This window comes from Pelomonas sp. Root1237 (assembly GCF_001425055.1).
GTDB lineage: Bacteria > Pseudomonadota > Gammaproteobacteria > Burkholderiales > Burkholderiaceae_C > Pelomonas.
In genome coordinates this window covers 114,198-171,323 of sequence record NZ_LMDK01000019.1, presented here as the reverse complement: position 1 = coordinate 171,323, position 57,126 = coordinate 114,198, and the positions used below count along the sequence as shown (strand labels likewise).

The window sequence follows — 57,126 nt, the reverse complement described above, 5'->3', positions numbered from 1 at the left end:
GCCGCTCAAGGCCTGGGCCCGGCGGATGCGGCCGCATTTGCGGGCTGGGTGGAACGCTTCATCGGCACGCGCATCACCTATGTGGACCTGGAGCGGCTGCAGCATGGCCTGCGCCATCCCGGGCTGATCGTCCACGACCCGGAGGATCGCACCGTGCCTTTCGCTGCATCCGAGGCGCTGCATGCGGCTTGGGCTGGCTCGCATCTGCAGCGCGTGAGCGGGCTTGGCCATCGCCGTCTGCTGGCGGATGCCGACGTCATCGCGCGCAGCATTGCCTTCATTGCCGAAGGAGCCAGTCAATGAGCGCCGTGCCCCGCCCCTGGCTGCTGACGCTGGCCGCGCTGTCAGCGCTGGCGACGCTGTCCACCAACATCTTGCTGCCGTCTCTGCCCGTGATGGCGCAGGCCCTGGGGTCGAGTGAGGCGGCCATGACGGCGGTGCTCAGCCTCTTCCTCGCCGTGTTCGCGCTGGCCCAACTCATCGTCGGCCCGTTGTCGGACCGCATCGGCCGCCGGCCCGTGGTGCTGGGCGGCTTGGCCGTCTTCATCGTGGGCAGCGTGGTTTGTGCTTTGGCGAGCGATCTGCCGTTGCTGCTGTTCGGCCGCGCGCTTCAGGCCGTCGGCGTCGCCGCCGCGTCGGTGCTGGCACGCGCCGCCGCGCGCGACCGTTTCGAAGGCCCGCAACTCGCTGCGCTGCTCGGCCGCATCATGGTTGTCATGGCCGCGGCGCCGGGCTTTTCGCCTCTGCTCGGTGGCCTCGTGCAGGCCGCCTGGGGCTGGCGCGCGCTGTTCGTTGTGCTGGTGCTGGCGGGCCTGGCGCTGGCGGCGGCCTATGTTGGCATCGTCGGCGAGACGCTGCCGGCCGAGAGACGGCGACACCAGCCGGCCAGCGCGCTGGCACGCGGCTACGTCGTGCTGCTGGGTGATGCGCGCTTCATGCGCCCGGCACTCGCCACGGCCGCCATCCTCGGCGCGCTATTTGCCTTCTTTGGCACGGCGCCGCTGGTGCTGGCACGCGATTTCGGCTTCAGCGCGCTGCAGGTCGGGCTGTTCTTTGCCACGTCCGTGTTCGTCGTCTTCGCAGCAGGGCAGACCGCGCCGCGCTGGGCCTCGCGCTGGGGTGGCCCCACCGTGCTGCGCATTGGCGCAGCGCTGGCAACACTCGGCGGCCTGACGATGCTTGTCGCGAGTGGAGCCGGTCTCGCGGGCTTTGCCGTCGCGGTGGGCATCTTCCTGTTCGGCATGGGGCTGGTCTCACCCACTGGCACCGCACTGGCGTTGACGCCATTTGCATCGCAGGCCGGCCAGGCCTCCGCGCTGCTGGGCTTCCTGCAGATGGCGGCAGCCGCTCTGCTGACAACGGCTGCCGCGACGTTGCCCGGTGCGCGCATGGATGCCTTGGCCCTGGTGCTGGCGGGAGGCGGTTTGCTGGCCCTGCTTTCTGGCGCCGCAAAGCTGGCCGCGGCGGTAGTACGCGCGTCCTGACAAAGCAAAAGGGCGAGCCTCACGGCTCGCCCTTCTTAGGATCAGCGACTGATCAGTCTGCCTGCTTGCGCAGGAAGGCCGGGATCTCGATCTCGTCCATGCCGTTGGACGACAGGGCCTCGACCTTGGCCGCAGCACTGCCCGAGCGACCATGGCGCCAGACGCTGGGCACATTGGCGTTCGCAAAGTCACCCAGGCCCAGGCCGACATTGGCCTGCTGGCCCGTGGCCGGCGTGGCCATGGCCACGGCCTGCGTCAGCACAGGCATGCCGTCGGTACCGTTGCGCACCACCTGCTGGGTCTGCACGACCTGCAGCGGCGCCTGCTGGCGGGCGCGGCCGGCCGTCAGGCCGGTGGCGATGACGGTCACGCGCAGCGCGTCGCCCAGGCTCTCGTCGTAGGCGGTGCCGAAGATGACGTGCGCTTCATCCGAGGCGTAGCGCTTGATCGCGTTCATCGCGTTGCGCGACTCGCTGAGCTTGAAGTTGCTGCGGCCCGCGGCGATCAGCACCAGCACGCCACGCGCACCGGAGAGGTCGATGCCTTCCAGCAGCGGGCAGGCCACGGCCGCTTCGGCGGCCTTGGCGGCGCGGTCCGGGCCGGTGGCTTGCGCCGTGCCCATCATGGCCTTGCCGGGCTCGCTCATCACCGTCTTGACGTCTTCGAAGTCGACGTTGACCAGGCCGGGGATGTGGATGATGTCGGAAATGCCGCCAACGGCGTTCTTCAGCACGTCATTGGCATGCGCGAAGGCTTGATCCTGCGTGACATCGTCGCCCAGCACATCGAGCAGCTTGTCATTCAGCACGACGATCAGCGAGTCGACATTGGCCTCGAGTTCAGCCAGGCCGGCATCGGCCGCCTTGGCGCGCCGGCCGCCTTCGAAATCGAAGGGTTTGGTGACGACACCGACCGTCAGGATGCCCATTTCCTTGGCAACCCGGGCAATCACCGGCGCAGCACCGGTGCCGGTACCACCGCCCATACCGGCGGTGATGAACAGCATATTGGCGCCGGCGATGGATTCGCGAATGCGGTTTTCGGCCTCTTCAGCCGCCGCCTTGCCCATTTCGGGTTTGGCTCCAGCGCCGAGGCCGGAGGTGCCGAGTTGCAGCAACTGGTCGGCCTTGGACCGATTCAGCGCCTGCGCGTCGGTATTCGCGCAGATGAATTCCACGCCTTGAACGCCCTGGGCGATCATGTGGTCCACGGCGTTGCCGCCGCCGCCACCGACCCCGATCACCTTGATTTGGGTGCCTTGGTCAAACTCTTCGATCATCTCGATGGGCATATCAAACCTCCTACTGCAATTGTGCCGTGGCACAGATAGATTGACTAGTTGCTGAAACAAATTTTTCGTAATTCGTGGGGGTCAAAAATTCCCCATGAACCAATCCTTGACCCGGCCGAGCAGGGTTTGCACCGAGCCAGCCTGCTGCGCTGCCTTGAAACCCCGGCTGCGTGACAGCCGGGCCTCCTCCAGCAGGCCCATGACGGTGGCCGATCGGGGGTTGGCAACCATGTCGTAAAGGGCCCCCGAATAGGTGGGCAGGCCGCGGCGCACGGGTTTCAGGAAAATATCCTCGGCGAGTTCCACCATGCCCGGCATGACGGCCGATCCACCGGTCAACACGATGCCGGAGGACAGCAATTCCTCATACCCGCTCTCACGAATGACCTGATGCACCAGGGAAAAGATTTCCTCGACGCGCGGCTCGATGACGCCGGCCAGCGCCTGCTTGGACAGCATCCTGGGGCTGCGGTCGCCCAGGCCGGGCACTTCCACCTGGTCGGAAGGGTCGGCCAGCAGTTGCTTGGCGACGCCATATTCGACCTTGATTTCCTCGGCGTCCTTGGTCGGCGTGCGCAGCGCCATCGCGATATCGCTGGTGATCAAGTCGCCCGCGATGGGGATGACGGCGGTATGGCGGATCGAGCCGCCGGTGAATATCGCCACATCGGTCGTGCCGGCGCCAATATCGACCAGCGCAACCCCCAGGTCGCGTTCGTCGGCGGTCAGGGCGGCATGGCTGGAGGCGCTCGGGTTCAAAACCAGCTGATCCACTTCCAAACCGCAGCGCCGCACACATTTGACGATGTTTTCGGCCGCACTCTGCGCGCCGGTCACGATATGGACCTTGACCTCCAGCCGGCCACCGCTCATGCCGACGGGCTCCTTCACCTCATGGCCGTCGATGACAAATTCCTGCGGCTCGACCAGCAGCAGGCGCTGGTCGTTGGGAATATTGATGGCCTTGGCGGTTTCGACGACGCGGGTCACATCAACCGGCGTGACCTCCTTGTCGCGCACGATGACCATGCCGGTGGAGTTCTGGCCGCGGATATGGCTGCCCGTAATCCCCGTGTAAACCCTAGATATTTTGCAGTCAGCCATCATTTCAGCCTCTTTCAAGGCCTGCTGGATGGACTGGACGGTGGCGTCGATATTGACGACGACGCCGCGCTTCAAGCCATGTGACGGCGCCACCCCGAGGCCGGCAATGCGCAAATCCCCCCCCGGCAAAACTTCGGCCACGACGGCCATGATCTTGGCGGTCCCAATATCCAGCCCGACGACCAAATCCTTGTATTCCTTGGCCATGTCCGTCCTCAACGTTTTCTATTTACGGGTTTACCCGGGGTGCTCGTCGTCACGCCGCGCAGCTTGACCGCGTAGCCGTCGGCGTGGCGCAGGTCGGCGGACAGCAGTGGGCTGCGGTAGGTCGCCGTGACCTGCGTGATGGATTGGGCGAAGCGGCCGAAGCGCTCGACCACGTCGGTCTCGCTGCCGCGGCCCAGTTCGACAACGGCACCGCTGCCGAGCGTCGCGCGCCAGGAGCCGCGGCCCGACAGGTCCAGGCGGTCGATGCCCTCGCCGAGTTTTTCAGCGGCCGGCGACAGGGCCCGCCACATCTGCAGCATCGCGCCGGCCGTCTGCGCCGGGCCGGCGAGCACAGGCAGGGTCTCGTCCTCGACGTCGCCGAGATTGGCCTGGAAGACTTCGCCGAAGCTGTTGACCAGGGCCCGTTCGGCCGCGGCCTCGGTCGCAGAGTCAGCACCATCGGTGCGCGCCTCCCAATAGGCGGCGGCCCGGTGTTCCTCGAGATTGACCCGCAGCCGCATCGGCCAGACGCGCGTCAGCTGCGCGCGCCGCACCCAGGGCACAGCCTCGAAAGCGGCGCGGCCGTCCTTCAGGCTCATGCTGAGAAAGGAGCCGTGCAGGCGCGGCAGGGCATTGGCGCGCAGCGAGGCCACGCTGTTGCGGCTGACATCGCCCTCCACCTGGATGGCACGCAGGTTGAACGCCGGCAGGCGCACGACCCAGCGCAGCACACCCCAAGCGGCGGTTGCCACCAGCGCAGCCACGAGCAGCGCCGACACCGCATTCATCAGGCGGATATCGGACGGCAGCGCGGCGGTGGCGGCGGCGGCGGAGTTCACGTGATCAGGCGATCCAGCCTGGCCTGGGCAAGCAGCCACAGGCACAGATGCGGGTAGTCGACGCCCACGGCCTGCGCGGCCTTGGGCACCAGGGAGTGCGACGTCATTCCGGGGCTGGTGTTCATCTCCAGCAGGAAGGGCTTCATGTCGGACTTGCGCAGCATCAGGTCGGCGCGACCCCAGCCGCGGCAGCCGAGCAGGCGATAGGCATGCAGCACGAGGCGACCGATCTCGGCCTCCAGCGCGGCGGGCAGCGAGCCGAACAGATACTGCGTCGTGTCGGTCTCGTACTTGTTCGCGAAGTCGTAATTGCCGGCCTCGGCGCGGATCTCGATGACGGGTAGCGCGACGGCGCCCTCGCCTTCACCCAGCACGGCGCAGGTCAGCTCGGGCCCTTCGATGCACTGCTCGAACAGCAGCTCATCGTCAAAGCCCAGGGCCAACTCGACAGCGCCCTGCATGTCGGAGTAGCCGGCGGCCTTGGTGATGCCGATGCTCGAACCCTCGTGCGGCGGCTTCACGACGACGGGCAGGCCGAGCGTGTCGGGAATCGTGCGGATGCGCTCGCGAGTCAGGTCGGCGCGGGACAGCGCCAGGTATTGCGGCGTCGGCAGGCCCTCATTGGCCCACAGCCGCTTGGTCATGGTTTTGTCCATCGCGACGCCGGAGGCCGTCACGCCGGAGCCGGTGTAGGGAACGCCCAGCCATTCGAGAGCGCCTTGGATGGTGCCGTCCTCGCCGCCGCGACCGTGCAACGCGATGAAGGCACGATCAAAGCCCTCGTCCTTCAGGGCTTGCAACGGACGTTTGGCGGGATCGAAGGCGTGCGCATCGACGCCGATGGATTGCAGCGCGGCCAGCACGCCGTTGCCGCTCATCAGCGACACCGGCCGCTCGGCGCTGTGGCCACCGAAGAGCACGGCAACCTTGCCAAGACCCTTGGCATCGATGTTCAGATCGACAGGCGACTTCATGCTGCGCCTCCTTGGAAATGCGCCGCGACGCGGCCCGGCAGGCTGCTCATCGAGCCTGCTCCCATGCCGATGACGACATCGCCATCGCGGGTCAACGTGGCCAGCGCCGCCGGCATGTCGGCCACGCCGGCCACGAAATTCGACGTGCCCACGGCCTGAGCGAGCGCCTTACCGGTCGCACCTTCGATGCGCGCCTCGCCGGCCGAATAGACCTCGGTCAGCAGTACGACGTCTGCGCCGCCCATCACTCGCACAAAGTCGGCAAAACAGTCCCGCGTGCGCGTGTAGCGGTGCGGCTGGAAGGCCAGCACCAGGCGGCGGCCCGGGTAGGCGCCGCGTGCGGCGGCCAGCACGGCGGCCATCTCGACCGGGTGGTGGCCGTAGTCGTCGACCAGTTCGAAGCGGCCGCCATCGCCCGCCGGCCATTCGCCATGCTTCTCGAAGCGGCGGCCGACGCCGGAGAAATTCTTCAGTGCCCGCTGGATGGCCTCGTCCGGGCAGTCCAGTTCCATCGCGATGGCGATGGCCGCGAGCGCATTGCGCACGTTGTGCTCGCCGGCCAGATTGAGCAGCACGTCCAGGTCGGCCGCGCCCTCGCGCTGGCAGCTGAAGCGCATCTGCGCGCCGGCCAGCGCCTGCACATCGACCGCGCGCACGCCGACACCCGCGGACAAGCCGTAGCTGACGACCGGCCGCTCGATGCGGCCGAGGATGGCCCGCACGCCCGGGTCGTCGGCGCACACCACCGCCGCGCCGTAGAAGGGCATGCGGTGCAGGAATTCGATGAAGGCATCGTGAAGCCGCTCGACCGAATGACCATAGGTGTCCATGTGGTCCTCGTCGATGTTGGTGACGACGGACAGCACCGGGCTGAGCTTCAGGAAGGAGGCATCGCTCTCGTCGGCCTCGACGACGATGAACTCGCCCTTGCCGAGGCGCGAGTTGGCGCCGGCGGCGTTGAGCTTGCCGCCGATGACAAAGGTCGGGTCCAGGCCCGCCTCGACGAGGATGGCGGTGACCAGGGAGGTCGTCGTCGTCTTGCCATGCGTGCCGGCGATGGCGATGCCGCGGCGCAGCCGCATCAGCTCGGCCAGCATGACAGCGCGCGGCACCACCGGCACCTGACGGCCGCGAGCGGCCTGCACTTCGGGGTTATCGGCGGCGACGGCGGTGCTGGTAACCAGGGCCTGCGCGTCGCCGATGTTGGGCGCCGCATGGCCAATCTCGACACGCAGGCCCAGGGTACGCAGGCGCTCGGTCGTCGCGCTCTCGACGGCATCCGAGCCGCTGACCGTGAAGCCGAGGTTGTGCAGGATCTCGGCGATGCCGCTCATGCCGGCGCCGCCAATGCCGACGAAATGCAGTCGTTGAACCGCGTGCTTCACTTCAGCATTCCTTCGATTTCATCGGCCACACGGGCCGCCGCACGCGGCCGGGCCAGCGAGCGAGCCTTCTCGCCCATGGCGAGCAGGGCACCTCGGTCCAGGCCGCTCAACAATTCATGCAGCTTGGCCGGCGTCAATTCGCCCTGCGGCAGGTGGATGGCCGCGCCGTGCTGGGCCATGAAAACGGCGTTGTCGCGCTGGTGCGATGTCGTGCTGACGACCAGCGGCACCAGCACCGCGGCACAGCCTGCCGCGCAGAGTTCGCTGACGGTGATGGCGCCGGCCCGGCAGACGACGACGTCGGCCCAGGCCAGGGCCGCGGCCATGTCGTCGATGAAGGGGCGCACTTCGGCCGACAAGCCTGCATCGGCATAGGCCTGCCAGACAGCGCCGAGATGGTCCTGGCCCGACTGGTGCAGCACGAGCGGCCGCTGCTCCTGCGGCCACAGCGCCAGCGCCTGCGGCACCGCCTGGTTCAGCGCGCGTGCGCCCAGCGAGCCGCCCAGCACCAGCATGTGCAAGGGGCCGGCGCGCTCGGCCATGCGCTCGGCCGGCAGTGGCAGTTCTTCGATCTCGGCACGCACGGGATTGCCGCTGACGACAGCGCCCGACGTCGAAGCCGCCGCCGCACCGTCGAAGCCGAATGCAATCCGGCGCGCAAAGGGTTTCAACGCGAGGTTGCTTTTCAGCATCGCCGCATCGGCATTGACCAGCATCAGCGGCCGGCCAGTGAAGGCGGCGGTGAGGCCGCCCGGCAGGCAGACATAGCCGCCCATGCCGAGCACGGCCGTCGCATGGCGCTGCGCATAGACGCGACGCGCCTGGCCCAGCGACTTGAAGAACCCGACGATGCCGCGCAGCGCATGCTTCAGCCCCTTGCCGCGCAGGCCGGCAAACGGCAGCGCATCCAGCTCGATGCCACGTGCCGGCACCAGGCGGTTCTCCATGCCGGTCGGCGTGCCGATCCACGACACGGTCCAGCCGCGGCGCTGCATTTCCTCGGCGACCGCCAGGCCGGGAATGATGTGGCCACCGGTGCCGGCGGCCATGACGACCAGGTGCCGCGTCATGACCTGCCTCCGCGCATCATCTGCCGGTTTTCCAAGTCGATCCGCAGAACAACGGCCAGCGCCACACAGTTCATCAAGATCGCCGACCCGCCAAAGCTCATCAGCGGCAGCGTCAGCCCCTTGGTCGGCAGTGCGCCCAGATTCACGCCCATGTTGATGAAAGCCTGGCCGCCCATCCAGATGCCAATGCCCTGGGCGTAGAGACCCGCGAACACGCGGTCCAGTGCGATGGCCTGGCGGCCGATGAGGAAGCAGCGGCGGGTCAGCCAGAAGAACGCAAGGATCACCACGGCCACTCCAGCAAAACCAAGTTCCTCGCCGATGACGGCGAGCAGGAAGTCGGTATGCGCCTCGGGCAGGTAGTGCAGCTTCTCGACGCTGCCGCCCAGGCCCTGGCCCAGCCACTCGCCGCGGCCGAAGGCGATCAGGCTGTGCGTCAGCTGGTAGGCCTTGCCTTGGGCGTACTTCTCGTCCCAGGGGTTCAGGTAGGCAAAGATGCGCTCGCGGCGGAACTCGCTGAAGCTGATCATCAACACGAACGCTCCCACCAGCACCAGCGTGATGAGCAGGAACATGCGGCCGTTGACGCCGCCCAGGAACAGGATGCCCATCGCGATGGCCGCGATGACCATGAAGGCACCCATGTCGGGTTCAGCCAGCAGCAGCAGGCCGATGAAGGCCAGCGAGATCGCGATCGGCGTGACGGCCTGGAAGAAGTTCTCCCGGGCGTCCATCTTGCGCATCATGTAATTGGCCGCGTACAGCGCGATGCCGAACTTGGCCAGCTCGCTGGGCTGGAAGTTCATGACGCCCAGCGGAATCCAGCGCCGCGCGCCGTAGACGACCTTGCCTATGCCAGGGATCAGCACCGCGACCAGCAGCACCAGGGCGGCGACGAAAACCCAGGGCGCCCAGCGCTCCCAGATCGCGACGGGGATCTGCACGGTGACGAGCCCTGCGACCAGCGCGAAGCCGATGGCGATCATGTGGCGCGTCAGGAAGTGCGTCGGCAGGTATTTGGCGAAGCGCGGGTTGTCGGGCAGCGCGATGGAGGCCGAATAGACCATCAAGAGGCCAAAGGCCATCAGCGCGAGCACCACCCACACCATGGTGATGTCGAAGCCCTGCAACTGCGTCGGTCGGCCAGCCGAGGTGGACACCCAGTCGCGCACCGGCACGCTGGCGTCCTCGGTGTCGCCCTTCTTCCAGAGCGACTGCAGCCTGGCGGTGAAGCCGTTCAAGACCGCAGTCATTGATGCACCCTTCGCGCTGCGCGCTGTCCCGCCGAGCGGGAGCGAGCTTGCTTGGGACGGCCCGGCGCGGCGCTCATAGCGCCACCCCGCGTTCGTCAGCGAGACCCTGCACCGTGGCGACGAAGACCTCGGCGCGGTGGGCGTAGTTGCGGAACATGTCCAGACTGGCGCAGGCGGGGGACAGCAGCACGCTGTCGCCGCTCTGGGCCTGCTGCAGGCACCAGGTCGTGGCGGCCTCCAGCGTCGCGTGGTGCTGCATGGCAATGCCGGTGTTGGCCAGCGCTGCTTCAATCTGCGGCGCATCGCGACCGATCAGCGCCACGGCGCGGGCATGGCGGGCAACACCATCGGCCAGTGGCGCGAAGTCCTGGCCCTTGCCATCGCCGCCGAGGATGAGGACCAGCTTGGCCGGCGCGCGGTCGGCACCCAGGCCGGAGATCGCGGCGACGGTAGCGCCGACATTCGTGCCCTTGCTGTCGTCAAAGAACTCGACGCCTTCGATGCTGCCCACGGGTTCGACGCGATGCGGCTCGCCGCGATATTCGCGCAGGCCATGCAGCATGGGCGCCAGCTCGCAGCCGGCGGCGCAAGCCAGCGCGAGTGCAGCCAGCGCGTTCGCGGCGTTGTGGCGGCCCCGCACGCGCAGCGCGTCGGCCGGCATCAGGCGCTGGATGATGAGGGGCTCTGCCTCATCGCTCTTCTTGCGCTTGATGGTCGGATCCAGCTCAAGGGCGCGTACCAGCCAGGTCAGGCCGCCTTCATCGATAAGGCCGAAGTCGCCTGCGACCTTGGGCGGGTTCAGACCGAAACGCACGACATGGCGCGACACGGTGCGGCCGGCCTTGCCACGGCTGCCCTTGACGAACACCGGCGCCGGCACCAGTCCTTCGACCTCAGCATCGTCACGGTTGGCGACGATGACGGACTCGCGACCGAAGATGCGCGCCTTGGCACGACCATAGGCAGCCATGTCGCCATGCCAGTCGAGGTGGTCCTGGGTCAGGTTCAGCACCGCACCGGCCGTGGGTTCGAAGCCGTTGACGCCGTCAAGCTGGAAGCTGGACAGCTCCAGCACCCAGACCTCGGGCAGGGTCTCGAAGACCGGGCCACGCGGTGGCGGTGGGTCAATGGGCAGGGGCGTTTCCTCGTCGGGCAGCACCGCCGCTTCTTCCTCAGCAGCCTCCTCAACGGGAGCGTCTTCGATCTCCTCGGCCACGACTTCGGCCGGCGTTTCGACCGGTGCCGGATCGGGCTCCTTGGCCAGCGCCTCGGTCAGCGTGTCCAGCAAGGTCGGGCCGATATTGCCGGCGACGGCCACGCGCTTGCCGGCACGCTCGACGAGCAGGCCGGTCATGCAGGTCGTGGTCGTCTTGCCATTGGTCCCGGTGATGGCGAGCACGGCGGGTGCGTAGCCGTGCTGGGCCTTCAGCGCGGCCAGTGAATCAGCGAACAGATCCAGCTCGCCCCGCACTGCGGGGCCGTGGGCGTAAACAGCCGCCAGGCGCGCATCCAGCGGCGACAGGCCTGGGCTCTTCAACACCGAGTTGAAGCCCGCCACCATCTCCGCCGTCAGCTCGCCGGTGATGAACTGCGCCGACTCGCCCAGTGCTGCGCGCTGCGGCGGCTGCTCTCGAGAGTCCCACACGGTCACCTTCGCGCCGAAGCCCGCGCACCAGCGCGCCATCGCCAGGCCGGAGTCACCCAGGCCCAGCACGAGCACGCGCTGATCGAGTAGTTGCGGCAGGTCCAGCTTCATGCGGTCACCGCAGCTTGAGGCTGGCCAGGCCGACGAGGCACAGCAGCATCGTGATGATCCAGAAGCGGATGACGACTTGCGTCTCGTTCCAGCCGCTCTTCTCGAAGTGGTGGTGCAGCGGCGCCATCTTGAAGATGCGCCGGCCCTCGCCGAACTTCTTTTTCGTGAACTTGAACCAGCTGACCTGCAGCATCACGCTCAACACTTCGGCCACGAAAATGCCACCCATGATGCCGAGCAGGATTTCCTGGCGCGTGATGACAGCCAGCGTCCCGAGACCGCCGCCCAGCGCCAGCGCGCCGACGTCACCCATGAACACCTGCGCGGGATGGGCGTTGAACCACAGGAAGGCCAGGCCTGCGCCAGCCATCGCGGCGCAGAAGATCAGCAGCTCGCCGGCGCCCGGGATGTAGGGCAGCAGCAGGTATTTGGAGAACACCGACGAGCCGGTCAGGTAGGCGAACAGGCCCAGGGCGGAGCCGACCATGACGACCGGCATGATGGCCAGGCCGTCCAGGCCGTCGGTGAAGTTGACCGCGTTGCTGGTGCCAACGATGACGAAATAGGCCAGCGCGACGAAGCCCCACACGCCCAGCGGCATGCTGATGGTCTTGAAGAAGGGGATCAGCAGGTCGGCCTTGGGCGGCAGCTCGGTCGAGAAGCCGCTGGACACCCAGCGAAAGAACAGCTGCACGACGCCGAGGAATGACGTCTCCGACACGCTGAACGCGAGATAGAGGGCGGCGAACAAGCCGATCAGCGACTGCCAGAAGAACTTCTCGCGGCTACGCATCCCTTCCGGATTCTTGTCAACGACCTTGCGCCAGTCGTCCACCCAGCCCACGGCGCCGAAACCCATGGTGACCAGCATGACGACCCAGACGAAACGATTGCTCCAGTCGAACCACAGCAGCGTCGACACGCCAATGCCGATGAGGACCAGCACGCCGCCCATGGTCGGCGTGCCGGTCTTGGCCAGGTGGGTCTGCACGCCATAGGCACGCACGGGCTGGCCGATCTTCATTTCGGTCAGGCGGCGGATGACCCAGGGCCCGAAGGCCAGGCCGATCAGCAGTGCGGTCATCGCGGCCATCACGGCGCGGAAGGTGATGTACTGGAAAAGGCGCAGAAAGCCCAGGTCGGGGTAGAGGCCCTGCAGCCACTGGGCGAGGCTAAGCAGCATGGGAGCCTCCGGATGAAGTCGCCGACGGGCCGCCCCTAGGCGACTTGCCCCCCTCGGGGGGCGGTCCGGGCTCTGCCCGGACCTGGGGGCTCACTTGAAGTGCAGCGACCACTTGTTCCATCTTCATGAAGCGCGAGCCCTTGACCAGGGTCTGGGCCACGCTGGGTTGTTCTGTGAGGGCTGCAACGAGCGCGGCCGTGTTGTCGAAGGCACGGGCGCCCGGGCCATAAGCCGCTGCGGCGTCACGGGCAGCGCCGCCGGCCGTCCAGAAATGGGCGATTCCGCGCTCGGCCGCATAGGCGCCCACCTCGCGGTGGAAGGCCGGGCCGTCGTTGCCCACCTCGCCCATGTCGCCGAGGATCAGCCAGCCCTCGCCCGGCATGCCAGCCAGCACGTCGATGGCAGCGCGCACGCTGTCGGGGTTGGCGTTGTAGCTGTCGTCGATCAGCGTGCGACCGCGTGCGTCGAGCTTGAGCTCCGAGCGGCCCTTGACGGCACGGAAGGCTTCCAGGCCTTGAGCAATGGCGGCCAGCGATGCACCGGCGGCCAGCGCACAGGCCGCGGCGGCCAGTGCATTGCGCACGTTGTGCTCGCCGGCCATGTGCAGCGCGACCGGCGCTGTGCCCGCGGGCGTGTGCAGCTCCAGCGCCCAGTGCGTGCCGATCCAGACTGCGTCGCCCGTCACGTCGGCCTCGCCGCGCAGCGCAAAACTCAGGTGCGGGCGCTGGGCCGCAAGCTCCAGCCAGATCGGCGCGCAGGCGTCTTCGGCCGGGAAGACGGCGCAACCGCTGGCGCTGAGCGCCTCGATGACGGCGCCGTTCTCGCGCGCCACGGCCTCGACGGTCGCCATGAACTCCTGGTGCTCGCGCTGGGCGTTGTTGACCAGGGCCACGGTGGGCTGCGTCATTGCCGCCAGCGGCGCGATCTCGCCGGGGTGGTTCATGCCCAGCTCGATGACGGCGGCGCGGTGGCTGGCTTCGTCGTCGTGGCGCAGACGCAAGAGCGTCAGCGGCACGCCGATGTCGTTGTTGTAGTTGCCTTCGGTAGCCAGGGCTGCATCGCCGACCCAGGCGCGCAGGATGCTGGCGATCATCTGCGTCGTCGTCGTCTTGCCGTTGCTGCCCGTGACGGCAATGACGGGCAGTTGCTGCTGGCGGCGCCAGGCGGCGGCGAGTTGGCCGAGGGCCGCTTTCGCATCGGCGACAAGCAGGCCCGGCAGGCCCGCTTCGGCCAGACCGCGTTCAGCCAGCGCGGCGACGGCGCCCGAGGCCTTGGCTTCGCTGAGGAAGTCGTTGGCATCGAAGCGTTCGCCGCGCAACGCGACGAAGAGGTCGCCCGCCCGCAGCGTGCGCGTGTCGCTGTGCACGCGGGCGAGGCCCGTCGCGCCGTCGCCGACCAGCGTCGATCCCGGCAGCAGCGCCTGCGCTTCAGCCAGCGTCAAAAACAGGTTCACAGACCTGCCCTTTCCAGCAACGCCGCGCGCGCTTCGCCAACATCCGAGAAGGGCCGGCGCACGCCATTCACTTCCTGATAGTCCTCATGACCCTTGCCTGCAATGAGCACGATGTCGCGCGAGCTGGCGTTCATCACCGCGGCCCGGATCGCTTCCTCACGGGCCTCGACGACGATGGCTTCGGGCGCAGCGACGGCGATGTCGGCCATGATCTGTGCCGGCGCTTCGGTGCGTGGGTTGTCGGTGGTGATGACGACGCGACCCGACAACCGGGCGGCGATGGCACCCATCTGCGGCCGCTTGCCGCGGTCGCGGTCACCACCACAGCCAAACACGCAGACCAGCTCGCCGCCACGCGCCTGGGCCAGGCCCTGCAGGGCGGACAGCGCCTTGTCCAGAGCATCCGGTGTGTGCGCGTAGTCGACAACCACCTGGGGCAGCTCCCGGCCATTGCCGACACGTTGCATGCGGCCCGGCACCGGCGTCACGCGGCCCAGCACGCGCGCCACGTCGGCCAGGGCAGCACCTTGGGCGCGCAGAGCGCCTGCCACGCCGAGCAGGTTGGCCGCGTTGTAGTCGCCGATCAGGCTGGTCTGCACCGGCAGGGCTTCCTCGCCCTCATGCAGCGTGAAGGCCAGGCCCTCGCCGGTGTAGTGCAGGCCACGGGCCGACAGGCGCGCGTCGCTGCGTGCGACGCCGGTGGTCCAGACATCGAGGGCGACCAACTCGGCGGCGAGGGCCTCGCCTTGCGGATCGTCAAGATTGATGACCGCGGCGCGCAGGCCGGGGAAGGCGAACAACGCACGCTTGGCCGCCCAGTAGGCATCCATCGTGCGGTGGTAATCGAGGTGGTCCTGTGTGAAGTTGGTGAACACCGCCACGCGCACGGCGCTGCCTGCCAGCCGCCCCTCCACGATGCCGATGCTGCTCGCCTCGATGGCGCAGGCCGAGAAGGCCTCGTCGCGCATACGAGCGAAGGCCGCCTGCAGCAGCACGGGGTCTGGCGTGGTCAGGCCGTTGTAGTCCAGCTTGGGCGGCTCGCCGATGCCCAGCGTGCCGACGACCCCGCAGCGCTTGCCCAACTGCGCCGAGGCCTGGGCGATCCACCAGGCCGACGAGGTCTTGCCATTGGTGCCGGTGACGGCGATGACGTCCAGCGTGTCGGTGGGCTTGCCGAAAAAGGTCGCGGCGATCTCGCCGGTGCGGGCCTTCAGTCCAGGCAGCGAGGCCACACGCGCATCGACAAAGCCGAAGCGCTCGACATCGGCCTCTTCAACCAGGCAGGTGGAGGCGCCGGCTTCCAGCGCCGCCGCGACAAACTCGCGCCCGTCGCGTGCATAGCCGGGCCAGGCGATGAAGGCATCGCCGGGGCGGACCTGGCGGCTGTCGGTGCGTAGTGTGCCGGTGCACCATTCGGACAGCCAGCGAGCGGCGGCATCGGGGGACTTGAGGCGTGTCAGCATCAAAAGCTCTCTTCGACCGCGACGGCCTTCTGGTTGGCCACGATCTGGCTCTTCACGTCCAGGTCGGGCGGTACGCCGAGCAAACGAAGCGTCTGGGCGGTGACTTGGCTGAACACCGGGCCGGCGACCTTGCCGCCGTAGTAAACGCCCGCGGTCGGCTCGTCGACCATGACGGCGACGACGATGCGCGGCTTGCTGATGGGGGCGATGCCAACGAACCAGGAGCGGTATTTGTGGCTGGCGTAGCCGCGGCCTTCCTGCTTGTGCGCCGTGCCGCTCTTGCCACCGATGCTGTAGCCCGGCACCTGCGCCTCGGGCGCCGTGCCGCCCGGGCCAGCGGCGGCCTGCAGCATCAGGCGCAGGTCCTGCGTGACCTTGGGTGAGAACACGCGGATGCCGGCGATCGGATGGTCGTGCGGCTGGCGCAGCATGCTGACCGGGACGATCTCGCCGTCGCGCGCGAAAACCGTGTAGGCCCGCGCCAGCTGGAACAGCGACGCCGACAGGCCGTAGCCATAGCTCATCGTCGCCTGCTCGATGGGCCGCCAGGTCTTGTAGGGACGCAGCTTGCCGGTCACCGCGCCGGGGAAGCTGATCTGCGGCCGCTGGCCCAGGCCGATGGCCGTGAACATCTCGTGCATCTCCCGCGGCTGCATCTGCATCGCGAGCTTGGTGGCGCCGATGTTGCTGGAGAACTTGATGACCTCGCGCACCGGGATCACGCCATGCGGCTTGGTGTCGCTGATGACGGCGCCCTGGAAGGCGTATTTGCCGTTGCCGGTGTCGACGAGACTGTCGGGCGTCGTGCGGCCGGTCTCCATCGACAGGCCGGCGATGAAAGGCTTCATCGTCGAGCCGGGCTCGAAGACGTCGGTCAGTGCGCGGTTGCGCAGCTGCTCGCCGGACAGGTTCTGGCGGTTGCCCGGGTCATAGCTCGGGAAGTTGGCCAGGGCCAGCACCTCGCCGGTCTGCGCATCCAGCACGACGACGGAGCCGGCCTTGGCCTTGTTCTCCGCCACCGCGTCGCGGATGCGCTGGTAGGCGAAGAACTGCACCTTGGAGTCGACAGACAGGTCGATGTCGTGGCCGTTGGCGGCGGGCACGACGTCGCCGATGTCCTCGACGACACGGCCCAGGCGGTCGCGCACCACCGAGCGCGAGCCGTCGCGACCCTGCAGCTCCTTCTGGAAGGCCAGCTCGATGCCTTCCTGGCCGCGGTCCTCGGCGCCGGTGAAGCCGACGACGTGCGCCGCGGCCTCGCCCTCGGGGTATTTGCGGCGGTATTCGCGGTCCTGGAACACACCCTTCAGACCGATGGCCTTCACGCGTGCGGCGGTCTCGTCGTCGGCCAGGCGCTTGAGCCAGACGAAGCGGGTCTCGGGGTTGAGCTTGGCCTCCAGCTCCTTGTTCGACAGGCCCAGGGCCTTGGCCAGCGCGCGGCGCTTGTCGGCGTCGGCATCGACCTCCTTGGGGATGGCCCAGATCGACGGCACGGCCACGCTCGCGGCCAGCACCTGGCCGGTGCGGTCGTTGATGCGGCCGCGGCTGGCCGGCAGCTCCAGCGTGTGGGCGTAACGGGCCTCGCCCTGCTTCTGGAAAAAGTCGGTGTTCAGCACCTGCACCCAGATGGCTCGCGTGAGCAGGCCCAGGAAGGCCAGGCCGACGAGAGCGACCAGGAAGCGCGAGCGCCAGGGCGGCGTCTTGGACGCCAGCAGCGGACTGGTGGAATAGCTGACGCCACGACCCGAGCCGAGGGCGCGTGCGCCGGACTTGTTGGCCTTGCTCACTGGGCGACTCCCGACGCCACCACGGCCGGGCTGATGACGCGCATGCCCAGGCGCTCCCGAGCCACCTGTTCGACGCGCAAGTTGGTCGCCTGCGCATGGCGCTCGGCGGCCAGGCGCTCGGCGTCGGCAGCCAGGCGCTGACCCTCGGCCTTGGCCTTGTCGCGCTCGGCGAACAGGCGGCGCGACTCGTAGGCGCTGTGCACGAGGACGACGCCACTGGCCAGCACGGCCAGGATGAGAATGAAATTGACTTTCGCCACGTCAGCGCCTGGAGGTGACGGGCGGCAGCGGCGCGTCGGTGCGCTCCGCCACACGCAACACGGCGGAGCGTGAGCGCGGATTGGCAGCCACCTCGGCATCACTGGGCTTGATGCGGCCCAGCGCATTCAGGATCAGCGGCGCGGCTTCGGCGAAAGGCGCGCGGCGGTCGAACACGGCCTTGCTGCGCTCGGCGATGAAGGTCTTGACGCGCCGGTCTTCCAGCGAATGGAAACTGATGACGGAGAGTCGGCCGCCGGCGCGAAGCAGGCGCAAAGCGGCGTTCAGGCCCTGCTCAAGCTCCTCAAGCTCGCCATTGACATGAATCCGAAGGGCTTGAAAGGTGCGGGTCGCCGGGTCTTGGCCGGGCTCGCGGGTCTTGACCGTGCGAGCCACGAGTTCGCGCAGCTCGTCGGTGCGCGTGAGCGGCGTGCCGGCTTCCCGGCAAGCAACAACCGCCTTTGCAATCTGTGAAGCAAACCGTTCTTCGCCATAGTCTCGAATCACTCGTGCAATGTCGCGCTCGTCGCCACGGGCCAGGAAGTCCGCCGCGCTCTGGCCGCGCGTCGTGTCCATGCGCATGTCCAGCGGGCCGTTGAAGCGAAAGCTGAAGCCGCGCTCCGGGTTGTCGATCTGAGGGCTGGACACACCCAGGTCCAGCAGCACACCATCCACCTGATGAACACCCAGAGCAGCCAGTTGTTCGGCCATGTCGGCAAAGGCGCTGTGGACGATGGAGAAGCGCGGGTCGGTGATGGCCGCCGCGGCGGCAATCGCCTCGGGGTCGCGGTCGATGGCGATGAGGCGGCCCTCGGGCGCCAGCTTGCTCAGCAGCAGGCGCGAATGGCCGCCGCGGCCAAAGGTGCCGTCCACGTAGACGCCGTCGGGCCGCGCGAGCACGCCGTCGACCGCCTCATTCAGCAGCACGGTGGTGTGGCTGAACTGGGCGCTCTCGTTCATTTCGGCGCCCATCAGAAGCTGAAGTCCTTGAGCGCGTCGGGCAGCGGACCGGCCATCACCTCGGCCTCGTGGGCGGCATGGGCTTCGGCATCCCAGAGCTCGAAGTGGCTGCCCATGCCCAGCAGCATCACGTCGTTCTTCAGCCCGGCGCTCTTGCGCAGCTCGGGCGAGACCAGCACGCGCGACGCCGAATCGATGTCGACGTCCATCGCGTTACCGAGGAAAACACGCTTCCAGCCCGAAGCCGACATCGGCAGGGCGGCGACCTTGTCGCGGAACAGCTCCCAGGTCGGGCGCGGAAACAGCATCAGGCAGCCATCGGGGTGCTTGGTGACGGTCAGGCGCCCCTGGCAGATCAGCTGCAGCACCTCCCGGTGTCGGCTGGGCACACTCAGGCGGCCCTTGGCATCTAAGGCCAAGTTGGAGGCACCCTGAAAGACGATTTCCGACACTTTTCACCACGAAACGACACTTCCTCCCACTTTAAGGGCCAGACCCCACCCGGTCAAGGTTCGGCACAAGTTTTTTCAATGAAATCAAGCACTTAGCAAGCGCTGTTAATTTATACAGCGCCAGTAAAAAATCTTGTTAATAAATAAGGACTTGCCTGGATATTGAGAAGTGCTGCTTGAAGTGATGGGCGTTTGCGATGTGGCGTTTGCCCCAAGGTTGAATCGCCCGCCCCAGGGCCACCGTCGCAAGCCATGTCTGACAGGGTTTTGCCGCACAAATCACGGCAAGCCTCGCCGGCTGGCCGCTCAGAATGCACTCGCCCCGGGTGATTTCTGCTGAAATTTCATGCTGTTTCAGCCCCTTCAGCCAAGAACTCAAACCGGGGGCTCCTACCAAATATCAAAACCGAGGCAGCCCCCAATGAATTTCTTGTCCCATATGCGCATCGGACAGCGCCTCGCGGCGGGCTTTGCCGTCGTGATCGCCTGCCTGATAACCATGGCCGGCCTGGGCTATTTCGGCATTCAGACCCTGAACGGCGAGATCAGCCAGTTACTGAGCACCGACTACAAGGCCGTGGCCCTGGCCAACAAGGCCAAGGGCGAATTGGGCGACGCCGTGCGCGGCATGATGACGACGCTCATCATGAGCGGCGAAGAACAGATCAAGAAGGAGCTGGACACGGTTGCCGCCCAGATGGCCGCGCATGAAAAGACCATGGCCGAGCTGGAGCCACTGCTGACCGACGAGGCCAGCCAGGAGCAGCTCAAGGCGGTCAAGGAAGCCCGCGCCAAGTTCCTGCCGGCCCAGGCGTCGTTCGTGAAGACAGTGGCGTCCGGCGATACCGAAGGGGCGCCGCTGAAGTTCCAGTTCTCGGTGCGCGCGGCCCAGATCAAGTACATGACCGCGCTGGAGAAGCTGGTCGAGGCTCGCAACGCCGGCATGGATGCGGCCGGCGAGAAGTCCAACCGCGTGGCCAACAAGACAGCCCTGCTGCTGCTCGGCCTGGCCGTGGCCGCCATCGCCGCCAGCGTGCTGACCGGTGTGTTGATCACGCGTGGCATCGTCAACCCGCTGCGCGGCGCGGTCGCTGTGGCACGCAAGGTGGCGTCGGGCAACCTGACCAGCGAGATCGAGGTGCGCAGCCGCGACGAGACCGGCGAGCTGCTGCAGGCCCTGCATGACATGAACGAGAGCCTCAAGGGCATCGTCGGCCGCGTGCGCGAGGGCACCGAGTCCATCGCCTCGGCGTCCAGCGAGATCGCCAGCGGCAATATGGACCTGTCGGTGCGCACCGAGGCCCAGGCCGCATCGCTGGAGCAGACACTGTCGGCCATGAAGACGCTGACCGACGCGGTGCAGCAGAACGCGCAGAACGCCCAACAGGCCAATCAGTTGGCCAAGGCCGCCTCGCAGGTCGCCGGCGAAGGCGGCGCCGTGGTGGCCAAGGTCGTGACGACCATGGGCAGCATCGACGCATCAAGCAAGAAGATCGTCGACATCATCAGCGTCATCGACGGCATCGCCTTTCAGACCAACATCCTGGCCCTGAACGCCGCCGTGGAGGCCGCGCGGGCCGGCGAGCAGGGCCGCGGTTTTGCCGTCGTGGCTGGCGAGGTGCGGTCTCTCGCTGGCCGCAGTGCCGACGCGGCCAAGGAGATCAAGCGCCTCATCAGCGATTCGGTCGAGAAGGTGGCCCAGGGCAGCCAGCTCGTCGCCCAGGCGGGCAACACCATGCAGGGCGTGGTGGCGAGCGTGCAACGCATGACCGACATCATGGGCGAGATCACCCATGCCAGCGCCGAGCAGAGTTCCGGCATCGAGCGCGTCACGCATACCATCCATGACATGGACAAGAGCACGCAGCAGAACGCCGCACTGGTGGAAGAAGCCGCCGCTGCTGCCGACTCGCTGCGCGATCAGGCCCATGGCCTCGAGGAGGTCGTCAGCCTCTTCAAGCTCGAGGCGGCACGCTGAAGGCGCGATCATCCCCATCCTCAAAAGATCAGGAGACTGCATGAAGACGAACAACGCCAGCCGATGGATTGCCGGCTTGGGCCTCGCCCTCGGCCTGGGCGGCGCGGCGCAAGCCATCGAAGTGGCCGGCCTCAAGTTCGACGACACCGTCAAGGTCGCCGGCAAGGACTTGAAGGTCAACGGCGCCGGTGTGCGCGTGCGCATCGTGGTCAAGGTCTATGCCCTGGTGCTTTACCTGCCCGAGAAGAAGGACACGACGGCCGGCGTGCTGGACACCCAAGGCCCGCGCCGCTTCAGTCTCGGCCTGCTGCGCGAGGTGACCGGTGACGACCTGGGCCAGGCCTTCATGGCTGGCATCACGGCCAACACCGACAAGGCCGAGCGCTCCAAGTTCGTCAACCAGCTGGCCCAATTCGGCGAGGCCTTCGTCAACATCCCGCAGGGCAAGAAGGGTGACGTCATCACCGTGGACTGGATCCCGGACACCGGCACCGTCATGGCCCTGAACGGCAAGCCCATCGGCGAACCGATGAAGGACGTCAACTTCTACAACGCCATCCTGAAGATCTGGCTGGGCGACAAGCCCGTCGACTCTTCGCTCAAGCCCGCCCTGCTGGGCAAGGGCTGACGCTCGTGCACCACGAAACGCGCCACGTCGCCACGCGTCGTGGCGCGTTTTGCTTTGGACTCGCCAATCTCATGGCAGCATGAGCGCCGCCCGGCCGCCCGAAGGCGCTCAGCTCCCGCTTGGCGGGACAGCGCACCGCGCCAAGGGTGCACCAATGAGTTCATCTTGAGCCGCAAGCCTTCGTCCTCGCTCTTTGCCGCCCTGGCCCTGGGCGCCAGCATCGGCCTGCTGCTGCCGGCCCTCATCGTCGGCGGCCTCTTCATCGGCCTGCGCGAATCCAAGGTCGCCGAGCAGGCGCTGCAGCGCGACCTGGACGCCAAGCTCGACGTGCTGGCCAGCAGCTTGCCCGAGCTGCTGTGGAACCTGGACGCCGTGGCCGCACGCGAGGTCGTCTCGGCCATCGTCAAGTCGCCCGAGGTCGTGCGCGTCAGCGTCAGCGACGCGTCCCAGGGCCTGCCCTTTATCGAGAACCACCTGCCCGAGCGGCGCCTGGGCCAGACGCTGACCGGCGAGCGCGACATCCTGCGCGGCGCGACACGCATCGGCCACATCCAGATCGAGATCGACGACCACCTCAGCACGACGGCCGTGCTGCGCCAGCGCTGGCTCTATGGCGCGACCGTCGGCGGCCAGCTGCTGGCCTCGCTGGCCCTGGTGCTGTGGCTGTTGAACTCGCGCCTGTTCCGCCCGCTGCGCGAGCTGGGCGACTTCGCCAACGACCTCGCCGAGGGCCGCTTCAATGCCAAGCTGGAGCACACCCGCCAGGACGAGATCGGCCTGCTCGGCGGCCACCTCGAGCACATGCGCGACGCACTGCAGCAGCAGTTCGACGCCCAGCGCAATCTCATCGAGCGCCTGCGCGGCATGGCCGAGACGGTGCCCGGCGTCGTCTATCAGCTGCGTCTGGCCGTCAACGGCGAGTTCTCGTTCGCCTATGTCAGCGAGGCGGTGCGCGAATACTTCCTGCTCGGCAGCGCCGAGCTGAGCCGCAGCGCGACGCCCTGGTTCGAGCGCATCCACCCCGACGACCGCGCCGCCGTGCGCGAGAGCCTACTGGGCTCGGCGCGCAACCTCAGCCCCTGGCAGCAGGAGTTCCGCACGCCGCAGGCGGACGGCAGCGAGCGCTGGATCTACGGCAATGCCATCGCCCAGCGCGAGGCCGACGGCAGCGTGTTGTGGCACGGCTTCCTGACCGACATCTCACGCCAGCGCCGCGACGCGCTGGAGCTGGAGCGCTACCGCCATCATCTCGAGGAACTCGTCGAGGCGCGCACTGCCGAGCTGGCGGAAGCTACGCAGGCCGCCCAGGCCGCGAGCCTGGCCAAGAGCGCCTTCCTGGCCAACATGAGCCACGAGATCCGCACGCCGATGAATGCCATCATCGGCCTGACTTATCTGGCCCAGAGCGACACCATCGAGCCCGAGCAGCAGCAGCGTCTGCAGAAGGTCGCCAATGCGGCCGAGCACCTGCTCAGCGTCATCAACAACGTACTGGATTTCTCCAAGATCGAGGCTGGCAAGGTGAGGCTGGAGCAGCGCGAATTCACGGTCGGCGAGGTGCTGGACAACATCGCCAACATGACGACCCAGGCCGCCGCGGCCAAGCGGCTGCGTGTCGAGACCGACGTTGCGCCGGAGCTGGGCGGCCGCGTGCTGATCGGCGACCCGCAGCGCATCTCCGAGGTGCTGCTGAACTTCGCCGGCAATGCGGTCAAGTTCACCGACAGCGGCTTCGTGCGCCTGGCCGCGCGGCTCGACGAGACCCAGCCCGGCCCGGCGCTGGCACTGCGCTTCGAGGTGCAGGACAGCGGCATCGGCATTGCGAACGATGCGCAGGCGCGGCTGTTCCGCGACTTCGAGCAGGCCGACAGTTCCACGACGCGGCGCTATGGCGGCACCGGCCTGGGCCTGGCAATCTGCCGGCGCCTGGCCCACTTGATGGGCGGCCATGTCGGCGTCGACAGCACCTTGAACCGCGGCAGCACGTTCTGGTTCACCCTGCCCGTCGAGGCCGGCAGCCAGGCGCCGGCGCCGCCGGTAGCGGCCCCACGGCCGCATTCAGCGCGCGAACGGCTTGCCGAGCTGGCGCGAGCTCAGCCACGCCGTCTGCTGCTGGCCGAGGACAACCCCGTCAACCAGGAGGTGGCCCTCGCCCTCATCGGCAGTGCCGGCCTGGCGGTGGATGTGGCTGCCGATGGGCAGCAGGCCGTCGACATGGTCAAGGCCGGTGACTACGCCCTGGTGCTGATGGACGTGCAGATGCCCGTCATGGATGGCCTGGACGCAACGCGCGCCATCCGCCGCCTGCCCCAAGGCGCCGAACTGCCCATCCTCGCCATGACGGCCAATGCCTTCGACGACGAGCGCCAGCGCTGCCTGGACGCCGGCATGGACGACCACGTCGCCAAGCCGGTCGTCGCCGAGCAGCTGTTCGCGACGCTGCACGACTGGCTGTCTGGGGTGAGACGTGTGACCCCTCGCCCAGTCGCACCCCGCTGAACGCGGCTGCACCTGGTCGGTCCCCCGAGGGGACGGCGATGCTTGCGGCATTGAGCCGCAAGCACATCGCCCAAGCGGGCCGGCTCGGTGAACTGGAGTCGGACACAAGCAGTCCCTGCGGACTGCTTGTGCCTACGGAAGGCCATGAGCCTCTGGCTCATGGCAGGCCCAGCGCTCGGCCCGAAGACCGTTACTGGGATTCTTTGATGAGCCGCCCCGAGCCGGCCTGCAGCGGCCGCGCATTCATCGGGTAGAGCTTGGCGAAGATGCCGAGCTGCTGGGCCGTCATGGTGACGGGCTGGCGCAGCACCATCCACAGCACGCCTTCGCTGCAGGGCGGCGTCGTCAGCGAACCCATGTAGGTGTAGTAGCCGCGCTCGGCGGGCAGCAACTGGTTCAGGTCGATCTGCACCTGGGCTTGCAAGGCCTCGCCCTTTTCCAGTGGCAGGTTGGCCCAGACCGTCTGGATCACCGGCTGGGGCTTGTTGTCGGGCCCGCGCTCCAGCAGCACGGCGACGACGGCGAGCTTGCCTTGCGCATCCTTGTGTACCAAGTGGGCCACCATGTCGGATTGCTTGCCGTTGACGCGCTCTTCGCTCGGGCGGTGGAAGTGGAACTGCACGAGTTCATAGCGCCGGCCCATGACGGTCAGGCCGTTGCCGGCGCCGACATTGACCTGGATGGTGTGGCCGTTGTCCTGCACCGAAAAGCTGCTGGTGCGGTAGTCGAAGCTGATCTTCTCCAACTCGACGGCGATGCCCTCGCGGATGTCGATGGGACTCTGGCGCGTGCCGACGGCGCACAGCTTGTTCTCCGGCGCCAGCTCGGCCCAGCGCTCGGGGCCAATGTCGCCGGTGTAGCCCCAATGCGTCGGCTTGGCGGCCTCGGCCTTGCCCGGCTTGACGGGTTTGGCCGCCGGCTTGGCGGTGGCCGTGCCCTCGGGCTTGGTGGACAGGCGGTCCGCCAGGCGCTGGCGCAGCACCTCCACGGGTTCCTTGGGTTCCTCTGCCTGCGCAGCCGCACAGGCGGCCAGCAGCGCGGTGATCAGCCAGCGCTTTTTCATCATGTCGGTGATTTCGGCAAGCGGCCGCCAGGCTTGAGTCACGATCAGGCCGCAACGGAGCGCCTGACGCCGTACCAGGCCACCAGGCCGACCATCATCAGCCCCGCCGACGTGAGGGCCAGCGCCACGGTCGAGTGCATGACCAGCGGCACCAGCACACCAGCCACCAGGCCATTGGCCGCCGAGCCGATGCAGGCCTGCAGCGACGAAGCCATGCCGCGGCGCTCGGGCACCTGGTCCAGCACCAGCAGCGTGACGACGGGCACCATCAGCGCCCAACCGAAGGCGAACAGGCCGACCATGGGCAGAGCCCAGAAGGGGCTCAGCGGCGCGAACAGGTTGAGCAGCACGTTGGTGATCGACACGGCCACCATGATGCGAAAGCCCCGCATGATCTGGCGCTTCGGGCCCATCTTGCCCGCCAGCCGGCCGCTGACCGCCGCGCCAGCCATGATGCCGCCGATGGAGCACAGGAAGAACCAGAAAAACTGCTGCGGCGCGAAGTGCAGGTGTTCACCCAGGAACACCGGCGTGGCCAGCACGTAGAGAAACATGCCGTTGAACGGGATGCCGCTGGCCAGCACCAGCATCATGAACTTCGGGCTGCTGCACAGCCGCCAGTACTCGCGCATCAGTGCGCCGACGTGGAAGGGCTGCACCAGGTTCGCGTGCAGCGTCTCGGGCAGCAGCCGCCAGTTGGATACCAGCAGGGCAGCGCCCACGGCGGTCAGGAACCAGAAGATGGAGTGCCAGTCGGCGTGCACGAACAGGAAGCCGCCCACCATGGGGGCGATGGCCGGTGCCACACCGAAGAAAAGTGTCACCTGCGACATCACGCGCTGGGCATCCGCCGGTGGGAACATGTCGCGGATGATGGCTCGCGACACGACGATGCCGGCGCCGGCCGACATGCCTTGCACGGTGCGCCAGAACACCAGCTGGCCGATGGAGCCCGCCATCGCGCAGCCGACGCTGGCCGCCGTGAAGACGCCCAGGCCGATCAGCACGACGGGGCGGCGGCCGAAGCAGTCCGACAGCGCGCCGTGGAAGAGGTTCATGAAGGCGAAGCCCAGCAGATAGGCGGACAGCGTCTGCTGCATCTGCACCGGGGTCGCATCCAGCGCCGCGGCAATGCCGGCAAAGGCCGGCAGATAGGTGTCGATGGAGAAGGGGCCCACCATGGCCAAACAGGCCAACAGCACGGACAGGGCCCAGCGAGGCGCACGCCAGAGGCGGCTGGCTTCGGGATTCATGCAAGGCAGTCTATCGAGCCGGGGCCGTTCAGCCGAAAGAAAGAGGCAAGAAAAGAGTGAAGCAAGCCGATAGGCCGGATTCTGTGCACCGCCCTCCCCTTGCGGTTCGGACGGCGTGACCGCCATTCCTCTGGGCCGAGCATCACTGCCCGGCTCGGTGCCACCTACCCGCCAGCTCTGCGAGCCGCATCAACGCTGGCCTACTTGGTGTTGCTGCGCGTAGAGATTGCCCGTTGCACCCGACCCCGTGAGCTGCGCTCACGGTCCCGCGGGGCGAACCCCGCACGTTTGGTCGACTCGTCTCTGTTGCTCTGATCCTCGGCTTTCGCCGGGCAGCCGTTAGCTGCTACGCCGCTCTATGCAGTCCGGACCTTCCTCCAGGGCCATGTTTCCATGCTTGCCCCAGCGGCGGTCTGGCTTGCTTCACGGGAGCGAGTATCGCAGGCGCGGGCATGTGGTTTGCCTGAGGCCACGTCCACTACCGAGATTCCGTCATGACTTCACCCGTGAGAACCGGCCAGGCGCAGATCATGGGCCGCCAGGAGTTCGGCGAGCGCTTCCGGCAACGCTTCGTCGACCCGGCCTACGGCGCCGAGCGCGACGCATTGGGTCGGCTGGAGCAGATTGCCTGGGAGGCCTTCGAGGAAGGCCGCAAGGCCCCGATCACCGTCAAGGCCGGCCCGGGCTTTGCTGATCCCGGCTACGACCTGTCGCGCGAATGGCGCGACCTGCACCTGCGGCTGAAGGAGGCTCAGGACGCCTGGGCCAGCTCATCATCGCGCGTCCTCGTCATCAACGCCTCGCCGCGCAACGACGGCAGCTGCCCGGGCGAGATGTCCAAGACCTGGCGCATGACACAGATCGCCCGCGCCGCCTGCGAGGCCGAAGGCATGGCCGTGGAAGTGCTGGACCTGAGCCGGTTGACGTCGGATTACGACCGCCACATCCACCCCTGCAAGGGCTGCGTGTCCACCGCGATGCCGCTGTGCCACTGGCCCTGCAGCTGCTACCCCAACCACGCCACCGGGCAGACCAACGACTGGATGGCCGAGATCTACGAGCATTGGGTGCGCGCCCACGGCGTGCTGCTGTTGACGCCGGTGCACTGGTACCAGGCCACCAGCCCCTTGAAGCTGATGATGGACCGCCTCGTTTGCGCCGACGGCGGCAACCCCGACCCGACCTCCACCCAGGGCAAGAAGCCCGAACTGGCGCGCGAGATGGCGCTCAAGGGCTGGGGCTACCCCAAGCACCTCGCTGGTCGCATCTACGGCCTCGTCGTGCACGGCGACGTCGCCGGCATCGACGGCACGCGCCGTGCGCTGTCGGACTGGCTGGACTGGATGGGCCTGGTCGACGCCGGATTCGGCGCGCGCTTGGACCGCTACATCGGCTACTACGAGCCCTATGCAACCAGCCATGACGCTCTGGACAAGGACACCGACGTGCAGGAAGAGGTCAAGCGTGCCGCGCGCGCGGTGGCGCTCAGCGTTGGCCTGATGCGCGACGGGCACATAAAGCATGGCGACGAAGGCCTGCCCAAGCCACGCACCAAGTGAGCTGGCACACTGCTCCGATTCGCAGAAACGGAGCCCTCGATGAAAGCCGCCAGCATCCTCGACACCATCGGCAACACGCCGCACATCCGCCTGCAGCGCCTGTTCAGCGGCGCCGAGGTGTGGGTCAAGTCCGAGCGCAGCAACCCGGGCGGCTCCATCAAGGACCGCATCGCGCTGTCGATGATCGAGGACGCCGAAGCGCAGGGCCTGCTCAAGCCCGGCGGCACCATCATCGAGCCGACCTCGGGCAACACCGGCGTCGGCCTGGCCATGGTGGCGGCGGTGAAGGGCTACAAGCTCATCCTCGTCATGCCGGACAGCATGAGCATCGAGCGCCGCCGCCTGATGCTGGCCTATGGCGCGAGCTTTGACCTGACGCCGCGCGAGAAGGGCATGAAGGGCGCCATCGCCCGCGCCCGTGAGCTGCTAGAGCAGCACCCCGGCTCCTGGATGCCGCAGCAGTTCGAGAACGCCGCCAACCCGGCCATCCACGTCAAGGCAACGGCACAGGAAATCCTGCGCGACTTCCCCGACGGCCTGGACGCGCTGATCACCGGCGTCGGCACCGGCGGCCACATCACCGGTTGCGCTCAGGTGCTCAAGGCCGCCTGGCCCCAACTCAAGGTCTACGCGGTGGAACCCAGCGCTTCACCGGTCATCAGCGGCGGCCAGCCCAGCCCGCACCCCATCCAGGGCATCGGCGCGGGCTTCATCCCGGCGGTGCTGGACACGGCGCTGCTGGACGGCGTCATCCAGGTCGAGGCCGAGGCCGCACGCGAATACGCCCGCCGCTGCGCCCGCGAGGAGGGCCTGCTTGTGGGTATCTCCAGCGGCGCCACGCTGGCCGCCATCGCGCAGAAGCTGCCCGAGCTGCCCGCGAATGCACGTGTGCTGGGCTTCAACTACGACACCGGCGAGCGCTACCTCTCGGTCGACGGCTTCCTGCCACAGACCTGAGCGCAGCGCCTCACTCGCCGGCGCCGACGTCGTCGTCGACGGCGCCCTCGTTGTCCTTGCGCGCCTGCCTGGCCAGTTCGGCCTTCAGCGGCTTCAGCGAATCGATCAGCGTCTCAGGCGGCTGCGGCGACACGAGGCGCAGCGCCGGCGGCGGCAGGCTGGCCAGGTAGGGCGGGCCGAAGACGTATTGCTGTTCCTGGCGGCTGCCCACCTGCAGGCCCAGGAAGAGCAGCAGCAGGGCCGCAATGCCGCCGTTCAGGATGCGCCGCGCGCCCGGCCAGACCAGGCCGGCATGCCAGGCAACCAACGCCGCAGCGGCCACCGGCGTGGCCAGCGACTCCACCACCATCAGGCGCGGCCACGAGAAGGCATAGGCCACTGCCGGCAGCAGCCACTCCAGCACCTGCAGCGTGACGATGACAACCAGGGCACGGCGCAGATGCGTCGTGAACGGGAAGCGATGATGAAAGAGCTGGCTGGCCAGCGACCACAGCCCGGCCCAGCCGAGTACGAAGGCCAGCGGCCCGAGCAACGGCGAGGCGTAGTCGATCCAGCGTGCGTCCGGGTCGACGGCGCTCCAGCGGTCCAGCCACTGGAAGAACACCAGAGACAGCAGCAGCAGCGGCAGCAGAGCCCAGTGGCGCACCGGATGGATCACCATCAAATGCTCGGGCGCCAGCGCGTCGGCGCTGGTGCGCAGGCGCAGCGAGCAGCTCGCGAGTTGGAAGGCGCCGCCTTCGGGCAGCGTGGCCTCCTCGCCCGCGGCCAGGCGCTTGCCGGCGACGCTGCCGCCATTGCGGCTGTCCAGCAGCCTGAGACTGACACCACCGCCGGGGGCGAGTTGCAGCTCGGCATGTTCCGCGGCGAGGTGGCCGTCGTCCAGCACGATGTCGCAGGCCGGCGAGCGGCCGATGCGCACCGGCCAGTGCGTCACGCGCTGCACCAGGGTCGCGCGGCCGTCGCGGCCCAGCAGTTCGACGACTGCGGCGTCAGGGATGGCAGGCATCACTTGGCTTTGCTGTTCGTCCACGCGAAGCCCTCCAGGTAATGCGCCGCCAGCTTGAGCGCGTTGTCGAAGCTGATGCCGCGGGCGTCGAAGCGGCCCAGCGCGCCTTCGGTGGGTGAGTCCACCGTCGTCACGAGCACGCTGAGGTCGTGCAGGCCGTCCAGCTTGCGGTAGGCGCGCAGGCAAACGACGGCTCGCAGCGGTAGTCCATCACGATCGACGAACTGCTCCTTGCAGTACGGCGCGGTGCGCGACTTGTCGGCGCTCCCCAGGCGCTCGTTGCGAAAGCTCCCCGTGTACTGGCGCGCAAAGCGCAGCGCCCCGAGCTTGCTGCCGTCATAGGCCTCATGGGACATGTCCAGCCAGCCCGTCTGCAGATTGCCGCTGACGAAGAGGGCGTGGTCCATGCGGCACTGCGAGCGTTCGAAGTCCAGGCCCTTGGTATCGGCCGAGGTGCCCCGCCCCCAGCAGCGCATGAAGTCCTGCTTGGGCACGGGCAGGCGGTAGCGGTCGTGATTGGCGCTCTCCCACGGTGCGGCCAGGAAGCGCGTGACGAGCTCGTCCTGGTAGCGCGTCAACTGGTCGCGCAGCCGGCCCCAGGCCGCCGTGCGGATGGGTTTGGCGGCGAGGCTGCGCTTGACCAGGCTCTCGGCGAACTCGCCGGGCACGAGGAAGCTGACCTGTTGGGCGAACAGCAGCGTCGACACATTGACGCCGACGACCAGGCCGTCCTCGTCCAGCACCGGGCCGCCGCTCATGCCGGGGTTGATGCCGCCGGCGTAATAGATCAGTGGGTCGAAGCTGCGCTCCACCAGGCCGTTGTAATTGCCCTCGACGACGGCGAAGGCCACGTCGTGCGGGTTGCCCATGGAATAGATGCGCTCGCCCTTGGCCAGCGGCTGGTTCTGCGGGCGGAAGGTCAGCGCGCCGCGGCCCTTGAGCCCACCGCCCTTGCCGTCGTCGACGGCACGCAGCAGCGCGAGGTCTCGGCGGGCGTCGAAGTCCAGCAGCTCCAGCGCCCCGCCCTGGCCGTCGGTCGTCGCGTAACGCAGCCGGTAGCTGTCGGGCTCCAGCGCGAACTGGCTGATGACGTGGTAGTTCGTGACGACATGGCCGTCGTCGCTGACGAGGAAGCCCGAGCCGACCGAGGCCTGGCTGTCCTGGGTCTTGAGCAGCGTGCGGATCTGCAGCAGCTGGCCCTTGCTGCGCTCATACAGGCGCCGGGCGCTGGCGGACACGGTGGGGGGCTGCGCCTGTGGCTGCTGCGGGTTGGGCGCGGTAGCGGGCGCGGGCGGCGGCGATTGCGCAGCAGCGGCATGGGCCAGGCCGGCGAACGCCGCACCCAGCAGGGACTTCAGACAGGACTTCAGCAAGCAGGACCTCCGGTGGAGGCCGCCGATGCTAGCCGCTTTGCGCACGACAGCCGCTCGTCACCGCGCAAGGCCCGTGAAGCATTCCGAATCATCCGTGGCCGAAGCGGACCTGGTTGGGCTGCTTGGCCGGCTGCAGCTGGAAGGCCTGCGGGTGCTTGCGGAACAGCTTGGTCGACGCTGCCGTCTTGGGCAGCAGGCCGGCCTCTTTCAGCGCCTTGGCCGCCACGCCGAGGTCATGCCATTGGCCGTCGGCCAGCCTGGGCAGCAGGGCCAGGATGGCATTGATCTCCCGGGCGGCGGCAACGTTGGCGTCAACCGGGGCGGGTGCCGCGGCCGGCTTGGGTGCAGGCACCGGCGCAGCCTTCGGCGCAGGTGCAGGTGCCGGCGTTGGCTTCGCAGCCGGCGCAGGGGCCGGGGCCGCGGCCGCGGCCTTGGCCGGCGCGGCTCTCTTCGCGGCTGGCCGGGGAGACGCAGTCTTCCTCGCCGGCTGGCGCTTGGCCGAAGGCTTGCCGCTGTCATGGGCCAGCTCGTTGAACTGGTCGTAGATGGCGATGACGCCGTCGCCCGTCTTGCCGTGCTGGCCGAAGCCGCGCAGCCAGGCGCCCTTCTCGCGCAGGCGCAGCACCAGCGGTGCAAAGTCGCTGTCCGACGACACCAGCACGATGACGTCGGGCTTCTCGGTGATGGCCAGTTCCATCGCGTCGACGGCCATGGCAATGTCGGTCGAGTTCTTGCCAATGGCGAGATTGACGATGGCGCGCAGGCCCAGGCGCTTCAGGAAGGACTGGTGGGTCTGCGCCTGCTCGGCGTTGCAGTAGGCGCGGCGGATGTGGACGGCTTCATAGTCCTTGAAGGCCATCTGCAGGGCCTGCTCGATGACGTCGGTGGCGACGTTGTCGAAGTCGACGAGAAAAGCAACTTTCTTCATGCGATGAGTTTCCAGTTCAGGGTTTCGCCGCCGCGCAGGGGCTTCAACTGCGCTTCACCGAAGGGCACGGCGCTGGGCAGGGTCCAGGGCTCGCGCTTCAGGGTGACGGTGCCGGTGTTGCGCGGCAGTCCATAGAAGTCGGGGCCATGGTGGCCGGCAAATCCATCGAGCTTGTCGAGCGCACCAATGCCTTCGAAGGCCTCGGCATACAGCTCCAGCGCCGAGATGGCCGTGAAGCAGCCGGCGCCGCAGACCGAGTTTTCCTTCAGCTGCGCCGCGTGAGGGGCGCTGTCGGTGCCGAGGAAGAACTTCGGCAGGCCCGAGGCTACAGCCTTCAGCAGGGCCTGGCGGTGCTCCTCGCGCTTCAGCACGGGCAGGCAGTAGTAGTGCGGGCGCAGGCCGCCGGTGAAGATGGCGTTGCGGTTGTAGAGCAGATGCTGGGGCGTGATGGTGGCGGCCGTGAAGCGGTCGCTCTCTAGCACGTACTGGGCCGCTTCCTTGGTCGTGATGTGCTCGAAGACGACCTTCAGCTCGGGCATGGCCGCGCGCAACGGCTTCATGACGCGCTCGACGAACACCGCCTCGCGGTCGAAGACGTCGATGTCGCCGTCCGTCACCTCGCCGTGCACCAGGAAGAGCAGGCCCTCGCGCTGCATGGCTTCCAGCGTCCTGTAGGTTTTGCGCAGGTCTGTCACGCCGGCGTCGCTGTTGGTCGTGGCACCGGCCGGATAGAGCTTGAGGGCGACGACGCCGGCGTCCTTGGCGCGCTTGATCTCGTCCGGCGGCGTGTTGTCCGTCAGGTACATCGTCATCAGCGGCTGGAAGTCCAGGCCCTCAGGCAACGCGGCCAGGATGCGCTCGCGGTAGGCCACCGCCTGGGCGGCCGTCGTGACCGGCGGGCGCAGATTCGGCATGACGATGGCGCGGGCGAACTGGCGCGCCGTGTAGGGCAGCACGCTGGCGAGCGCCGCATCGTCGCGCAGATGCAAGTGCCAGTCGTCAGGCCGGGTGAGGGTGAGCTGTATGGGAGCTTGGGTCATAAAACCGGATTGTCGCCGCCGCACCCCGCCCGGTGCAGGCACACTGCGCATCTCATTGAAAGGAGCTTGCACCCCCTCATGAACACCCCAAAACGACTGGCCGGCACCCTGGTCCTGTTGGCGCTGTTTGGCGGCGCCCTGTTTTTTGCATTGCGCGCCAATGACGAAACCAAGCAGATCGCGCAGGAGCAGTCGGCCGTCGCGAGCGCCGAGCCGCTCAAGGGTCTGATCGCCGTCGACGTGGAGGCGTTCTTCAAGGACGAGAGGGTGAGCAAGCTGCTGGCTGGCGCCAAGCTGCCGGTGCAGGTGGCCCGCGTGGGCAGCCGCGACATGGCGGCGAAGATCGGCGCGGCCGACCAGCCCGACTTCTTCATCGCCAGCGGCGTCGTCGCCGCCAACATGATTGCCGACGCCGCGCGCAAGGCCGGCAAGACCGCGACGCAGACCTCGCCCTTCCACACGCCGCTGGTCGTGGCGTCCTGGGAGCCGGTCGCCAAGATCCTGGCCGCCAACGGCATGGCCAAGACGATGGCGCCCAAGGTCTACAGCCTGGACATGGAGAAGTTGACGCAGGCCATGCTGGCCAAGCAGCGCTGGCGTGACCTGAAAGCCAGTGGCGACTACGCGGTGTCGCGCAGCGTGCTGGTGAGCACGACCGACATCCGCCGCAGCAACTCGGCCGCCATGTATCTGGCGCTGACTTCGGCGGCGCTGAACGGTGACGTGGTGGCCGACCGCACGGCAGCGCAGAAGTACGCGGCCCAGCTCGCCGAGCTGTTCAAGCGCCAGGGCTTCCAGGAGAACTACGTCAACGGCGCCTTCGACGACTACCTGTCCATCGGCATGGGCAAGACGCCGATGACCTTCATCTACGAGGCGCAGATGGTGGCCCAGGCCCAGAAAGGCGGCGTACGGCCCGAGATGGTGCTGATGTACCCGCAGCCCACCATCGTCAACAAATGGGTGCTGGTGGCGCTGAACGAGCGCGGCAAGCGGCTGGCCGAACTGCTGGCCACGAACAAGACGCTGCAGGCCGTGGCGCTGGAGCAGGGCTTCCGCACCGGCGACACGGCTGCCTTTGCCGAGGCTGCCAAGACCGCCGGCCTGGCCGTGGACGTGAAGCTGAACCAGGTCATCGACCCGCCAGGGTTCGATCTGATGTTTGAAATGATCGACATCGTCAGCCGGGAGATGAACCAGTGATGCGCCGTGCCCTACTGCTGTTGAGCTTCACGCTGCTGGCCGCCTGCGGCAAGGCGCCCGATCCTGCGCCCGCCCCGCAGGCTGCGCCGCAACCCTCCGCCAGCTCCACGCTGCAGGTCCTGGCTACCAGCGACCTCAAGGACATCGAGCCGCTGGCCGCGCAGATCAAGTCGGCCACCGGCGTGGACGTGCAGTTCCGCTTCGGCGGCACGATGGAAAGCACCCAGGAGGTGCTCAGCGGCGACAGCGCCGGCAAGCCCAAGCCCGACGTGGCCTGGTTCGCCAATGCCAAATACCTGCTCAGCGATGCGGCCGGCCAGGGCAAGGTCAAGCTGCAGGAAAAGATCATGCTGTCGCCCATGGCGGTAGGCGTCAGCAAGAGCGATGCGGCGAAGAACGGCTGGGACAAGCCCGACGCCAAGCTGACCTGGGCCGACATCACCCGTGCCGCCAAGCAAGGCAAGCTGCAGTACGCGCTGTCCAACCCGGCCACCAGCAACCAGGGCTTCATGGCCCTGCTGGGCGTGGTGGCCGCGGCCGGCGGCAAGGGCGAGGCGCTCTCCGCCGCCGATGTGGACCGTGGCGCGATTGCCGACTTCCTGAAGGGCTACAAGATCGTCGGTGACAACTCGACCTACCTGGCCGAGCAGTTCATCAAGCAGCAGGGCACTCGGGCCAACGCCTTCATCAACTACGAGAGCTGGCTGCTGAGCCTGAACGCCAGCGGCAAGCTGCGCGAGCCCCTGCACCTGATCTATCCGTACGAAGGTGTGGCCACGGCCGACTACCCGTTCATGCTGCTCAACGAGGCGCGCCGGGCCGACTACCTGAAGGTCGTCGAATACCTGAAGGGCGACACCGCCCAGCTGTGGCTGGCACGCCAGACGCTGCGCCGCCCGATGCGGGCCGAAGTGGCCGCCCAGGTCGCCGACATCCTGCCGGCGCGCGGCTTCCAGGTCGAGCTGCCCTTCTCGCCCGACCGCCAACTGGCCGACGGCCTCATCGACGCCTATCTCAACGAATTCCGCAAACCCATCGCCAGCACCTTCGTGCTGGACACCAGCGGCAGCATGCAGGGCAAGCGCCGCGAGCAGCTCGTCGAGGCCATCCACTACCTGGCCGGCGCCGACGCATCGCTGACCGGCCGCGTCGCCAAGCTGACCAACCGCGAGCGGCTGTGGTTCCTGCCCTTCAGCGACCGGCCACGCGAGCCGGTGGCCTTCGAGATCCCGGCCGGCAGCAAGGTGGCCAAGGGCGTGCTGCCGCAGGCCGACACCGAGGCCAAGCGCAATGAGCTCAAGCGTGTGCGCGACGCCGCCGACGAACTGAAGATGGCCGGCGGCACGGCCCTGTACGACGCGGTACTGGCCGGCCTGCAGCAGATGTTGGAGGAGCGCAAGCGCAACCCCGACTACCAGTACTCGGTCGTCGCCTTCACCGACGGCAAGAGCAATATGGGCCGCCGCCTGGAAGACTTCAAACGCGCCTACGAGCAGCTGCCCGAGGACGTGCGCGGCATCCCCGTCTTCATGGTGCTGTTCGGCGAGGCTGATGCGGGCGACCTGAAGGCGCTGGTGGAGATCACCGGCGGCAGGGTCTTCGATGCACGCAAGACGCCGCTGTATGCGGTGTTCAAGGACATCCGGGCGTATCAATGAGCGGGCTTCTCAGATGGCTGAACGCGCCAGCCAACTGGTGCGGCCTGCTGGCAGCGACCGCCGTGCTGGTGCTGAAGGGCCTGGGCTTTCTCGGCGGCTGGGGTTTGGGTGTCGCGGCGCTCGGCTATGCCGTCGGCCTGGTCGGCGGCGCGCTGTGGTGGGGCTGGCCCAGCACGCGCGAGGACGCCTGGGAAGCGCTGAACTTCGAGGACGAGGGCGACGCCCGCGAGGCCATGGGCCGGGCGCTGGCCGGTGTGCGCGGCCTGACGGAACACAACCCGGGCGGGCGCATTCCGGCGCCGCTGGCCCAGCGCATCAAGCAGCTCTGCCAGCGCCTCGAAGGCCTGCTCGACCAGTGGGAGCGCAGCAAGGGCCAGCTCAGCCTGCAGGAAACCTTCCACGCCCGCCACATCGCCATCAGCTATCTGCCGCAGGCGCTGAACACCTATCTCAGCATCCCGGCGCAGTTCGCCACCACCAAGCTGCTGGCCAATGGCAAGACGGCGCAGACCACCTTCGAGGGCGTGCTGGCCGAGCTGGAGACCAAGGTCGAGCAGCTCGGCGACGATCTCGCCTCGCAGGACGCCCAGGCCTTCCTGCGCCACAGTGAATTCCTGAACCAGAAGTTCGGCAGCAAGGACATCGCATGAACACCACGACCACGACAACCGCCGCTCCCACGTTCACGCTGACCCCGCCCGAGGTCATCACGCCGGTGCAACCGGCCGCCGCCGTCGAGGCCGTGCCGCTGAAGGCCGAGGTCAGCAGCCAGGTGGATGCGCAGGTGCAGCGCTTCATCGAGGCGCTGGAGAAGGAAGACCTGCACAGCGAGCCCTTCAAGGCCAAGCTTGACAGCGCCTTCCAGCTCGGCCGCCAGGAGATCAGCCTGGCCGCCGGGCTGATGCAGGGCAGCCTGATGCAGCGCAACTTCGTCGGTGCGACCGACACGCCGGCCTACAAGGCCATCGCGGCCATCCGCGGCCAGCTCGACGAGCTCAACCCCGGCAAGGACGGCGACCTGCTGCAGCCGCGCAAGCTGCTCGGAATCATCCCCTTCGGCAACAAGCTGGAGGCCTATTTCCGCCGCTTCCAGTCCGCCAGCTCGCAGCTGCAGACGGCCATGACCCAGCTCTACGCGGCCAAGGACGACATCCAGAAGGACGTCATCGACGTCGAGGCCACGCGCAGCAAGCTCTGGGAGGCGATGCAGAAGCTCGCCGCCGCCGCGCGCTTTGCTCGTGTGCTGGACGAACGCCTGGCCACGCGCGTGCAGGAGCTGCAGCCAACCGACCCGATGAAGGCCAAGGCACTCGAACAGGAAGTGCTGTTCTACGCCCGCCAGAACCTGGCCGACATCCAGACCCAGCAGGCCGTCTGCGTGAACGGCTACCTGGCCCTGGACGTGCTGAAGAAGACCGGCCGCGAAATGATGATTGGCTGCGATCGCGTCGCGACGACGGGCATGAGTGCCCTGGCCGTGGCCCAGACCGTGGCGCGCGCCACCGGCAACCAGATCGAGGTCATGCAGATGCTGCAGGGCGTCAACAAGACCATCGGCGACCTCATCAACCAGACCGGCACGGCGCTGAACCAGCATGTGGACGCGACGGCCGAGTTCTCGGCCAACCCCATGCTGGGCATCCAGCAGATCCAGTCCATGTTCGACCAGACCTTCCAGGCCATGGACGCGATGGACAACTTCCGCAGCAAGGCCATCGAGACCATGGGCACCAACAACAAGCTCATCCAGGAGCAGTTGCAGCGCTCCGAGGGCTATCTGGACCGCGTGCGCCAGCAGCAGGCCAAGGCGGCAGTGTCGGGCGCGGCGGCCATCGACGGGCCGGTCAAGCTATAGGGAAGCGCTGAACAAGTCCTCACGCGCGGCGCATCCCTGCTTTGGGCGGTCTGCTGCGTTGCAAATCCTCGCCATAGCCAAGCTATGGCTGTGGTTTGCGCCTTGCAGCCCATCCCAAACCAGGGCGCGCCGCATCGCGGGACCTATTCAGCGCTCCCCTGGGCATCAAGCCGGTCGGCCAGCCGGCCCGCCAGCCAGTCCATGAACACGCGCACCCGGCGCGGCGTGTGGCGGCGCTGGCTGAGCACGAGTCGCACGGGCAGCGGCGCGGCATCGAAACCGTCGAGCAGCTGGACCAGAAGGCCGTCGGCCAGCAGATGCCGCACGCCCTGCAGGGGGAACTGCGCGACGCCGGCGCCTGCCACCGCCGCGGCCTGGTAGGCGTCGGTGTTGTTGACGGTGACGCGTGACGGCAGGGTCAGCGTGCGCTCCTGCCCGGCGGCGTCCACCCAGTCGAAGCGCGGGCGGCGGTCGGCCCAGCTCTGGCTGTAGTGCACGAGGTGGTGGCCCTGCGCGACCAGGTCGTCCGGCGTGGCCGGCGTGCCATGCGCGGCGAGGTAGCCGGGACTGGCCACGTTGACCATGCGCATCTGCCCCAGCGGCCGCGCCACCAGCAGCGGGTCGTGCACGGCACCCACGCGCAGCACGCAGTCGAAGCCCTCTTCCACCAGGTCGACGCGGCGGTCGGTGCAGCTCAGCTCCACGGTCACGCCGGGGTGGGCGGCCAGGAATTCCGGCAGGGCCGGCAGCACGGCGTCCAGCGCCAGCCGCACCGGCATATCCACGCGCAGCCGGCCGCTGAGCTGCTGGTCTTGCTGGAACAGCGCCTCGATCTCGCCGGCGTCCGCCATCAGCGCGCGGGCCCGCTCCGCGAGCAATTCGCCATCCGACGTCAGGCTGACCCGCCGGGTGGTGCGCTGGAAGAGCCGCGTGCCGAGTTGCGCCTCCAGGTCGCGCACCACCTGGCTGACGCGGCCCTTGGGCATGCCCAGCTCATCGGCAGCCCGGCTGAAATGGGCCAGTTCGGCCACCTGCAAAAAGACGCGCAGCGAAGCGAGGTCGAGATTGGATGTCATTCAAAGCACAGTCATTTCAGCTGCGGCGACTTTATCCACATCAGAACGAACAATAAATTTCACTCCGTCCACAAACCCCATCCTCTGACGGAGCTGATATGAGTTCTTCCCCCATCACCCTGATCACCGGCGGCAGCCGCGGCCTTGGCGCCCAGATGGCGCTGGCCCTGGCCCGCGACGGCCACGACATCGTGCTGACCTACCGTGAAGCCGCTGCGGCGGCGGATGCCGTCGTTGCACAAATCCAGGCCCTGGGCCGCCGTGCGCTGGCGCTGCCGCTGGATGTGGCCGACCCGACGAGCTTCCCGGCCTTCGCCGAGCGCGTGGGCGCCGGCCTGAAGGCCTGGAATGCCAGCCAGCTCGACGGCCTCATCAACAACGCCGGCGCCGGCGCGCATGCCAGCTTTGCCGAGACAACGCCGGCCCAGTTCGACGCGATGCTCGCCATCCACCTGAAAGGCCCCTTCTTCCTGACCCAGGCCCTGCTGCCCTTGCTGGCCGACGGCGCGAGCGTCCTCAACGTCTCCAGCGGCCTGGCCCGCTTCACCATCCCGGGCTATGCCGCCTACGCGGCCATGAAGGGGGCGGTGGAAGTGCTGACCCGTTACCAGGCCAAGGAGCTGGCGGCCCGCGGCATCCGCGTCAACACGCTGGCGCCGGGCGCCATCGCGACCGACTTCGGCGGCGGCGCGGTGCGCGACAACGCGGAGCTGAACCGCTTTGTCGCTTCGGTCACGGCGCTGGGCCGGGTCGGCGAGGCCGAGGACATCGGCGGCGCTGCGGCCGCGCTGATGCGCCCCGGTGCGGGATGGATCACCGGCCAGCGCATCGAAGCCTCGGGCGGCATGTTCCTTTGAATCAGCGCGTCGGGATGGCGCGGCGCGGCTAGGCGGCGCCGCGGCCCTGCTGGCTGGTGAAGTAGGCCACCTTGCGCGCGCGCATGACCTCGCCCAGAGGCCGGTGCGCCACCAACGCCTGCCAGGGGTCGAAGACACCGGCTTCGACGCGAGCGATGAAGTCGACGTCGGTCGACGGCGCTTCCAGCGTCAGCTCGGCCACGTCGACGAAGGGCGCGACGGACTCGGGCCATTCGACGGACGCGTCCTCCAGCGGCGTGCGCGCCTCGTCGACGAAGAACTGCAGCTGCAGCCGGTACTTCAACGGGCCGGCCGCCGCCTGGGCAGCGAGATCGCCGGCCCAGTCACCGTTGACCTCGGTACGCGGCTTCAGCCCGGCGGGCGGCAGCAGGCGCAGCTTGACGGCGGCGGGGCCGCAGCTGATGGGCAGCGTGCTGGCAAAGGCCTCGGTCGCGAAACCCGTGAAAGGCTTGCTGGCCGTCGCCGCCAGCTTCTTGAGCTGCTTGAAGCCGCCGATGAAGCCGAAGGTCTTGAACATCCAGCCGATCACTGCGCCCGGGCTGCGGCCGGCTGCCTCGACGAGACCGAAGAAATGGCGGCTGTCGGGAAACGCAAAGGCCGTCTGGTTGATCAGCGACAGGTCCTGGTGATCGGTGCGGCCGCCGAGGGCCGCCTCACCATCGACGCCGAAGACCCGCATCGCAAAGCCGCGGATGTCGGGCCGGCGGTTGCTCTGCTTGTCCATCGCGCCGTTGGACAGCCGCACCCAGACCTCATGCTCACCCGGCTCGGCAAAGAGGCCGTGGCGGGCATGCCCTGGCAGGCCCTGCGGCACACGCAGCCGCCCGCGCACCGCGGCAACGCCCTTGCGGTGCAGTGCACGGCCGGCGCCGAAGCGCTCGTCCTTGCGCTTCTGCATCTCGGCCATGGCCTTGGCGGCGGCAGCGTGGCGAGCAGCTTCGTCGGCCGCGATGACTTCTCTCCATCCCGTGCCGACGCTGCTCATCACGGGCTCCTTCCTAGTGCTGGAGAATCTTCGCGAGGAAGTCTTTGGCGCGCGGCGAGCGCTCCTCGGGCTTGGTGAAGAAGTCGCTGCTGCTGCAGTCCTCGACGATCTTGCCCGCGTCCATGAAGATGACGCGATTGCTGACCCGCTTGGCAAAGCCCATCTCGTGGGTCACGCACATCATGGTCATGCCCTCGTGGGCCAGTTGCACCATCACGTCCAGCACTTCGCCGACCATTTCAGGGTCCAGCGCCGAGGTGGGTTCGTCGAACAGCATGACGATGGGGTCCATCGACAGCGCTCGCGCGATGGCCACGCGCTGCTGCTGGCCGCCAGAAAGCTGGCCGGGAAACTTGTCCTTGTGGGCGCTCAGGCCGACGCGGTCCAGCATCTTCAGCCCGCGGGTCTTCGCGTCGGCCGCCGAGCGGCCCAGCACCTTGATCTGCGCGATGGTCAGGTTTTCGGTCACCGACAAATGGGGAAACAGCTCGAAATGCTGGAACACCATGCCGACGCGCGAGCGCAGCTTGGGCAGGTTGGTCTTGGGGTCGGCGATGGAGATGCCGTCGACGACGATGTCGCCCTTCTGGAAGGGCTCCAGCGCGTTGACGGTCTTGATCAGCGTCGACTTGCCCGAGCCGGACGGCCCGCAGACGACGACAACCTCGCCCTTCTGGATGGTCGTGGTGCATTCGGTCAGCACCTGGAAGCTGCCGTACCACTTGGAGATGTTCTTGATATCGATCATGGCGGACTCGATTCGACTCAACGGATGATGGCGATCTTCTTCTGCAGCTCCCGCACGAGGCGGGACAGGCCGAAGCAGATGACGAAGTAGACGACCGCAGCCGCCAGATAGGTCTCGACGGGGCGGTTGAAGTTCTTGCCGGCCACTTCGAAGCCCTTGAGCAGGTCGTACTCGCCAACGGCATAGACCAGCGAGGTGTCCTGGAACAGGATGATGGTCTGGGTCAGCAGCACCGGCAGCATGTTGCGGAAGGCCTGGGGCAGCACCACGTAACGCATGCTTTGGCCGTAGGTCATGCCCACGGCATACCCGGCGTTGACCTGACCGCGCGACACCGACTGGATGCCGGCACGCATGATCTCCGAGTAGTAAGTGGCCTCGAACAGCGTGAAGGTGATGAAGGCCGACATCTGCCCGCCCAGCGGCCCGACGAGCTTGGGGATCAGCAGGAAGAACCACAGGATCACCATCACCAGCGGGATGGAGCGCAGCGTGTCGACGTAAAACGCCGCCGGCACAGACAGCCATGGCTTGCTGGACAGCCGCATCATCGCCAGCAGCGTGCCCAGGATGATGCCGCCGATCATGGCCACCAGCGTCAGCTGGATGGAGAACCAGAAGCCCTTGGCGACGAAGCTCTGGACGACCGCCCAGTTCACGAAGGAATAGTCGAGATTCAGCATCACTTGCCTCCCGACTGGCCGGGGATGCGCACGCGCGCCTCAATGAACTTGGCGATGCGGTTGATGGCGAAGGCCGAGACGAAATACAGCGCGGTGACGGGGATGTAGATCTCCTCGAAATGAGACGTCTCTTCGGAGGCCTGCTGCGCGAACTGCGCCAGCTCGGGGATGCTGACCGCGAAGGCGACCGCCGAGTTCTTGACGATGTTCATGCTCTCGCTCGTCAGCGGCGGAATGACGATGCGGAACGCCATCGGCAGCAGCACGTGGCGGTAGGTCTGGGGCAGCGTCAGGCCCATGGCCAGGCCGGCGTAGCGCTGGCCGGTGGGCAGGGTCTTGATGCCGGCCTTGACCTGCTCGCCGATGCGCGCGCTGGTGAAGAAACCCAAGGCGAAGACGACCAGCACGGAGGACGGCACGGCCTCACGCAGCACCGGGAACAGCGATGGCAGCACGTGGTACCAGAGAAAGACCTGCACCAGCAGCGGGATGTTGCGGAAGAGCTCGGTCCACGCCTCGCCGAAGCGCGCCAGCCATTTGTTCGGCGCGGTGCGAGCAATGCCGATCAGCGAACCGACCACCAGCGCCAGCACGAGGGCCAGCAGCGAGACGCTCAGCGTCCAGCCCCAGGCGTTCAGCATCCATTGCAGATAAGTCTGCTCCTTGCCGCCCGGGCCGAAGCAGCCAGCAACGGCCTCCCCGGTGGCGGTGTCATTGCAGTAGAACTGCCAGTCCCAACTCATGGCCCTCTCCTCAAGCCTCTTAGCTAAAGCAAAGCGGGTGCCAGGCACCCGCTTTGCGGTGGTTCAGGTCGATGCGCGAATCACTTCTTCGCGTAGTCTTCCATCGGCTTGTCGTTGGGGTTGGCCCAGGCGTCCTTGGTCGCAGTGGACACCGGCAGGCCAATCTTCGTGTTGGTCGGCGGGATGGGCTGCATGAACCACTTGTCGTAGATCTTGGCCATCTCGCCCGACTTCATCATGGCCTTGATGCTGTTGTCGACCGCGGTCTTGAAGCCCGGGTCGTCCTTGCGCATCATGATGGCGATCGGCTCGACCGACAGCACCTCGCCGACGATCTTGAAGTCGGCCGGGTTCTTGGACGTGGCGATGTTCTTGGCCAGGATGGAGCCGTCCATGACGAAAGCGTCGGCACGGCCTGAGTCCAGCAGCAGGAAGCTGTCGGCGTGGTCCTTGCCGAAGACTTCCTTGAAGTCCACGCCGTTGGCGCGCTCGTGCTTGCGCAGCGTCTGCACGGACGTGGTGCCGGTCGTCGTCGCGACGGTCTTGCCGTTGAGCTGGCCGATGCCGGTGATGCCAGAGTTGGCCTTCACGGCGATGCGCACTTCCTCGACATAGGTTGTCACGGCGAAGGCGACGTCCTTCTGGCGGGTGGCGTTGTTTGTCGTGGAGCCGCACTCCAGGTCGACGGTGCCGTTGACGGTCAGCGGGATGCGGTTGGCCGATGTGACCGGTTGGTACTTGACTTCGATCTTGCTGCCCAGCTGCTTGCGCAGGTCGGCAACGACGTGCTCGCAGACATCGATGTGGTAGCCGACGTATTTGCCATCACCGATGGTGTAGGACAGGCCCGACGATTCGCGCACACCCATCGTGATCGCGCCGCTGTCCTTGATCTTCTTCAGCGTGTCTTCGGCATGCACGGCCGAAACGCCGGCGAACAGGGCTGCGACGAGCAGAACTTTCTTCATGGAGACTCCAACAACAGGAAGTGGATATCGATAACAGCCGCGAGCAGACCACGCCGCACGCTCAGCCCGAATACGGGTTTACACGATGCATGCGCAAGCTGGATGAGGTCATGCCGCGGACGATAAATAGTCCCACAAAGCCAAGGAGGCTGGTTTGAGCCGGCGCGAAAGCTCGGGCTTTTCGCGATAGATGCGCAGCTCCATGCTGACGCTGAAGGTGCCCGGCGCAGCGGCGGGCACGAGGCGGCCACTGGCGATCTCCTTTTGCACCGAGCTGGCGGGCAGGAAGGCAAAACCATGGCCTTCCAGCGCCATCGCCTTCAGGCCTTCGGCCATGTCCGTCTCGTAGATGGCGTCGAGGTTCAGCGCGCAGTCCGCCTCCTTGACGATAAGCTCGACCAGGCGGCCGAGATAGGCGCCGGCCGCGTAGCTCAGGAAGGGAATCTTCTGGCCCGGCCGTCCGGGCAGCCGGAACATCGGCTCGCCCTGACTGTCGGCCCTGGCATACGGCGACAAGGTCTCGTGGCCCAGCGACACCATCTGGTAGCGCTCCGGGTCCAGCTGCAGCGGCTGGCTGGCGTGGTGATAGACCAGCAGCAGATCGCAATTGCCTTCGCTGAGCTGCAGCATCGCGTCATGCACATTGGCCGCGTTGAGCCGGCACTTGATGGCGCCGAAGCCGCGTCTCAACCCCATCAGCCAATGCGGGAAGAAGGAGAAGGCCAGCGAGTGCGGCACGGCGAACTCGATCATGTCCTGGTCGGCCGCCTGATGGCTGCGCAGCATATTGCGCGTCGCCTGCAGATTGCCCAGCAGCTCGACGGCCTGGGCCAGCAAGGTTGCGCCAGCGGCCGTCAGCCGGGTCGGATAGGAGGATCGATCCACCAGGTCGACGCCGGCCCAGGCCTCCAAGGCCTGAATGCGGCGCGAGAATGCCGGCTGGGTCACGTGGCGCAGCTGGGCGGAGCGGGAAAAGCTGCGCGTCTCGGCCAGGCTGACGAAGTCTTCAAGCCATTTGGTTTCCACCCGAGGCAGTGTAGCCAAGGCCTTCTGCCAGCCGCGCGATCTAGCGAGTCATCTCGGCAACTCATATATGCGCGCGCATTACCTCTTCACCCCCCTAAGCGCGGCCCCTAGGTGCTTGACTCCCCCTCAACTGAAGGGGCACAACGCGGCCCGGCGCGCAGGTGCTTGTTTACAGTCCGCCCAACAACCCAACTCGAACAAACCCGGACGGAGAACGCCATGCGCGCGACGAGCAAACTTCTGGCACTCGCCTTGACGGCCACCATGCAATCGGCGATGGCCGGTGCGGTCTTCTTGGACTTCGAGGACGTGCAGACCATGGAGCAACTGACCTCCCGCTACGCATCCAAGGGTGTCGTGGGAAGTGGCGCCGCCTGGGCGTCCACGTCTGAAGCCTGCAGTTATGGCCCGAATGGTGATGCCGGCGCCATCAGCTTTTCCCGCACCGGCAGCTGCGGCGCGCTCTTTCTCGCTCAGGACTGGACCAAGCCTGCGGTGGCAGGTATCCAGAGCCTGACGCTGGACCTCGCGGACGGCTTCGTCGACGCCCTGTCTTTCGTCTACTCGGGCAGCACCCTGGGCATCAATCTCTCGGTTCACGTCTACGACGCCAGCGGCAAGGAACTCGGCGGCGGCCTGAACGGTCTCACCGGCGCTGAATGCAACAGCTACGTGTTCTGCAACTGGTCCAACCAAATCACACTGACGTTCCAGGGCGTGGGCCGCACAGTGGTGTTCTCGGCGAACGACCAGGCTGTTCTGCTCGATGACCTCAGCTTCAAGACCGTCGACACGCAGCCTCCTGGCCGCCTGCCCGAGCCCGCCAGCATCGCTCTGACCCTGGGCGCCCTTGCGGGCCTGGGTTGGACACGCCGTCGCGTCGCTCGCTAAAGCAGCGCCTCACGCCTCAAGAACGACCGCTACGGCGGTCGTTTTTCATTGGGGCCCACCCATGTGCGGTCGATGACTGCGGCAAACGGCTGCCCGGGTGGCGCAAAGGCGCGCTTCGCCGGTATATGGCAAGCCCCAGTTCCGCAAGGCTTGAATCGTCATCCGCCGTCCCTATAATGGCTTTCTGCTAGCACTCAACTCATTCGAGTGCTAACGAGTCGGGCCGACCGGTTTTCCGCTGGCGGCCCCGTTTTTTTCGGCGAGCCGCGATTGCCGCGGCCGCTCCGGTTCCAACTCTCAAGGAGATTCCATGAAGCTGCGCCCCCTGCACGATCGCGTGATCGTTCGCCGTCTGGAGCAAGAAACCAAGACCGCCTCGGGCATCGTCATCCCCGACAACGCCGCCGAGAAGCCTGATCAAGGTGAAGTCCTGGCCGTCGGCCCGGGCAAGCGCAATGACAAGGGTGAGTTCGTGGCCCTGAACGTCGTCGTCGGCGACCGCGTGCTGTTTGGCAAGTATTCCGGCCAGACCGTCAAGGTCGACGGTGACGAGTTGCTGGTCATGCGCGAGGAAGACCTCTTCGCCGTGGTGCAAAAGTAATAGCTTGCGGGACAGACCGAAGCGCGCAGCGCGAGTTCTGTCCCCAACTGATTCAGAGAATTCGACTCTGACCCCAATTTAAGTATTCGGAGAATCAAATGGCAGCAAAAGACGTGATCTTTGGCGGCGAGGCTCGTGCCCGCATGGTTGAAGGCGTGAACATCCTGGCCAACGCGGTCAAGGTGACCCTAGGCCCCAAGGGCCGCAATGTCGTGCTCGAGCGCTCGTTCGGCGCCCCGACCGTGACCAAGGACGGCGTGTCCGTGGCCAAGGAAATCGAGCTGAAGGACAAGCTGCAGAACATGGGCGCGCAGATGGTCAAGGAAGTCGCTTCCAAGACGTCTGACAACGCCGGTGACGGCACCACCACCGCGACTGTCCTGGCTCAAGCCATCGTTCGCGAAGGCATGAAGTACGTGGCCGCCGGCATGAACCCGATGGACCTGAAGCGCGGCATCGACAAGGCGGTCACCGCCCTGGTCGCCGAGCTGAAGAAGGCCTCCAAGGCCACCACCACCTCCAAGGAAATCGCGCAAGTCGGCACGATCTCCGCCAACAGCGACCATGAAGTGGGCCGCATCATTGCCGAAGCGATGGACAAGGTTGGCAAGGAAGGCGTCATCACCGTTGAAGACGGCAAGAGCCTGGACAGCGAACTCGACGTCGTCGAAGGCATGCAGTTCGACCGCGGCTACCTGTCGCCCTACTTCATCAACAACCCGGAAAAGCAAGCCGCGCTGTTGGACAACCCGTTCGTGCTGCTGTACGACAAGAAGATCAGCAACATCCGCGATCTGCTGCCGACGCTGGAGCAAGTCGCCAAGTCGGGCCGCCCGCTGCTGATCATCTCGGAAGACGTGGACGGCGAAGCCCTGGCCACGCTGGTGGTCAACACCATCCGCGGCATCCTGAAGGTCGTCGCCGTCAAGGCGCCTGGCTTCGGTGACCGCCGCAAGGCCATGCTGGAAGACATCGCCATCCTGACCGGCGGCAAGGTCATCGCCGAAGAAGTCGGCCTGACGCTCGAGAAGGTCACGCTGGCCGACCTGGGCCAGGCCAAGCGCGTTGAAGTGGGCAAGGAAAACACCACCATCATCGACGGCGCCGGCGCTGCCGCTGACATCGAAGCCCGCGTCAAGCAAGTGCGCATCCAGATCGAGGAAGCCACCAGCGACTACGACCGCGAGAAGCTGCAAGAGCGCGTGGCCAAGCTGGCCGGCGGTGTTGCCGTCATCAAGGTCGGTGCTGCCACCGAAGTCGAGATGAAGGAAAAGAAGGCCCGTGTCGAAGACGCGCTGCACGCCACGCGCGCAGCCGTTGAAGAAGGCATCGTGGCTGGTGGCGGCGTCGCGCTGCTGCGCGCCAAGCAAGCCGCTGGCGCCATCAAGGGCGACAACGCTGATCAAGACGCCGGCATCAAGCTGGTCCTGCGCGCCATCGAAGCACCGCTGCGCGAGATCGTCTACAACGCCGGTGGCGAAGCCTCCGTCGTCGTCAACGCCGTGCTGGCCGGTTCGGGCAACTACGGCTTCAACGCCGCCAACGACACCTATGGCGACATGATCGAAATGGGCATCCTGGACCCGACCAAGGTGACGCGCACTGCCCTGCAGAACGCCGCATCCGTCGCGTCGCTGATGCTGACGACCGAAGCCATGGTCGCCGAGTCCCCCAAGGACGAAGCAGCCGGTGGCGGCATGCCTGGTGGCATGGGCGGCATGGGTGGCATGGGCGGTATGGATATGTAAGACATTGCGGGACAGACCTGGCGGGCGTACTCGCCCGACAGCTCTGTCCCCAACTGATCAAGCATTCAGGAAGGGGCTGCGCGAGCAGCCCCTTTTCTTTTGTGCCTGAGGTTCTCAGTCGCTCGCTCGGGCGGCTGAGCGCGCGAACGTATAGGTCAGCCCGATGCCGACGCTGGCGCCCGTGGTCTGGCGTACAAGCGGACTGTCGCGATTGGCGGCCCCAGCCACGCTGTCGACACGTCCGATGGCAAACAGACGCACATCCGGCGTCAGCTGGTGCGACACCCCGCCCTTGAGCCGCCAGGCAATCAAGCCGGCGCGAGCCGCATAGGCCGGCCGATCCGCCAGCGCCTCGTTCGGCGCGACGGTGTAATAGGTCGCCCCGAGGCGACGGTCGCCGAACAGCACTCCCGCACTGACGCCATAACTCCAGCCCGCCCTGGCGCGGTGCTCCAGAGCCAGCTCCGGCTCCAGGCTCATGCCGCGATGCCGGCGCAGGTCGCTCGCCTCGAACACGCCGCGCAGCGGCAGCTCGAAAGTCAGGCTGTCAGCGGCTTTGCGGCCGTTCAGATACCAGCGACCGACGGGCCCGAACTCCACCAGCGAACGCAGCCGCGGCATGCCCTCGCGCGCCCGCAGCTCCTTACCGCCAGCACTCAGCGAGCCCGCGAAGGACACATCCAGCTCGAAGCTCTCGGTGCGCACCGCCCGCAACCCCGCGCCCGCGTCATCGGCCCGCAGCACCTTGCCGCGGTAGATGACGTAGGGCAGCACCGGCGTGCGCGTGACCTGCTGGTCTGCTCCCGGATAGGCCTGCTGCGACAGCGCGCCGGCGGCCACACCCAGCTCCCACAGCGGCAGCTCAGAGGGCTTGGTCGCGGCGTCATCGGCATGCACGAGAGTGGCCGCACAGGCCAGGCTGAAACCGAGGAGGCATTTCATGGGCGAGAGGTGGATGGCGACGGCGCGCATCATGCCTGCACCTGCGCCACCCAGCCCGCTGCGAAGCGCTCGGCGTCACCCAGGGGGCTGACTGCCATGCGTTCACGCAGCCCGGCGCGCAGCGCCGCCAGGCCCGCGCGATCTGCGGCCCAGCGTACCGCCAGGCGCACATAGTCCTCCGCGTCCGACGCCACCCAGTCTTGCGCCAGCCCCAGCGTCTGCATGAAGCTCAGGCCCTGACGCGAGATCGGCGCCGGCCCCGGCAGCGTCAGCACCGGCACGCCCATCCAGAGCCCGTCCAGCGTCGTCATGCCGCCGCTGTGCGGGAAGGGGTCGAGGGCAATATCGATGCGCCCGAAGTCGCAGAGATAGTCGGCCAGCGGCCCCGGCCCCTGCAGGTCCAGCCGGGCCGTATCACCCGGCCAGCGGCCGAACAGGGCCGTGCGCTCCGCCTCGTGCTGCAGACCGGGCGCCTTCAGCAGCAGCCGGCTGTCGGGCACCGCCTCCAGCACGCGCGCCCACAGCGCCAGCACTTCGTCGCCGAGCTTGTGCAGGGCATTGAAACAGCCGAAGCACATCGGTCCTTCCCGCATGGCCACGGCAGGCGCCTCGGCGGGCGGCGCATAGACCGTGAAGCTGTCGGGCAGCCGCAGCAAAGGCTCCACAAAACCGGCTTCGGCGCCCTCAGGCAACAACCAACGGTCGCCGATGAAGCCATCCATCTCGGCCAGCCCGGTGCTGCCTGCATAGCCCAGCCAGCTCAACTGTCGCGGCGCCGGCCGGCGCGCGAACACGCCCAGGCGATGACCGCCCGTGTGGCCGTTCAGGTCGATCAGCACATCGATGCCATCGGCCGCGATGCGTTGCGCCAGCGTCGCGTCATCCCAGCCGGCCACGTGCAGCCAACGCGGCGCGGCGGCCCGCAACCGCAGGGTCAGTTCATCGTCGCCACCATGGTTGGCGTAGACGAAAAGCTCGCAACGCCGCGCCAGCGCCGGCAGCCAGGCCTCGGCCAGCCGCCCGACCGGATGGCCGCGCAGGTCGGCCGACACCAAGCCGACGCGCAAAGGCCCAGCCGCGCGCGCGGGCCGCGAAACGGCAGGCGCCGCCACAGCCTGACCGAAGGCCTGCGCCTCGCTCCGCAGCTCGGCACCCTGCTGGCGATATGCACGCAGCAGCAAACGGTCGCTGCGTGCGGTCAGCAGCGTCGGATCGAGGGCAATGAGGCGGCTCAGCACCACATCGGCCTCGTCCAGGCGGCCCTGCTGCTTCAAAGCCTGGGCGAGGTTGCTCAAAGCCTGGGGCGACGTCGGCGCGTCGTCCAGCGCTTGACGGTAGGCGGCCACAGCCTGTGCATGCCGTCCCTCGCGCAGCCGCAGCCCGCCCAGGTTGGCCAGCGCCGCCGCCCGGCGCTCGCCGGCCAGGCCCGTGGCCAGAGCCGCCGTCAACACCGCCTCGCCGCGCTGCGGCCGCAGCAGGCTCAGATTGCAGGCGGCTTCGGCATGGCCGGCATCCAGCGACAGAACCGCCTCCCAGGCGTCAACAGCGCCCGCCGCGTCGCCGACCTCCTGCAGCAGGTTGCCCAGCGCGAAGCGGTGGGCGACATCCGCCGGCGCTAGGGCCACGGCCTCGCGCAGCCTGGCCACCGCTTCACGAGGGCGCCCGGCTGCGGCCCAGGCCGTTGCGGCATGCCCGCGCAGACCCGCATCCGCCGGGCGTGCTGCGATCGCCTGCTCGAAGGCCTGCGCCGCATCCGCGTGGCGCCCCAGTGCCAGCAGCGCCCGCCCGCGGTTGCCCAGGGCAGCGACCAAGCCGGGTTGCAGCGCGAGGGCGGCCTCAATGGCGGCGAGGGCCTGGGCCGGCTCGCCCAGCGCCAGCAGCGCGTTGCCGAGGTTGTTGTGGGCGCCCGGCAGGCGCGGCTGCAGCGCCAGCGCTCGCTCATAGGCGGCCCGCGCCTCGGGCCAACGCTGCCGCGAGGCCAGCAGGGCGCCGAGATTGGCCGTCAGTTCGGCATCGTCCGGCAACAGGGCCAGGGCGCGCTCCAAGGCCGGTAGCGCGTCCTCGCCCAGCATCTGCAGGGCCACGGACAGGGCCTTCCACAACGTGCCGTCCTGGGGATGCTCGGCGAGCAATGCGCTGGCCTGCGCGGCCATCTCGGCATGGCGCCCAGCCTGGAAAAGCGTGAAAAGGTTCTGAAGTGCGGCGTTTGCCATGTGGTTGAGGGGTCGGTAAGAGGGGGCAACACATCGGGGTGCACCAGCCTGGCGCCGGATAATCTCATCACGCCCCTCGATAGCGTCCATGCCCTTCAGCCCGAACCCTCACGACCTGCTTGACCACGCGCTGACCGAAGCCGGCCCGATGGCCCGCGACCTGCTCAACAGCGTGCAGGATGAGCTCGAAGCGCAGCCCCAGCACTATCCACTGCGCGAGGCCTGGCGCAAGGTGCGCGCGCATTTCGCGGCCGACTTCGAGGGCAAGCTCATCGAGCTGCTGCAGGCCGGCCGTCGCGGCGACGATCCCCTGCACCGCTCGCCCGCCCAGCTCGGCGGCCTGGAAAGCCTCAGCCTCGTCGACGAACACCAGGCGCTGCAGGACGTGGCCATCGCCCATGTCGCCCATGCAGCCGAGGACATGAGCCGGGCCGAGCTGCACCAGATCGGCAACTTCTTCGCGGCGCTGCGCGGCATCGCACGGGCCCGCGAGCGCGACAACCCGCTGCGCCCGGCCCTCTACGCTCACGCACTTCACCATGCGCTGGCGTCCAGCCCGCTCGGCGCCCAGACCCAGTACGAGCTGATGCGTGTGGCCGCGACACCGCTGGCCCGCGCCCTGAACCGCCTCTACACCCAGGCCTGCGCCACGCTGCGCGCCGCCGACATCAGCGACATGGTGGCCTCCCACGGCCATGCCCAGACCGACCCGCTGGCCCACCAGCGCCTGGCCGCGGCCCGCGGCGTCAGTACGCGGCCAGCCGCTCATGGCACGCTGGACGGCCTGTCGCGCCGCGTCGACGCGGTCAACTCCCGGCCGCAGGGCCTGGCGCCCCACAGCCCCGTCACCCAGCGCGGTCCGCTGGCCCCGGCGCCCTTCGTGCGCTCGACGGGGCCGGACATGCTGAGCCGGCTCTATGACCAGATCCTGGCCGACCCGCGCCTGCTGCCGCCGCTGAAGGCGCTGCTGGCGCGACTGCAGATCGCCGTCGTGCGCCTGGCACGCAGCGACAGCATGCTGCTGCGCCGCCAGGACCATCCCACCTGGGCATTGCTGAACCGCGTCGCCGCCCACGGCATGGCCTTCGAGCGCGCCGATGACGCCCGCCTTGTGGATTTCCTGCGCTTCATGGAAGCCGAGGCCCAGCTCCTCGTCGACGCGCCCACGCCCAACGCCCTGCTCTTCCAGCAGGTGCTGGCTCGCGTCGACGCCCACATCGACCAGCAGGCCCGCCAGAGCAGCGAACGCAATGCCGTCGCGCTGGCGGCCCTGGAGCGGGAACAGCTGCGCAGCGACTGGCGCGAGCTGATCCGCGATCAGATCGACCACCAGATCACCGGCGCCCCTTTGGGCCCGCGCATGCACCGCTTCCTGCAGACGGCCTGGGTGGACGTCATCGTCGCGGCCATGGTGCGCCACGGCCGCGACTCGCACGAAGCCCACGCGGCGATGGAGATGGTCGACGCCGTGCTCGACAGCCTCATCACGCCGCGCGACCTGGCCGACCGCGAGGCCCTGCGCATGCGCCTGCCCGTCCTCATCGAGCGCCTGCTGACCGGCTGCGAAAGCATCCAGCTCTCCGAAGCCAAGCGCGAGCCGGCCCTGTCCGAACTGATGGCCCAGCATGCCCGCCTGCTGCGCGGCCTGCCGGCGCTGGACCCCGCCGAGCGCCGCCCCGCCGCCCCGCCGCCCGCCTCGCCCACGGCGAGCAGTGCCGCGCCCGCCTCGGCCGACGAGATCGTCCAGCGCCTGATGGAGGAGCGCGATTCCCAGGTGCCTTCGCACTGGCTGAGCGTCGACGTCGACCGCGGCGAACTGCCGACTGTGCCGGTGCAGCTCTACAACCAGCACGATTCGCCGGATGCGCGCGCGGCGCTGCAACGCTGGATCGATGGCCTGCAGATCGGCCGCTGGTTCCATCTCTTCATCCAGGGCGACTGGCATACCACCCAGATCGCCTGGATCAGCGAGGGCCGGCAGTTCCTGCTGTTCGTCGGCCGCGACTCCGACGAACGCCTGCCGCTGACCCGCCGCGCGCTGGAGGCGCTGCTGTCCAACGGCCTCATCACGGCACTGGAAGACGATAACGTCGTCCAACGCGCCGTGGACACGCTGATGAGCGACCTGGACGGCGGCTGAGCTTCAGCCCGCCGAGTGAATCGGCTCGACCGCCGGCATGTCGTCGGGCAGCCGATGCGCCAGCACCCATTCGCGCAGCGCCAGCGCCACGTCGCCGACGCCGCTCTTCTTCAGCGCCGAGAACAGCGTCACCGCCACGTCGGAGTTCTCGGTGGTCATCGCAGCGAGGAACTCCGTCGTCGCGCGCAAGGCCGCGTCTGCTTCCTTGCGATTGAGCTTGTCGGACTTGGTGAGCAGCACCAGCAACTTGATCTCACCGGTGGCCACACGCGCGGCGACGAACTCCAGCAGCTGCTTGTCCAGGTCGGTCAGGCCCAGACGGGAGTCGACCATCAGCACGACGCCCGACAGGCTGCGGCGCACTTCCAGGTAGTCGGCCATGACCTTTTGCCAGCGCAGTTTGGCCGATTTGTTCACGGCCGCGTAGCCATAGCCCGGCAAGTCGGCGAACAGGGCGTCGGCCGCGTCCTTGGGGCCGAGTTCGAAGAGGTTGATGTGCTGGGTGCGGCCCGGCGTCTTGGAAGCAAAGGCCAGGCGTTTTTGCTGGGCCAGCGTGTTGATGGCGGTGGACTTGCCGGCGTTGGAGCGGCCGACGAAGGCGATCTCGGGCAGTTCGGTGGCGGGCAGATGCACCAGCTGGCTGGCGGTGGTCAGGAAGCGCGTGGTATGCGTCCAGGCCAGGGCGAGCTTCTCGGTGAGGGGCTCGGCCGGCAGGGCCTCAGGAATCTTGTCGGTCATGTCTAGCTCGGACGCTGTGGTTCAGCATTGTAAAATTCTCGGGTTACGCCCTTTGAGACCGTATAAATCCATGAAGACTGTCGCCCTCCTCCTGTCGAGTCTGCTGCTGGCCGCCACGGCTCACGCGAACGAGCCCGCTGCTGTTGCTGCCAAGCCCGATTCGGCCAAGGGCGGTGCCATTTCTTCCCAGGTCTGCGCAGCCTGCCACACGGCGGACGGCTCGCGTGGCAGCCCGGCCAATCCCATCCTGCAGGGTCAGCATGCCGAATACCTGGCCAAGCAGCTGACCGAGTTCAAGAGCGGCAAGCGCAAGAACCCCGTCATGCAAGGCATGGCAGCCCCGCTGTCGGAGGACGACATCCGCAACGTGGCCGCCTTCTACGCCGCCAAGACCGCCAAGCCGGGTTTCGCCAAGAACAAGGACACGGTCGCCCTGGGCGAGAAGATCTACCGCGGCGGCATTGCCGAGCGCAATGTGCCGGCCTGTGCCGGCTGCCACGGTGCCAACGGCTCCGGCCTGCCGGTCCAGTACCCGCGCCTGGGCGGCCAGCATGGCGACTATGTCGAAGCGCAGATGGTGGCCTTCCGCAGCGGTGCACGCGCCAACAATCCCGTCATGGTCACCGTCGCCGCCAAGATGAATGACAAGGAAATCAAGGCCGTGTCCGACTACATCGCTGGCCTGCGCTGAACGCGGCGCTTGCCTTGAGGAACAAAGGCCGGTGAACCCCACCGGCCTTTTTTGTTGATCGCTGATGTCCGCCGTCCCTGTCCCTCGCTCCTCACCCGCCCGCGAACTGCTGGACGTGCTCGCGTCCATGCGCTTCGCCATCACGCTGCTCAGCGTGATCTGCATCGCCTCGGTCATCGGCACCGTGCTGCGCCAGAGCGAGCCCATGGGCAACTACGTCAACCAGTTCGGCCCCTTCTGGGCTGAGGTATTCGGCAAATTGGGGCTTTACACGGTCTACAGCGCGCCCTGGTTTCTGGTCATCCTGACCTTCCTGGTGCTCTCGACCAGCCTGTGCATCGCCCGCAACGCGCCCAAGATCCTGGTCGACCTGAAGAGCTACAAGGAGGGCGTGCGCGAGCAGTCCCTGCAGGCCCACCACCACAAGGCCATCGGAGAGCTGCCCAGCAACCCCTCGATGGCCCTCGCCGAGATCGGCAATACGCTGGCGGCCCACGGCTGGAAGGCCCGCGTGCAGCGGCGCGACAACGGCATCATGATCGCGGCCCGCCGCGGCGCGGCCAACAAGATCGGCTACCTCTGCGCCCACTCCGCCATCGTGCTGATCCTCATTGGCGGCGTGCTGGACGGCAACGCCATGGTCAAGCTGGCCATGTGGGCCCAGGGCAAGCAGCTCTACACCGGCTCAGGCTTCGTGTCGGACATCCGGCCCGAACACCGGCTCTCCACCGGCAATCCGAGCTTTCGCGGCAATGTGTCGGTCACCGAGAAGCAGCGCCAGGGCATCGCCGTGCTGAGCCTGCCCAGCGGCGTCGTGCTGCAGGACCTGCCCTTCGACATCGAGCTGAAGGCATTCAAGGTCGACTACTACCCGACGGGCATGCCCAAGAGCTTTGCCAGCGACATCGTCATCCATGACGGCACGACACGGCGCGAGGCCACGGTCAAGGTCAACGAACCCGTCATCCACAAGGGCCTGGCCATCTACCAGAGCAGCTTCGAGGACGGCGGCAGCAAGCTCGAGCTCAAGGCCATGCCGCTGGCCAGCACCGGCACGCCCGTGAAGCTTGCCGGCCGCGTCGGCACGAAGATGGCCTTTGGCGAGCAGACGCTGGAGCTCGACGGCCTGCGTGTCATCAATGTCGAGAACCTCGCCAATGACGGTAGCAGCGGCGCCAATGCCAGCGGCGCCGACGTGCGCAAGGTCGACCTCGGCGCGGCGCTTGGCAAGCATCTCGGCAGCGGCGCCAAGTCGGACGGCAGCAAAGTTCTGCACAACGTCGGTCCGAGCTTCAGCTACAAGCTGCGCGACGCCGCCGGCCAGGCCCGCGAGTACAACAACTACATGCTGCCGGTCGAGCTGGACGGGCAGAAGCTCTTCCTCGCCGGCGTGCGCGACACCCCGGCCGAGACCTTCCGCTATCTGCGCATGCCGGCCGACGAGAACGGCGAGTTGAGCGGCTGGCTGCGCCTTCGCCAGGCCCTGGCCGATACCGCCCAGCGTGACGTCGCTGCGCGCCGCTATGCCGCCGCCGCCACGCCGCCCAACCAGCCCCAGCTGACGCCGCAGCTGCAGCTGACGGCCCAGCGTGCGCTGACGCTGTTCTCCGGCGCCGCCGCCAAGCCCGGCGACGAAGTCAAGGGCGGCCTGCCGGCGCTGTCGCAGTTCATCGAGCGTGATGTGCCCGAGGCTGACCGCCAGCGCGTCTCCGAGGTGCTGCTGCGCATCCTGAACGGCAGCCTGTTCGAGCTGCACCAGATCGCCCGCGAGCGCGCTGGCCTCAAGCCCGCCGGCACCGATGCCGCCGCCCAGGGCTTCATGACCCAGGCCGTGCTGTCCCTGTCCGACAGCCTCTACTACCCGTCGCCCACGCTGCTGCAGCTGGAGAACTTCGAGCAGGTCCAGGCCAGCGTCTTCCAGGTCGCCCGCGCGCCTGGGCAGAAGCTGGTCTATCTGGGCGCCCTCCTGCTCATCGTCGGCGTCTTTTCCATGCTCTACATCAAGGAGCGTAGGCTGTGGGTCTGGCTCGTGCCCAGCGCCGACCCGGGCGGCTCGCAGGTGCGCATGGCCATGTCCAGCACCCGTGAGTCGCCCGACAACGCCGTTATGTTCGCCCAGCTCAAAGCCGCCGTGCT

50 protein-coding genes and 1 other RNA gene (2 of these 51 running past the window's edge) are annotated in these 57,126 nt (G+C 67.5%); 18 read left to right on the top strand and 33 right to left on the bottom strand.

Annotated features, from left to right (window positions below; translation table 11 throughout):
• Window positions 1–303, top strand: the end of a protein-coding gene (locus ASC91_RS23585; RefSeq protein WP_056202924.1) for an alpha/beta fold hydrolase. 522 nt of this gene lie to the left of the window's left edge; only the last 303 of its 825 coding nucleotides appear in the window; the start codon falls outside the window, past its left edge; its stop codon occupies window positions 301–303.
• On the top strand, window positions 300–1,484 hold the full coding sequence (locus tag ASC91_RS23580; protein ID WP_056202923.1) for a Bcr/CflA family efflux MFS transporter: 1,185 nt from the start codon (window positions 300–302) through the stop codon (window positions 1,482–1,484). Before ASC91_RS23585 ends, ASC91_RS23580 begins: the two co-directional genes overlap by 4 nt.
• Before the next feature lie 52 nt (window positions 1,485–1,536).
• Here ASC91_RS23580 and ftsZ read toward each other — a convergent pair whose 3' ends face one another.
• From ftsZ to ASC91_RS29695, 16 genes are all read right to left on the bottom strand, one after another.
• The gene (gene ftsZ, locus ASC91_RS23575) at window positions 1,537–2,775 is read right to left on the bottom strand and encodes a cell division protein FtsZ (RefSeq protein WP_056202920.1); all 1,239 of its coding nucleotides are present in this window, start codon (window positions 2,773–2,775) and stop codon (window positions 1,537–1,539) included.
• 81 nt (window positions 2,776–2,856) lie between these two features.
• On the bottom strand, window positions 2,857–4,086 hold the full coding sequence (gene ftsA, locus ASC91_RS23570) for a cell division protein FtsA (RefSeq protein ID WP_056202917.1): 1,230 nt from the start codon (window positions 4,084–4,086) through the stop codon (window positions 2,857–2,859).
• Between the two features lie 8 nt (window positions 4,087–4,094).
• Window positions 4,095–4,925 (bottom strand): cell division protein FtsQ/DivIB, encoded by an 831-nt coding sequence (locus tag ASC91_RS23565; RefSeq protein ID WP_235532076.1) that lies wholly within the window; start codon window positions 4,923–4,925, stop codon window positions 4,095–4,097.
• Window positions 4,922–5,899 carry a D-alanine--D-alanine ligase gene (locus tag ASC91_RS23560; RefSeq protein WP_056202911.1) on the bottom strand — a complete coding sequence of 326 codons (978 nt, stop codon included), beginning with the start codon at window positions 5,897–5,899 and terminating at the stop codon, window positions 4,922–4,924. Before ASC91_RS23560 ends, ASC91_RS23565 begins: the two co-directional genes overlap by 4 nt.
• On the bottom strand, window positions 5,896–7,284 hold the full coding sequence (gene murC, locus ASC91_RS23555; RefSeq protein ID WP_056202908.1) for a UDP-N-acetylmuramate--L-alanine ligase: 1,389 nt from the start codon (window positions 7,282–7,284) through the stop codon (window positions 5,896–5,898). The genes ASC91_RS23560 and murC overlap by 4 nt, the downstream gene beginning before the upstream one ends.
• The gene (murG, locus tag ASC91_RS23550) at window positions 7,281–8,354 is read right to left on the bottom strand and encodes an undecaprenyldiphospho-muramoylpentapeptide beta-N-acetylglucosaminyltransferase (protein ID WP_056202905.1); all 1,074 of its coding nucleotides are present in this window, start codon (window positions 8,352–8,354) and stop codon (window positions 7,281–7,283) included. The genes murC and murG overlap by 4 nt, the downstream gene beginning before the upstream one ends.
• A complete protein-coding gene (ftsW, locus tag ASC91_RS23545) occupies window positions 8,351–9,607 on the bottom strand; it encodes a putative lipid II flippase FtsW (protein WP_056202902.1) in 1,257 nt (418 codons plus the stop codon). The genes murG and ftsW overlap by 4 nt, the downstream gene beginning before the upstream one ends.
• A 73-nt stretch (window positions 9,608–9,680) precedes the next feature.
• A complete protein-coding gene (gene murD, locus ASC91_RS23540; RefSeq protein ID WP_056202899.1) occupies window positions 9,681–11,363 on the bottom strand; it encodes a UDP-N-acetylmuramoyl-L-alanine--D-glutamate ligase in 1,683 nt (560 codons plus the stop codon).
• A 4-nt stretch (window positions 11,364–11,367) separates the two neighbouring features.
• Window positions 11,368–12,546, bottom strand: a complete 1,179-nt coding sequence (gene mraY, locus ASC91_RS23535; RefSeq protein WP_056202895.1) for a phospho-N-acetylmuramoyl-pentapeptide-transferase — start codon at window positions 12,544–12,546, stop codon at window positions 11,368–11,370.
• Window positions 12,536–13,999, bottom strand: coding sequence for a UDP-N-acetylmuramoyl-tripeptide--D-alanyl-D-alanine ligase (gene murF, locus ASC91_RS23530; RefSeq protein WP_082532959.1), 1,464 nt, complete (start codon window positions 13,997–13,999; stop codon window positions 12,536–12,538). The genes mraY and murF overlap by 11 nt, the downstream gene beginning before the upstream one ends.
• The gene (locus ASC91_RS23525; RefSeq protein WP_056202893.1) at window positions 13,996–15,462 is read right to left on the bottom strand and encodes a UDP-N-acetylmuramoyl-L-alanyl-D-glutamate--2,6-diaminopimelate ligase; all 1,467 of its coding nucleotides are present in this window, start codon (window positions 15,460–15,462) and stop codon (window positions 13,996–13,998) included. Before ASC91_RS23525 ends, murF begins: the two co-directional genes overlap by 4 nt.
• Window positions 15,462–17,249 (bottom strand): penicillin-binding protein 2, encoded by a 1,788-nt coding sequence (locus ASC91_RS23520; RefSeq protein WP_056202890.1) that lies wholly within the window; start codon window positions 17,247–17,249, stop codon window positions 15,462–15,464. Before ASC91_RS23520 ends, ASC91_RS23525 begins: the two co-directional genes overlap by 1 nt.
• Window positions 17,246–17,509 (bottom strand): cell division protein FtsL, encoded by a 264-nt coding sequence (ftsL, locus tag ASC91_RS23515; protein WP_056202886.1) that lies wholly within the window; start codon window positions 17,507–17,509, stop codon window positions 17,246–17,248. Before ftsL ends, ASC91_RS23520 begins: the two co-directional genes overlap by 4 nt.
• 1 nt (window position 17,510) lies before the next feature.
• On the bottom strand, window positions 17,511–18,467 hold the full coding sequence (rsmH, locus tag ASC91_RS23510; protein ID WP_056203598.1) for a 16S rRNA (cytosine(1402)-N(4))-methyltransferase RsmH: 957 nt from the start codon (window positions 18,465–18,467) through the stop codon (window positions 17,511–17,513).
• An 11-nt stretch (window positions 18,468–18,478) separates the two neighbouring features.
• Window positions 18,479–18,910 (bottom strand): division/cell wall cluster transcriptional repressor MraZ, encoded by a 432-nt coding sequence (locus ASC91_RS23505; protein WP_056203596.1) that lies wholly within the window; start codon window positions 18,908–18,910, stop codon window positions 18,479–18,481.
• Window positions 18,911–19,055: 145 nt separating this feature from the next.
• The gene (locus ASC91_RS29695; protein WP_157282013.1) at window positions 19,056–19,298 is read right to left on the bottom strand and encodes a hypothetical protein; all 243 of its coding nucleotides are present in this window, start codon (window positions 19,296–19,298) and stop codon (window positions 19,056–19,058) included.
• A 42-nt stretch (window positions 19,299–19,340) separates the two neighbouring features.
• On the opposite strand from ASC91_RS29695, the gene ASC91_RS30820 reads away from it, so the two are divergent.
• The 3 genes from ASC91_RS30820 (at window position 19,341) to ASC91_RS23490 (ending at window position 24,024) form a co-directional block, all read left to right on the top strand.
• The gene (locus ASC91_RS30820; RefSeq protein WP_056202885.1) at window positions 19,341–20,897 is read left to right on the top strand and encodes a methyl-accepting chemotaxis protein; all 1,557 of its coding nucleotides are present in this window, start codon (window positions 19,341–19,343) and stop codon (window positions 20,895–20,897) included.
• 40 nt (window positions 20,898–20,937) lie between these two features.
• A complete protein-coding gene (locus ASC91_RS23495) occupies window positions 20,938–21,525 on the top strand; it encodes a chalcone isomerase family protein (protein WP_082532957.1) in 588 nt (195 codons plus the stop codon).
• 165 nt (window positions 21,526–21,690) lie between these two features.
• Window positions 21,691–24,024 carry an ATP-binding protein gene (locus ASC91_RS23490; protein WP_056202883.1) on the top strand — a complete coding sequence of 778 codons (2,334 nt, stop codon included), beginning with the start codon at window positions 21,691–21,693 and terminating at the stop codon, window positions 24,022–24,024.
• A 190-nt stretch (window positions 24,025–24,214) separates the two neighbouring features.
• Here ASC91_RS23490 and ASC91_RS23485 read toward each other — a convergent pair whose 3' ends face one another.
• The 3 genes from ASC91_RS23485 to rnpB form a co-directional block, all read right to left on the bottom strand.
• A complete protein-coding gene (locus tag ASC91_RS23485) occupies window positions 24,215–25,129 on the bottom strand; it encodes a carbonic anhydrase (protein ID WP_235532075.1) in 915 nt (304 codons plus the stop codon).
• A 2-nt stretch (window positions 25,130–25,131) separates the two neighbouring features.
• On the bottom strand, window positions 25,132–26,340 hold the full coding sequence (locus ASC91_RS23480; RefSeq protein WP_056202880.1) for a multidrug effflux MFS transporter: 1,209 nt from the start codon (window positions 26,338–26,340) through the stop codon (window positions 25,132–25,134).
• Window positions 26,341–26,394: 54 nt separating this feature from the next.
• An RNA gene (rnpB, locus tag ASC91_RS24835) (RNase P RNA component class A) lies at window positions 26,395–26,765 on the bottom strand.
• Window positions 26,766–26,834: 69 nt separating this feature from the next.
• Here rnpB and ASC91_RS23475 point away from each other — a divergent pair.
• On the top strand, window positions 26,835–27,899 hold the full coding sequence (locus tag ASC91_RS23475; RefSeq protein WP_056202877.1) for a flavodoxin family protein: 1,065 nt from the start codon (window positions 26,835–26,837) through the stop codon (window positions 27,897–27,899).
• A gap of 39 nt (window positions 27,900–27,938) precedes the next feature.
• The gene (cysK, locus tag ASC91_RS23470) at window positions 27,939–28,856 is read left to right on the top strand and encodes a cysteine synthase A (RefSeq protein WP_056202874.1); all 918 of its coding nucleotides are present in this window, start codon (window positions 27,939–27,941) and stop codon (window positions 28,854–28,856) included.
• 10 nt (window positions 28,857–28,866) lie between these two features.
• Here the strand turns inward: cysK and ASC91_RS23465 are convergent, their stop codons facing one another.
• The 4 genes from ASC91_RS23465 to pyrC all read right to left on the bottom strand — a co-directional run bounded on the left by ASC91_RS23465 (window position 28,867) and on the right by pyrC (window position 33,203).
• Window positions 28,867–29,862: an FHA domain-containing protein gene (locus ASC91_RS23465; RefSeq protein ID WP_056202872.1), complete on the bottom strand. Its 996-nt coding sequence runs from the start codon at window positions 29,860–29,862 to the stop codon at window positions 28,867–28,869.
• Window positions 29,862–31,235: a serine protease gene (locus ASC91_RS23460; protein WP_235532074.1), complete on the bottom strand. Its 1,374-nt coding sequence runs from the start codon at window positions 31,233–31,235 to the stop codon at window positions 29,862–29,864. The genes ASC91_RS23465 and ASC91_RS23460 overlap by 1 nt, the downstream gene beginning before the upstream one ends.
• A gap of 88 nt (window positions 31,236–31,323) precedes the next feature.
• Window positions 31,324–32,163, bottom strand: coding sequence for an NYN domain-containing protein (locus ASC91_RS23455; RefSeq protein WP_056202870.1), 840 nt, complete (start codon window positions 32,161–32,163; stop codon window positions 31,324–31,326).
• Complete coding sequence (gene pyrC, locus ASC91_RS23450; protein WP_056202867.1) at window positions 32,160–33,203, bottom strand: dihydroorotase; 1,044 nt, start codon at window positions 33,201–33,203, stop codon at window positions 32,160–32,162. The genes ASC91_RS23455 and pyrC overlap by 4 nt, the downstream gene beginning before the upstream one ends.
• Before the next feature lie 78 nt (window positions 33,204–33,281).
• Between pyrC and ASC91_RS23445 the strand changes: the two genes are divergently transcribed.
• From ASC91_RS23445 to ASC91_RS23430, 4 genes are read left to right on the top strand one after another with little or no spacing between them, the layout of a single operon-like run.
• A complete protein-coding gene (locus ASC91_RS23445) occupies window positions 33,282–34,406 on the top strand; it encodes a hypothetical protein (protein ID WP_056202864.1) in 1,125 nt (374 codons plus the stop codon).
• Entirely contained in the window at window positions 34,406–36,064 is a 1,659-nt protein-coding gene (locus ASC91_RS23440; protein ID WP_056202861.1) for a substrate-binding domain-containing protein, read from the top strand. The genes ASC91_RS23445 and ASC91_RS23440 overlap by 1 nt, the downstream gene beginning before the upstream one ends.
• Complete coding sequence (locus tag ASC91_RS23435) at window positions 36,061–36,714, top strand: hypothetical protein (RefSeq protein ID WP_056202858.1); 654 nt, start codon at window positions 36,061–36,063, stop codon at window positions 36,712–36,714. Before ASC91_RS23440 ends, ASC91_RS23435 begins: the two co-directional genes overlap by 4 nt.
• Window positions 36,711–37,919 (top strand): toxic anion resistance protein, encoded by a 1,209-nt coding sequence (locus ASC91_RS23430; RefSeq protein ID WP_235532073.1) that lies wholly within the window; start codon window positions 36,711–36,713, stop codon window positions 37,917–37,919. The genes ASC91_RS23435 and ASC91_RS23430 overlap by 4 nt, the downstream gene beginning before the upstream one ends.
• Window positions 37,920–38,062: 143 nt before the next feature.
• On the opposite strand, the gene ASC91_RS23425 is transcribed toward ASC91_RS23430, so the two are convergent.
• Window positions 38,063–38,995 (bottom strand): LysR substrate-binding domain-containing protein, encoded by a 933-nt coding sequence (locus tag ASC91_RS23425; RefSeq protein WP_056202855.1) that lies wholly within the window; start codon window positions 38,993–38,995, stop codon window positions 38,063–38,065.
• Window positions 38,996–39,093: 98 nt separating this feature from the next.
• On the opposite strand from ASC91_RS23425, the gene ASC91_RS23420 reads away from it, so the two are divergent.
• A complete protein-coding gene (locus ASC91_RS23420; protein ID WP_056202853.1) occupies window positions 39,094–39,852 on the top strand; it encodes an SDR family NAD(P)-dependent oxidoreductase in 759 nt (252 codons plus the stop codon).
• A 28-nt stretch (window positions 39,853–39,880) separates the two neighbouring features.
• Here ASC91_RS23420 and ASC91_RS23415 read toward each other — a convergent pair whose 3' ends face one another.
• The 6 genes from ASC91_RS23415 to ASC91_RS23390 form a co-directional block, all read right to left on the bottom strand.
• Complete coding sequence (locus tag ASC91_RS23415) at window positions 39,881–40,858, bottom strand: hypothetical protein (protein ID WP_056202850.1); 978 nt, start codon at window positions 40,856–40,858, stop codon at window positions 39,881–39,883.
• Window positions 40,859–40,871: 13 nt separating this feature from the next.
• Entirely contained in the window at window positions 40,872–41,606 is a 735-nt protein-coding gene (locus tag ASC91_RS23410; protein WP_056202848.1) for an amino acid ABC transporter ATP-binding protein, read from the bottom strand.
• Window positions 41,607–41,623: 17 nt separating this feature from the next.
• Window positions 41,624–42,289, bottom strand: coding sequence for an amino acid ABC transporter permease (locus tag ASC91_RS23405; protein WP_056202845.1), 666 nt, complete (start codon window positions 42,287–42,289; stop codon window positions 41,624–41,626).
• Window positions 42,289–43,032, bottom strand: a complete 744-nt coding sequence (locus ASC91_RS23400; protein WP_056202842.1) for an amino acid ABC transporter permease — start codon at window positions 43,030–43,032, stop codon at window positions 42,289–42,291. Before ASC91_RS23400 ends, ASC91_RS23405 begins: the two co-directional genes overlap by 1 nt.
• Before the next feature lie 80 nt (window positions 43,033–43,112).
• Window positions 43,113–44,000 carry an amino acid ABC transporter substrate-binding protein gene (locus ASC91_RS23395; protein WP_056202840.1) on the bottom strand — a complete coding sequence of 296 codons (888 nt, stop codon included), beginning with the start codon at window positions 43,998–44,000 and terminating at the stop codon, window positions 43,113–43,115.
• A 108-nt stretch (window positions 44,001–44,108) separates the two neighbouring features.
• On the bottom strand, window positions 44,109–45,026 hold the full coding sequence (locus ASC91_RS23390) for a LysR substrate-binding domain-containing protein (RefSeq protein WP_056202837.1): 918 nt from the start codon (window positions 45,024–45,026) through the stop codon (window positions 44,109–44,111).
• Window positions 45,027–45,245: 219 nt separating this feature from the next.
• Between ASC91_RS23390 and ASC91_RS23385 the strand changes: the two genes are divergently transcribed.
• The 3 genes from ASC91_RS23385 (at window position 45,246) to groL (ending at window position 48,266) form a co-directional block, all read left to right on the top strand.
• Complete coding sequence (locus ASC91_RS23385) at window positions 45,246–45,917, top strand: PEP-CTERM sorting domain-containing protein (RefSeq protein WP_056202834.1); 672 nt, start codon at window positions 45,246–45,248, stop codon at window positions 45,915–45,917.
• A gap of 310 nt (window positions 45,918–46,227) precedes the next feature.
• Window positions 46,228–46,518: a co-chaperone GroES gene (locus ASC91_RS23380; protein ID WP_056202831.1), complete on the top strand. Its 291-nt coding sequence runs from the start codon at window positions 46,228–46,230 to the stop codon at window positions 46,516–46,518.
• A gap of 98 nt (window positions 46,519–46,616) precedes the next feature.
• Window positions 46,617–48,266, top strand: coding sequence for a chaperonin GroEL (groL, locus tag ASC91_RS23375; RefSeq protein WP_056202828.1), 1,650 nt, complete (start codon window positions 46,617–46,619; stop codon window positions 48,264–48,266).
• Window positions 48,267–48,380: 114 nt separating this feature from the next.
• Here groL and ASC91_RS23370 read toward each other — a convergent pair whose 3' ends face one another.
• Window positions 48,381–49,208 (bottom strand): MipA/OmpV family protein, encoded by an 828-nt coding sequence (locus tag ASC91_RS23370; protein ID WP_162247855.1) that lies wholly within the window; start codon window positions 49,206–49,208, stop codon window positions 48,381–48,383.
• Window positions 49,209–49,237: 29 nt separating this feature from the next.
• On the bottom strand, window positions 49,238–51,421 hold the full coding sequence (locus ASC91_RS23365; protein ID WP_056202824.1) for a tetratricopeptide repeat protein: 2,184 nt from the start codon (window positions 51,419–51,421) through the stop codon (window positions 49,238–49,240).
• Window positions 51,422–51,509: 88 nt separating this feature from the next.
• On the opposite strand from ASC91_RS23365, the gene ASC91_RS23360 reads away from it, so the two are divergent.
• Entirely contained in the window at window positions 51,510–53,561 is a 2,052-nt protein-coding gene (locus ASC91_RS23360) for a DUF1631 family protein (RefSeq protein WP_056202822.1), read from the top strand.
• Between the two features lie 3 nt (window positions 53,562–53,564).
• Here the strand turns inward: ASC91_RS23360 and yihA are convergent, their stop codons facing one another.
• On the bottom strand, window positions 53,565–54,299 hold the full coding sequence (yihA, locus tag ASC91_RS23355; RefSeq protein ID WP_056202819.1) for a ribosome biogenesis GTP-binding protein YihA/YsxC: 735 nt from the start codon (window positions 54,297–54,299) through the stop codon (window positions 53,565–53,567).
• Between the two features lie 70 nt (window positions 54,300–54,369).
• Between yihA and ASC91_RS23350 the strand changes: the two genes are divergently transcribed.
• Together ASC91_RS23350 and ASC91_RS23345 are read left to right on the top strand one after the other, a co-directional pair.
• Window positions 54,370–54,990, top strand: a complete 621-nt coding sequence (locus tag ASC91_RS23350; RefSeq protein ID WP_056202816.1) for a cytochrome c — start codon at window positions 54,370–54,372, stop codon at window positions 54,988–54,990.
• A gap of 64 nt (window positions 54,991–55,054) precedes the next feature.
• Window positions 55,055–57,126: the 5' portion of a cytochrome c biogenesis protein ResB gene (locus ASC91_RS23345; RefSeq protein WP_056202813.1), read on the top strand. The gene runs 16 nt beyond the window's last position; the window shows 2,072 of its 2,088 coding nt (coding positions 1–2,072); the start codon lies at window positions 55,055–55,057; its stop codon lies beyond the right edge, outside the window.

Coding starts and splice junctions, on each gene's coding strand:
- cysK (WP_056202874.1), top strand. CDS start 27,939: ATGAAAGCCGCCAGCATCCTCGACACCATCGGCAACACGCCGCACATC.
- ASC91_RS23495 (WP_082532957.1), top strand. CDS start 20,938: ATGAAGACGAACAACGCCAGCCGATGGATTGCCGGCTTGGGCCTCGCC.
- groL (WP_056202828.1), top strand. CDS start 46,617: ATGGCAGCAAAAGACGTGATCTTTGGCGGCGAGGCTCGTGCCCGCATG.
- ASC91_RS23380 (WP_056202831.1), top strand. CDS start 46,228: ATGAAGCTGCGCCCCCTGCACGATCGCGTGATCGTTCGCCGTCTGGAG.
- rsmH (WP_056203598.1), bottom strand. CDS start 18,467: ATGAACGAGAGCGCCCAGTTCAGCCACACCACCGTGCTGCTGAATGAG.
- ASC91_RS23360 (WP_056202822.1), top strand. CDS start 51,510: ATGCCCTTCAGCCCGAACCCTCACGACCTGCTTGACCACGCGCTGACC.
- ftsW (WP_056202902.1), bottom strand. CDS start 9,607: ATGACTGCGGTCTTGAACGGCTTCACCGCCAGGCTGCAGTCGCTCTGG.
- ftsA (WP_056202917.1), bottom strand. CDS start 4,086: ATGGCCAAGGAATACAAGGATTTGGTCGTCGGGCTGGATATTGGGACC.
- ASC91_RS23455 (WP_056202870.1), bottom strand. CDS start 32,163: ATGAAGAAAGTTGCTTTTCTCGTCGACTTCGACAACGTCGCCACCGAC.
- mraY (WP_056202895.1), bottom strand. CDS start 12,546: ATGCTGCTTAGCCTCGCCCAGTGGCTGCAGGGCCTCTACCCCGACCTG.
- yihA (WP_056202819.1), bottom strand. CDS start 54,299: ATGACCGACAAGATTCCTGAGGCCCTGCCGGCCGAGCCCCTCACCGAG.
- ASC91_RS23465 (WP_056202872.1), bottom strand. CDS start 29,862: ATGCCTGCCATCCCTGACGCCGCAGTCGTCGAACTGCTGGGCCGCGAC.
- ASC91_RS23395 (WP_056202840.1), bottom strand. CDS start 44,000: ATGAAGAAAGTTCTGCTCGTCGCAGCCCTGTTCGCCGGCGTTTCGGCC.
- ASC91_RS23525 (WP_056202893.1), bottom strand. CDS start 15,462: ATGCTGACACGCCTCAAGTCCCCCGATGCCGCCGCTCGCTGGCTGTCC.
- ftsZ (WP_056202920.1), bottom strand. CDS start 2,775: ATGCCCATCGAGATGATCGAAGAGTTTGACCAAGGCACCCAAATCAAG.
- ASC91_RS23440 (WP_056202861.1), top strand. CDS start 34,406: ATGCGCCGTGCCCTACTGCTGTTGAGCTTCACGCTGCTGGCCGCCTGC.
- ASC91_RS23435 (WP_056202858.1), top strand. CDS start 36,061: ATGAGCGGGCTTCTCAGATGGCTGAACGCGCCAGCCAACTGGTGCGGC.
- murD (WP_056202899.1), bottom strand. CDS start 11,363: ATGAAGCTGGACCTGCCGCAACTACTCGATCAGCGCGTGCTCGTGCTG.
- pyrC (WP_056202867.1), bottom strand. CDS start 33,203: ATGACCCAAGCTCCCATACAGCTCACCCTCACCCGGCCTGACGACTGG.
- ASC91_RS23350 (WP_056202816.1), top strand. CDS start 54,370: ATGAAGACTGTCGCCCTCCTCCTGTCGAGTCTGCTGCTGGCCGCCACG.
- ASC91_RS23370 (WP_162247855.1), bottom strand. CDS start 49,208: ATGAAATGCCTCCTCGGTTTCAGCCTGGCCTGTGCGGCCACTCTCGTG.
- ASC91_RS23385 (WP_056202834.1), top strand. CDS start 45,246: ATGCGCGCGACGAGCAAACTTCTGGCACTCGCCTTGACGGCCACCATG.
- ASC91_RS23415 (WP_056202850.1), bottom strand. CDS start 40,858: ATGAGCAGCGTCGGCACGGGATGGAGAGAAGTCATCGCGGCCGACGAA.
- murG (WP_056202905.1), bottom strand. CDS start 8,354: ATGACGCGGCACCTGGTCGTCATGGCCGCCGGCACCGGTGGCCACATC.
- ASC91_RS23410 (WP_056202848.1), bottom strand. CDS start 41,606: ATGATCGATATCAAGAACATCTCCAAGTGGTACGGCAGCTTCCAGGTG.
- ASC91_RS23475 (WP_056202877.1), top strand. CDS start 26,835: ATGACTTCACCCGTGAGAACCGGCCAGGCGCAGATCATGGGCCGCCAG.
- ASC91_RS23420 (WP_056202853.1), top strand. CDS start 39,094: ATGAGTTCTTCCCCCATCACCCTGATCACCGGCGGCAGCCGCGGCCTT.
- ASC91_RS23425 (WP_056202855.1), bottom strand. CDS start 38,995: ATGACATCCAATCTCGACCTCGCTTCGCTGCGCGTCTTTTTGCAGGTG.
- ASC91_RS23445 (WP_056202864.1), top strand. CDS start 33,282: ATGAACACCCCAAAACGACTGGCCGGCACCCTGGTCCTGTTGGCGCTG.
- ASC91_RS23580 (WP_056202923.1), top strand. CDS start 300: ATGAGCGCCGTGCCCCGCCCCTGGCTGCTGACGCTGGCCGCGCTGTCA.
- ASC91_RS30820 (WP_056202885.1), top strand. CDS start 19,341: ATGAATTTCTTGTCCCATATGCGCATCGGACAGCGCCTCGCGGCGGGC.
- ASC91_RS23400 (WP_056202842.1), bottom strand. CDS start 43,032: ATGAGTTGGGACTGGCAGTTCTACTGCAATGACACCGCCACCGGGGAG.
- ASC91_RS23365 (WP_056202824.1), bottom strand. CDS start 51,421: ATGGCAAACGCCGCACTTCAGAACCTTTTCACGCTTTTCCAGGCTGGG.
- ASC91_RS23430 (WP_235532073.1), top strand. CDS start 36,711: ATGAACACCACGACCACGACAACCGCCGCTCCCACGTTCACGCTGACC.
- ASC91_RS23480 (WP_056202880.1), bottom strand. CDS start 26,340: ATGAATCCCGAAGCCAGCCGCCTCTGGCGTGCGCCTCGCTGGGCCCTG.
- ASC91_RS23560 (WP_056202911.1), bottom strand. CDS start 5,899: ATGAAGTCGCCTGTCGATCTGAACATCGATGCCAAGGGTCTTGGCAAG.
- ASC91_RS23405 (WP_056202845.1), bottom strand. CDS start 42,289: ATGCTGAATCTCGACTATTCCTTCGTGAACTGGGCGGTCGTCCAGAGC.